This is a genomic window from Micromonospora sp. U21, from assembly GCF_018070045.1.
Classification (GTDB): domain Bacteria; phylum Actinomycetota; class Actinomycetes; order Mycobacteriales; family Micromonosporaceae; genus Micromonospora.
The window spans coordinates 1-54,034 of the sequence record NZ_JAGPYK010000039.1 but is presented as its reverse complement, the minus strand read 5'-3'; the positions used below and the strand labels follow the sequence as shown (position 1 = coordinate 54,034).

Annotated in this window: 46 protein-coding genes, 1 tRNA gene and 3 pseudogenes; 29 read left to right on the top strand and 21 right to left on the bottom strand. The window is 69.3% G+C overall.

Going from position 1 to position 54,034, the window contains the following annotated elements; all coding sequences use genetic code 11:
- Positions 1–461, top strand: a 461-nt coding sequence (locus KBX63_RS31100) for an IS3 family transposase (protein WP_210917430.1), incomplete at its 5' end; no start/stop codon positions are given.
- A 525-nt stretch (positions 462–986) separates the two neighbouring features.
- Here the strand turns inward: KBX63_RS31100 and KBX63_RS31095 are convergent.
- Entirely contained in the window at positions 987–1,646 is a 660-nt protein-coding gene (locus KBX63_RS31095; RefSeq protein ID WP_210917428.1) for an HAD family hydrolase, read from the bottom strand.
- A gap of 51 nt (positions 1,647–1,697) precedes the next feature.
- Positions 1,698–1,901 carry a hypothetical protein gene (locus KBX63_RS31090; RefSeq protein WP_210917427.1) on the bottom strand — a complete coding sequence of 68 codons (204 nt, stop codon included), beginning with the start codon at positions 1,899–1,901 and terminating at the stop codon, positions 1,698–1,700.
- A gap of 32 nt (positions 1,902–1,933) precedes the next feature.
- On the opposite strand from KBX63_RS31090, the pseudogene KBX63_RS31085 reads away from it, so the two are divergent.
- Positions 1,934–2,062 (top strand): annotated as a pseudogene (locus KBX63_RS31085) (DSD1 family PLP-dependent enzyme); the annotation flags it as partial.
- A 44-nt stretch (positions 2,063–2,106) separates the two neighbouring features.
- Here KBX63_RS31085 and KBX63_RS31080 read toward each other — a convergent pair.
- Positions 2,107–2,901, bottom strand: a complete 795-nt coding sequence (locus KBX63_RS31080; protein WP_210917425.1) for a class I SAM-dependent methyltransferase — start codon at positions 2,899–2,901, stop codon at positions 2,107–2,109.
- A gap of 796 nt (positions 2,902–3,697) precedes the next feature.
- Here KBX63_RS31080 and KBX63_RS36135 point away from each other — a divergent pair.
- Entirely contained in the window at positions 3,698–3,823 is a 126-nt protein-coding gene (locus KBX63_RS36135) for a hypothetical protein (RefSeq protein WP_256443209.1), read from the top strand.
- Positions 3,769–4,473: a tyrosine-type recombinase/integrase gene (locus KBX63_RS31075; protein WP_374102286.1), complete on the top strand. Its 705-nt coding sequence runs from the start codon at positions 3,769–3,771 to the stop codon at positions 4,471–4,473. Before KBX63_RS36135 ends, KBX63_RS31075 begins: the two co-directional genes overlap by 55 nt.
- A gap of 621 nt (positions 4,474–5,094) precedes the next feature.
- Here the strand turns inward: KBX63_RS31075 and KBX63_RS31070 are convergent.
- Both KBX63_RS31070 and KBX63_RS31065 read right to left on the bottom strand, forming a co-directional pair.
- A complete protein-coding gene (locus tag KBX63_RS31070; protein WP_210917423.1) occupies positions 5,095–5,484 on the bottom strand; it encodes a DUF488 domain-containing protein in 390 nt (129 codons plus the stop codon).
- Between the two features lie 529 nt (positions 5,485–6,013).
- Positions 6,014–7,182, bottom strand: a protein-coding gene (locus KBX63_RS31065; RefSeq protein ID WP_210917420.1) for an IS3 family transposase whose coding sequence is annotated in 2 segments (ribosomal slippage) — positions 6,014–6,895 and positions 6,898–7,182 — 1,167 coding nt in all. Because the reading frame shifts where the segments join, the coding sequence is not laid out codon by codon here.
- 55 nt (positions 7,183–7,237) lie between these two features.
- Here KBX63_RS31065 and KBX63_RS36925 point away from each other — a divergent pair.
- Positions 7,238–7,522: a DUF4145 domain-containing protein gene (locus KBX63_RS36925; RefSeq protein ID WP_210917419.1), complete on the top strand. Its 285-nt coding sequence runs from the start codon at positions 7,238–7,240 to the stop codon at positions 7,520–7,522.
- A gap of 91 nt (positions 7,523–7,613) precedes the next feature.
- On the opposite strand, the gene KBX63_RS31055 is transcribed toward KBX63_RS36925, so the two are convergent.
- The 4 genes and pseudogenes from KBX63_RS31055 to KBX63_RS31040 form a co-directional block, all read right to left on the bottom strand.
- Entirely contained in the window at positions 7,614–7,925 is a 312-nt protein-coding gene (locus KBX63_RS31055; protein ID WP_210917418.1) for an integrase core domain-containing protein, read from the bottom strand.
- Positions 7,906–9,104: pseudogene (locus KBX63_RS31050) on the bottom strand (IS30 family transposase). Before KBX63_RS31050 ends, KBX63_RS31055 begins: the two are co-directional and overlap by 20 nt.
- Before the next feature lie 74 nt (positions 9,105–9,178).
- Positions 9,179–10,003 carry an IS3 family transposase gene (locus KBX63_RS31045; RefSeq protein ID WP_210917417.1) on the bottom strand — a complete coding sequence of 275 codons (825 nt, stop codon included), beginning with the start codon at positions 10,001–10,003 and terminating at the stop codon, positions 9,179–9,181.
- Positions 10,000–10,317, bottom strand: coding sequence for a transposase (locus KBX63_RS31040; protein ID WP_210917416.1), 318 nt, complete (start codon positions 10,315–10,317; stop codon positions 10,000–10,002). The genes KBX63_RS31045 and KBX63_RS31040 overlap by 4 nt, the downstream gene beginning before the upstream one ends.
- Before the next feature lie 42 nt (positions 10,318–10,359).
- Here KBX63_RS31040 and KBX63_RS31035 point away from each other — a divergent pair, with 42 nt between their 5' ends.
- Both KBX63_RS31035 and KBX63_RS31030 read left to right on the top strand, forming a co-directional pair.
- Positions 10,360–10,557: a hypothetical protein gene (locus tag KBX63_RS31035; RefSeq protein WP_210917415.1), complete on the top strand. Its 198-nt coding sequence runs from the start codon at positions 10,360–10,362 to the stop codon at positions 10,555–10,557.
- A 249-nt stretch (positions 10,558–10,806) separates the two neighbouring features.
- On the top strand, positions 10,807–11,280 hold the full coding sequence (locus KBX63_RS31030) for a hypothetical protein (protein ID WP_210917413.1): 474 nt from the start codon (positions 10,807–10,809) through the stop codon (positions 11,278–11,280).
- 561 nt (positions 11,281–11,841) lie between these two features.
- Here KBX63_RS31030 and KBX63_RS31025 read toward each other — a convergent pair.
- Complete coding sequence (locus tag KBX63_RS31025) at positions 11,842–13,662, bottom strand: CocE/NonD family hydrolase (RefSeq protein ID WP_210917412.1); 1,821 nt, start codon at positions 13,660–13,662, stop codon at positions 11,842–11,844.
- Positions 13,663–13,827: 165 nt separating this feature from the next.
- Positions 13,828–16,428 carry a M36 family metallopeptidase gene (locus KBX63_RS31020; protein ID WP_307871898.1) on the bottom strand — a complete coding sequence of 867 codons (2,601 nt, stop codon included), beginning with the start codon at positions 16,426–16,428 and terminating at the stop codon, positions 13,828–13,830.
- A gap of 512 nt (positions 16,429–16,940) precedes the next feature.
- Here KBX63_RS31020 and KBX63_RS31015 point away from each other — a divergent pair.
- Positions 16,941–17,246, top strand: a complete 306-nt coding sequence (locus KBX63_RS31015; RefSeq protein WP_210917411.1) for a hypothetical protein — start codon at positions 16,941–16,943, stop codon at positions 17,244–17,246.
- A 19-nt stretch (positions 17,247–17,265) separates the two neighbouring features.
- A pseudogene (locus KBX63_RS31010) lies at positions 17,266–18,144 on the top strand (tyrosine-type recombinase/integrase); the annotation flags it as partial.
- Positions 18,145–18,428: 284 nt separating this feature from the next.
- Here the strand turns inward: KBX63_RS31010 and KBX63_RS31005 are convergent.
- Positions 18,429–18,893, bottom strand: coding sequence for a hypothetical protein (locus KBX63_RS31005; RefSeq protein ID WP_210917410.1), 465 nt, complete (start codon positions 18,891–18,893; stop codon positions 18,429–18,431).
- Positions 18,894–19,308: 415 nt separating this feature from the next.
- Between KBX63_RS31005 and KBX63_RS31000 the strand changes: the two genes are divergently transcribed.
- Positions 19,309–19,545: a hypothetical protein gene (locus KBX63_RS31000; protein WP_210917409.1), complete on the top strand. Its 237-nt coding sequence runs from the start codon at positions 19,309–19,311 to the stop codon at positions 19,543–19,545.
- Positions 19,546–19,782: 237 nt separating this feature from the next.
- Here KBX63_RS31000 and argS read toward each other — a convergent pair whose 3' ends face one another.
- The gene (argS, locus tag KBX63_RS30995; RefSeq protein WP_210917407.1) at positions 19,783–21,501 is read right to left on the bottom strand and encodes an arginine--tRNA ligase; all 1,719 of its coding nucleotides are present in this window, start codon (positions 21,499–21,501) and stop codon (positions 19,783–19,785) included.
- Positions 21,502–22,179: 678 nt separating this feature from the next.
- Here argS and KBX63_RS30990 point away from each other — a divergent pair.
- The 4 genes from KBX63_RS30990 to KBX63_RS30975 all read left to right on the top strand — a co-directional run bounded on the left by KBX63_RS30990 (position 22,180) and on the right by KBX63_RS30975 (position 26,772).
- The gene (locus tag KBX63_RS30990) at positions 22,180–22,689 is read left to right on the top strand and encodes a hypothetical protein (RefSeq protein WP_247663701.1); all 510 of its coding nucleotides are present in this window, start codon (positions 22,180–22,182) and stop codon (positions 22,687–22,689) included.
- Between the two features lie 148 nt (positions 22,690–22,837).
- The gene (locus tag KBX63_RS30985) at positions 22,838–24,025 is read left to right on the top strand and encodes a HEAT repeat domain-containing protein (RefSeq protein WP_210917405.1); all 1,188 of its coding nucleotides are present in this window, start codon (positions 22,838–22,840) and stop codon (positions 24,023–24,025) included.
- Between the two features lie 203 nt (positions 24,026–24,228).
- Positions 24,229–25,047, top strand: coding sequence for a CPCC family cysteine-rich protein (locus KBX63_RS30980; protein ID WP_210917404.1), 819 nt, complete (start codon positions 24,229–24,231; stop codon positions 25,045–25,047).
- Positions 25,048–25,980: 933 nt separating this feature from the next.
- Positions 25,981–26,772, top strand: a complete 792-nt coding sequence (locus KBX63_RS30975; RefSeq protein ID WP_210917403.1) for a hypothetical protein — start codon at positions 25,981–25,983, stop codon at positions 26,770–26,772.
- Between the two features lie 86 nt (positions 26,773–26,858).
- Here KBX63_RS30975 and KBX63_RS30970 read toward each other — a convergent pair whose 3' ends face one another.
- Both KBX63_RS30970 and KBX63_RS30965 read right to left on the bottom strand, forming a co-directional pair.
- Positions 26,859–27,869, bottom strand: a complete 1,011-nt coding sequence (locus KBX63_RS30970; RefSeq protein WP_210917400.1) for a hypothetical protein — start codon at positions 27,867–27,869, stop codon at positions 26,859–26,861.
- 898 nt (positions 27,870–28,767) lie between these two features.
- Positions 28,768–29,733: a YafY family protein gene (locus tag KBX63_RS30965; protein ID WP_210917398.1), complete on the bottom strand. Its 966-nt coding sequence runs from the start codon at positions 29,731–29,733 to the stop codon at positions 28,768–28,770.
- 93 nt (positions 29,734–29,826) lie between these two features.
- Here KBX63_RS30965 and KBX63_RS30960 point away from each other — a divergent pair, with 93 nt between their 5' ends.
- From KBX63_RS30960 to KBX63_RS30950, 3 genes are all read left to right on the top strand, one after another.
- Positions 29,827–30,198: a VOC family protein gene (locus KBX63_RS30960; RefSeq protein ID WP_210917395.1), complete on the top strand. Its 372-nt coding sequence runs from the start codon at positions 29,827–29,829 to the stop codon at positions 30,196–30,198.
- Between the two features lie 1,024 nt (positions 30,199–31,222).
- A complete protein-coding gene (locus tag KBX63_RS30955) occupies positions 31,223–31,612 on the top strand; it encodes a hypothetical protein (RefSeq protein ID WP_210917393.1) in 390 nt (129 codons plus the stop codon).
- 277 nt (positions 31,613–31,889) lie between these two features.
- Positions 31,890–33,128, top strand: a complete 1,239-nt coding sequence (locus KBX63_RS30950; protein ID WP_210917438.1) for an IS701 family transposase — start codon at positions 31,890–31,892, stop codon at positions 33,126–33,128.
- A 330-nt stretch (positions 33,129–33,458) separates the two neighbouring features.
- Here KBX63_RS30950 and KBX63_RS30945 read toward each other — a convergent pair.
- Positions 33,459–33,542 (bottom strand) — tRNA-Leu (locus KBX63_RS30945).
- A gap of 233 nt (positions 33,543–33,775) precedes the next feature.
- Between KBX63_RS30945 and KBX63_RS36560 the strand changes: the two genes are divergently transcribed.
- The 5 genes from KBX63_RS36560 to KBX63_RS30920 all read left to right on the top strand — a co-directional run bounded on the left by KBX63_RS36560 (position 33,776) and on the right by KBX63_RS30920 (position 44,041).
- A complete protein-coding gene (locus KBX63_RS36560; protein WP_307871897.1) occupies positions 33,776–36,523 on the top strand; it encodes a tetratricopeptide repeat protein in 2,748 nt (915 codons plus the stop codon).
- A gap of 151 nt (positions 36,524–36,674) precedes the next feature.
- Complete coding sequence (locus KBX63_RS30935; RefSeq protein ID WP_210917391.1) at positions 36,675–39,299, top strand: fibronectin type III domain-containing protein; 2,625 nt, start codon at positions 36,675–36,677, stop codon at positions 39,297–39,299.
- Positions 39,300–39,327: 28 nt separating this feature from the next.
- The gene (locus KBX63_RS30930) at positions 39,328–40,323 is read left to right on the top strand and encodes a MoxR family ATPase (protein WP_210917388.1); all 996 of its coding nucleotides are present in this window, start codon (positions 39,328–39,330) and stop codon (positions 40,321–40,323) included.
- A 14-nt stretch (positions 40,324–40,337) separates the two neighbouring features.
- A complete protein-coding gene (locus KBX63_RS30925) occupies positions 40,338–41,534 on the top strand; it encodes a DUF58 domain-containing protein (protein WP_210917385.1) in 1,197 nt (398 codons plus the stop codon).
- A 74-nt stretch (positions 41,535–41,608) separates the two neighbouring features.
- Positions 41,609–44,041, top strand: coding sequence for a DUF3488 and transglutaminase-like domain-containing protein (locus KBX63_RS30920; RefSeq protein WP_374102285.1), 2,433 nt, complete (start codon positions 41,609–41,611; stop codon positions 44,039–44,041).
- A gap of 63 nt (positions 44,042–44,104) precedes the next feature.
- Here the strand turns inward: KBX63_RS30920 and KBX63_RS30915 are convergent, their stop codons facing one another.
- Positions 44,105–45,073, bottom strand: coding sequence for a LysR family transcriptional regulator (locus KBX63_RS30915; RefSeq protein WP_307871896.1), 969 nt, complete (start codon positions 45,071–45,073; stop codon positions 44,105–44,107).
- A 55-nt stretch (positions 45,074–45,128) separates the two neighbouring features.
- Here KBX63_RS30915 and KBX63_RS35700 point away from each other — a divergent pair, with 55 nt between their 5' ends.
- The 5 genes from KBX63_RS35700 to KBX63_RS30895 are packed head-to-tail and all read left to right on the top strand — an operon-like array spanning position 45,129 to position 48,063.
- Positions 45,129–45,374: a hypothetical protein gene (locus tag KBX63_RS35700; RefSeq protein ID WP_247663700.1), complete on the top strand. Its 246-nt coding sequence runs from the start codon at positions 45,129–45,131 to the stop codon at positions 45,372–45,374.
- On the top strand, positions 45,371–45,565 hold the full coding sequence (locus tag KBX63_RS35695; RefSeq protein ID WP_247663699.1) for a hypothetical protein: 195 nt from the start codon (positions 45,371–45,373) through the stop codon (positions 45,563–45,565). Before KBX63_RS35700 ends, KBX63_RS35695 begins: the two co-directional genes overlap by 4 nt.
- 50 nt (positions 45,566–45,615) lie before the next feature.
- Positions 45,616–46,476, top strand: a complete 861-nt coding sequence (locus KBX63_RS30905) for an ABC transporter ATP-binding protein (protein ID WP_210917434.1) — start codon at positions 45,616–45,618, stop codon at positions 46,474–46,476.
- 6 nt (positions 46,477–46,482) lie between these two features.
- Entirely contained in the window at positions 46,483–47,244 is a 762-nt protein-coding gene (locus tag KBX63_RS30900) for an ABC transporter permease (protein WP_210917382.1), read from the top strand.
- A gap of 39 nt (positions 47,245–47,283) precedes the next feature.
- Positions 47,284–48,063: a MerR family transcriptional regulator gene (locus KBX63_RS30895; RefSeq protein ID WP_210917380.1), complete on the top strand. Its 780-nt coding sequence runs from the start codon at positions 47,284–47,286 to the stop codon at positions 48,061–48,063.
- 31 nt (positions 48,064–48,094) lie between these two features.
- On the opposite strand, the gene KBX63_RS30890 is transcribed toward KBX63_RS30895, so the two are convergent.
- Together KBX63_RS30890 and KBX63_RS30885 are read right to left on the bottom strand one after the other, a co-directional pair.
- Positions 48,095–48,886 (bottom strand): SDR family oxidoreductase, encoded by a 792-nt coding sequence (locus tag KBX63_RS30890; protein WP_210917378.1) that lies wholly within the window; start codon positions 48,884–48,886, stop codon positions 48,095–48,097.
- On the bottom strand, positions 48,883–49,866 hold the full coding sequence (locus KBX63_RS30885; RefSeq protein WP_210917433.1) for an LLM class F420-dependent oxidoreductase: 984 nt from the start codon (positions 49,864–49,866) through the stop codon (positions 48,883–48,885). Before KBX63_RS30885 ends, KBX63_RS30890 begins: the two co-directional genes overlap by 4 nt.
- A 376-nt stretch (positions 49,867–50,242) precedes the next feature.
- Between KBX63_RS30885 and KBX63_RS30880 the strand changes: the two genes are divergently transcribed.
- A complete protein-coding gene (locus tag KBX63_RS30880) occupies positions 50,243–51,106 on the top strand; it encodes a DUF1028 domain-containing protein (RefSeq protein WP_210917376.1) in 864 nt (287 codons plus the stop codon).
- 6 nt (positions 51,107–51,112) lie between these two features.
- Here KBX63_RS30880 and KBX63_RS30875 read toward each other — a convergent pair whose 3' ends face one another.
- Both KBX63_RS30875 and KBX63_RS30870 read right to left on the bottom strand, forming a co-directional pair.
- Positions 51,113–51,781: a maleylpyruvate isomerase N-terminal domain-containing protein gene (locus KBX63_RS30875; RefSeq protein ID WP_307871895.1), complete on the bottom strand. Its 669-nt coding sequence runs from the start codon at positions 51,779–51,781 to the stop codon at positions 51,113–51,115.
- A gap of 8 nt (positions 51,782–51,789) precedes the next feature.
- The gene (locus KBX63_RS30870) at positions 51,790–52,677 is read right to left on the bottom strand and encodes a phosphatase PAP2 family protein (protein WP_210917372.1); all 888 of its coding nucleotides are present in this window, start codon (positions 52,675–52,677) and stop codon (positions 51,790–51,792) included.
- A 185-nt stretch (positions 52,678–52,862) separates the two neighbouring features.
- Between KBX63_RS30870 and KBX63_RS30865 the strand changes: the two genes are divergently transcribed.
- Entirely contained in the window at positions 52,863–53,495 is a 633-nt protein-coding gene (locus KBX63_RS30865; RefSeq protein ID WP_210917432.1) for a DUF3159 domain-containing protein, read from the top strand.
- The last annotated feature ends 539 nt before the right edge of the window (positions 53,496–54,034 follow it).

The window sequence follows — 54,034 nt, the reverse complement described above, 5'->3', positions numbered from 1 at the left end:
ATCGTCGGGTGGAAGACCTCCGACCGCTGCGACACCGACATCATCCTCGCCGCCCTCGAATACGGCATCTGGTCCCGCGACGTCCGCGACGGCCAGTTGATCCACCACAGCGACAGGGGATCGAACTCGCCAACTACACGTCTTTCCGCTTCGCGGAACGCTTACAGGACAACGGGATCCTGCCGTCGATGGGCTCGGTCGGCGACTCGTTCGACAACGCGCTGATCGAGAACTTCTGGTCGACGTTGAAGATCGAACTCGTCTACCGCACGAGCTGGCGGACCCGCGACGAGGCCGAGAACGCGATCTTCGCCTACATCGACGGCTGGTACAACACCCGCCGTATCCAAAAGGACCTGGGCTACCTCAGCCCCGACGAATACGAGACCGCCTGGCATACCCGCCAGCACGAACCAGCCGCGCCCCCTATCGTCACCCCTGCGCCAGCCGGCAGCAGGTAACCACCGCTCCATCAAAGCGGGGGGGGGAACTCAGAGCCATACAAGCCCTCGCCTATGGGCCGTGATGATCAGACCCCTAGCAAGGTCTCGGCCTGCGGCGTGGAGCGCCTCGGCGTACTCCGGCTCGGGTAGCCCGAGCGTGACTTCATCACACGGAACGGAGAGTGCAACGGGCATCGGGTTGAGGTCGAGCTGGACGCCCGGCGGGTCGGTAGCACGCGCCATTAGCAAGCCATACGAGGACGGGTGCCCCAGACGACCCCGGTACTCAACGCCGACGACGCCAGCCTCGGCCGGCATCGGACCGTCGCAGCCAGTCCACGCGGTCAGGCAGGAAAACTCCCGCCGCCGAAACTCCCTGAGCATGGGCCGCACCGTAACGACCGTCGTAAGCCTGGCGGCCTTGGGATTAGAAGGAGGTCACGGATGGCTGGTCAGGTAGATGCGTGCCTGGTCGGCGCGTCTGCCGTTGTCGGGTGGCGTCGGCGTCAGCAGGTGGCCTTGGCTGTACGGATGGCTGTACAGCTACAGGCCGGAGTCCTCGCGTCGCAGTACCTCGACAGCGGCCACTACGTCCGTGACGGTGTGGTCCGGCGGAGTGAGTTCCGCCGGCCATTCCTTCCCTCGACTGACCCAAAGGGTGGCAAGCCCTGCCGCGCGGCCACCCTCGACATCAAGTACAGGGCTGTCACCGATCGCCCAGCCCCCGCGCAGCAGATCGAGGCCGCACCCACGGGCCGCCGCCTCAAAGATCTCGCGTGCTGGCTTCCGGATACCCAGCTCTCCGGACACTGCCCAAGCATCGACGCATCGGTCCAGTCCGGTACGCCTGATCTTGCGCAACTGGTTGTCGGCCTGGCCGTTGGTTACGATCGCCACCGTCCAGCCCTCGTCACGCAGTAGCGTCAGCGACCTCAGCACCTCTTCGCGGCAGCTCACCAACTCCGGCATCCGGCGTCGGTACTGCCTCCATGTGTCATCCGCCGATGCCAGTCCGAAACGCTCCATCACCTCGCCGAAGAACCAGCCACGGGGCACGGTCCCGTCCTGATCCGTAGCGATCAGCCAGGCCAACGCGTCGTCCGGCAGTTCGCGATCGGCGCAGAACTCGACCGCCCAGCGCCGGAATGCTTCCAAACGGTCCACGAGCGTGTTGTCGAGATCGAAAAGCGCTAACCGCTGCACGGTCAACAACCGTACCGGGCGGGTAAAGCGGATCTCCTCGTCGGGCAGTCGTCAGACCGTCCAGCCTCCCGGCGCGCCGCCGGCCTGCTCGCGGTGGTGGGAATCGACGAGCCGCTCACCTGGAGCCCACCAGCCGCATGCGTCGCCGGGATTGACCTGCCCGGCCGCGAACCCGACGACATCGACACCGACCGCCTTCACCTGCTGGTCGTCGTCGACGGGCTCAAACCCAAAGCAGAGAGCCAGCGAAGCCATTTTGAAGCACAACGCGGCCTACCCGACCTACGGTCGGCACGCAGGTGCGAGTGCTGCCGATCCACGCGTGCGCGACGGCCGCCCAGCACCACGTTTATCAGGTACGCGAGCCCGGCAGGCGGACGGTCCGCACGGTCTGGCCACGACTGCGCGGCTGGTAGCGCCGGCCACCGGGGCACCAAGCAGGGGTCGAGGACAGCACCGCTCAGGCCTCCCCCATCGTGCCGACCCTCGACTCGAAAGCGTCGCCCGGCGTACGCCCGACGGCGTACCGAAACGCGTTGACGAGGCGGTAGCCCCCGGGCGGGGTCCGGAACCGTCGGGCGGCGGCGATCACCGTGGGTGCCGCGGTAGCCATGGTGGCTGGATCTTCGCCCAACAGCACGCCACGGACGAGCGCGTCGTCATCGGGTGCGTGCCAAGGGACCTCGACGAGCCCCGCGGACACGACGTCGAGACCTCCGGCGCCGAGCAACTCGCCGAGACCACCGGGTTGCCATAGTCCGCCGATGGGTCGCGGCTGCTCGCCGGCGGCGTACGCGACGGCGTCCTCGATCGTGTTCAGGTCGTTGCGGGCGGCCTCGGCCCAGTTGGAGATCGCGACGAGGCCGCCGGGCGCCGCGACGCGGACGAACTCGGTGAGGGCGTCAAGGACGTCGTCGGCAAATTGCAGGGCGTTGAACGACGTCACCAGGTCGAACTCCCCGTCCGGCCAGGGAAGCTGCTCAGCACGGCCGAGCCGGATGTCGGCCCCGGTCGCCCGGGCGCGGGCGACCTCGATCATGCCGGGCGCCGGGTCAACGCCCGCCGTCGAGGCGCCGAGCCGGTCGAGGTACGCGAGGAGTTCGCCGCTGCCGCACCCCACGTCGAGCACGCGCGAGCCCGGGCCGATCCCGCTCGCCTGGGCCACGGCACTCCAGGCGGGCTCGGGGAACCCGCCCCAGAACTCGGCCCAGCCTGCGGCGACGGCGGACCAGCAGTCCAGATCCGCTCCGTCCATCTCGCTCCTCCATGAATTGACCGGGCCCGTCCGGGCGATGCAGCCAGAGTTCAAGCCCTGGCCCGTCTCCCGCGCCGCCTTCTCGACGCCGGCCAGGTGAGAACCGCGGCTCAGCCGGCCAGCAAGATCGTCCCGCTCGACCCACCGGTAGTAGTCGTCCCGATGGCCTCGGTACGACCAGCCAGGAGCGTGTTCCCGGTCGAGTTCGACCGGGAAGACGCCACATGGCTGGTCGTTCAACCACCAAACCTCAGGTAGGCGTTCATGTCCGAGCGATTGGCAACGGGCTAACCGCCCATGATCACAAAGCCCGATCCTGGTTCTCGCACGATATTACCGGCAGGCCGAGTTGGTGATGGTCACATTCGTCAGCGTTGCGCTACCGTGAGCGCCATTCATGGCTAATATGCCGGCGCCCCTATTGGGCTTGTCGAAGGCCGCGGGCATCCCGTCGGCCGACCGACTGTCACCGCACTCGGCACCAACGACGGGGGCGACATCAACACCACGCAGATCGGCATCGATCTGAGCCACCGGATCGCACCGGACGAATTGAGCCCGAACGACGTCGACTACGCGATTCGGGCCAAGTTGCTGGATCTGTATCTGACACCTGGCGCCGTCCAGGTGAAACTCCGGAAGTGATCAGGACCGCCCGCTGGGTTATCGTGGCGGTGACCGCGCTATTCGCTGTCACCGCCACCGCCTGGTTCCCCGCGCGACGACGAGCCGGCCGACGACCGGCCGGTGTTCGACCTCGGCCGGCTGGTCCTGACCGACCCGTTGGCCGGGGTCGTTGGCGGAGCAGATCGCGCGGCAGCTCGGCAGAGAAGCGGTGATCGCCGACTCCCGGCTGCCGCTGTCCGCATCCGCGTCCGCCGTCTCCTGCGCCGGCACCGACCGGGCCGGCTGCAAGATCTAGGTCGCCTCTACGCCGTCTGCCTGCTGTCGCCGATGGGTCTCCGGCCGACCGAGGTGCGTGGGCTGCGCTGGTCCGATGTCGACTTCGAGGCCGGCACGATCGCGGCCGGGGACAACACCCGGACGCTCGTCGACGGTGAAATCGAGGAGATGGAAGCCAAATCGGCGGCCGGCAAAGGCGGCCTGCCGATGCCCGCGACGGTAACGAAGGCGCTCAAGGCGTTCCACACCCTCCAGAAGAAGGAACGGCTGAAGGCCGGTAACGCCTACGTCGACAGCGGCTACGTCCTGGTCAACGAACTCGGCCAGCCACAGCGCACCGACTGGCTCCGCCGCCGGGTGTACGAGCTGATGACCAAGGTCGAAGTCCGCAAGGTCCGGCCGTACGACTCGCGGCACGCCTGCCTGGCCTACCTCGCCGGCGCCGGAGTGCCCGACGTCGTGCTGGCGGCCTGGGCCGGCCACGCCGACGGCGGCACACTCGCCAAACGGGGTGTACGTCCACCCCGACAGCAGCCACCTGAAAGTGGCGGCCGAGCACCTCGAATCAGGGCTGTTCGGGTGACTCCCACATCCGAGAATTCAGCAGTGCGGGCGTACGTGAGAAATTGTGAGACGGAACAGCAAGAAGGCCTCGACTCACGGAAGTGAATCAAGGCCCAGACCTGCCGAAACTCTGTCGGGACGGCCGGATTCGAACCGACGACCCCTTGTTACCGATCGTAGCCATACTGACCTTGTCATTGACTGTCAAAAGTAGACGCTGAGCTGCACAGACCCGATCGGGCAGTGATCGTTCTTGTCACTGGTTGTCATCCGTGGGTGGGGGTTTTCGGGGGGTAAACGGGGGCAGGCCGACAGGCCGCGCCAGATTCCCGCGCTTCCCCACAGCCGTCATGGGACCTACCGTCGCCCAAGAAAAGGACGGGCGCCTACCGATCGCGACCCACCTACCGTAGGGATGGGGTTCGTGTCGGTCAGGGCCACGACTATTGCCCACCGCGGATGACGCTTCGCGCTCGCAACTCTGAAGCTTGCGCAAGTCCGGCTGCACTGGTGACCTCGGGAGCCGGGCGTTTCCAGGTTCGTCGTGACCGGCCAGGGCTCTGCTGCTTGCTACAGGACATCCCCGAGCTGTCCAATCGGCTCATTCCCCCCTGACCCGACGGCCTGAATTACAGCATGCGGGCCAGCTCACCGTCTCTTTTGCGATGGTCGGGCTTTCGAAGAGGTCGCATGCTCCGGACGCGCGGCTTGCACGCGACAGGCGCGTCAGGCAGAGCCGGCGCCACCTAACGTCGGGGTGTGGGTCCCACGCAGAAGGTCGACGAGGACTGCTGCCTGACTGTGTTCGATGTCCTTGCTGGCAGTCAGCAGCGTGATCGGAGTGGTGCTGGCTAGCTTCCGGAGCCGCTCGATCGTCGCTTGCGACTGAACGTCTTGCAGTTCGATCAGGTAGCGGCGCCGGAACTCGACGAACCGCTCGGGTTGGTGGCCGTACCAGCGGCGCAGCGGGGTGGACGGCGCGATGTGCTTGATCCACTCGTCAAGGTGGACCGCTTCCTTGGTCAAGCCACGCGGCCACACACGATCGACCAGCACCCGAACGCCGTCATCGGGCGAGAGATCGTCGTAGACCCGCCGAAGGGTCACCGTTTTCATGGGTCCTCCTTGATGTGGATGCGCTGATCGCTCGCGACTACCACGGCGGCCACCGTGTCAGGGTCCCGCCAATCTTCGCGTGGTGCGCTCGTCGCGGGACAGATGTCTGGCAAGCCGGTGTCGTGATCGCCGCACTGCCGATGGTCGGCAGGTTGGGGGGGTCGACGTGACCGGTGACGACACCTGTGCAGGTCCGAGGCACAGGCAATCATTGATCGTGGTCGAGGCAACGTACGCGGTCAGGCCTGGTCGGCAAGGAGCCGCCACAGTCAGCGTCGGTTGTCAGGTCACGCCCTCCCCCAGCGCACCGCCGGCACCAGCGGCCCTCGAGCAGTGTGGTCACGACGATCCGAGCGCCACCGTGACAACCGGTGGTAGCGGCGGGAGCCGTCACCGACGTGATCGCCCGTGAAACGAGAAGGAGTTAGTGATGGAGAAGTTGTCCTTGACCGCGAATCGCCGATGGGCTGCTGAGCCATGAACTCGGCGCGTCGAGTGGGTCTGCTGCACCGATAGGTGACAGTTTCAGTCACGCGGCCTGACTGGCCGGTGGGGTCATGATGGTCTCGTACTCGATAGGGGTCAACCGGGACAAGGATCGTTGGCGTCGGCGGCGGTGGTAGGTCCGTTCGACCCAGGTCACGATCGCGGTCCTGAGCTGTTGGCGAGTGGTCCAGGTTCGGCGATCAAGGACGTTGTTCTGTAGCAGGCCGAAGAACGATTCCATGGCGGCGTTGTCGCCGGCGGCGCCGACTCTGCCCATCGACCCGGTCACGTGGTGCTGGTTGAGGGCACGGACGAATTTCCGGCTTCGAAACTGCGACCCGCGGTCGGTGTGCAGCACGCAGCCGGCCACGTCGCCACGGCGGGCTACGGCGTTGTGCAGGGCGTTGACGGTCAGCCTCGATTTCATGCGTGAGTCGATGGAGTAGCCGACGATCCGGTTGGACCACACGTCCTTGATCGCGCACAGATACAGCTTGCCCTCACCGGTGCGGTGTTCAGTGATGTCGGCCAGCCACAACCGATTCGGGCCGTGGGCGGTGAAGTCGCGGCGCACCAGATCGTCGTGCACGGGCGGACCGACCTTGCCGCCCTTGCCCCGACGCTTCTTCTTGCTGAACGCGCTCCACCAGCCCATGCCGGAGCAGATTTTCCAGGCGGTGCGCTCGACCATCGGCTGGCCAGCAGCGCGGGCCTCATCAGCCAGGAACCGATATCCGAACTCCGGGTCATCACGATGGGCGTCGAACAACGCGTCCGCCCGATACGCCTCAGCCAGCTCGGCGTCGGTGACACGGCGGGCAAGCCACCGGTAGTAAGGCTGACGAGCAATGTTCAATACCCGGCACGTCACCGCCACGGGGACCCCGTCGGCGGCCAGCTCGCTCACGAGCGGGTAGAGCCTTTTCCCGGCAGATTCGCCTGCGACAAGTACGCCGCGGCCCGGCGCAGGACCTCGTTCTCCTGCTCAAGCAGCTTGATCCGCTTACGGGCCTCACGCAGCTCGGCCGAGTCGCTGCCACTGACGCCAGGCTTGGTCCCGGCGCCGATGTCGCCCTGGCGCAGCCACTTGAACAACGTCATCGGGTGGACCCCGAAGTCCTTCGCGATCTGCTCGACCGACACGCCCGGGTCACGGTCACGGGCCACCCGCACAACATCATCACGGAACTCACGAGGGTAGGGCTTGGGCACAGCAACATCCTTCCAGCCCGCCACCAGGGCAAGCCATCTCAGATGTCACCTATCGGTGCAGCAGACCCGGAGCCTAGAGAAGAAGATTGATGAGCTGGCGAATCAAGGGTTGATTCGAGAGGACGCGAAGGACGCAGCCCATGCGATTCGCCTCGTCGGTAACGATGCCGCCCACGGTGATCTTGCTTCGATGGTGGTGGAAGAAGCAGACGCGCGAGAGGTCTTGGACCTCATGGATGACATCCTTGACGAAGTCTTTCAGTCGCCTGCCAAGGTCGCGCGTGTAAGGGCCAGCCGGGCAGCTCGACTAGCAGCTGCTAGAGGTGAGCGACAAACGTAGGCAGCGTCGAACCGACGACCCCTTGACCCCCAGGCAACCAACGCGGCTCGCTGACCTGTGAAGTTCCACCCTGGGACCGGACACCGGGGTTTCATGCCGCGAGGGCGAGGGCTTGACGGTAGCAGGCACGCGTCTCGTGGGGCGTGCGGTGGTTGAGCGTCGAGTGCAGACGGTTGTGGTTGTAGTAGGTGAGGTAGGCGAAGACGTCTCGTCGGGCCTGCTCACGGGTGGCCCACACGCGGGTGCCGATCTCGGTCTTGAGGGTCGCGAAGAACGATTCGGCGACGGCGTTGTCGTAGCAGGAGCCGACCCGACCCATCGACGGGCGCATGTTCAGGCTGGTCAGGGTGGTGCGGAACTCGGTGGAGGTGTACTGGGCGAGTTCAATCGGTCGTTGCAACACCGGACTGCTGTAGCGAGCGTAGCTGTTCGGCGAAGACCTCGGCCGGGGTCTTCCAGCCAAGGCTCTTGCGGGGCCGGCTGTTGACCGCGAGGGCGGCGGCTTCGAGGTCCTCATCGGACCATCTCGACAGGTCGGTGCCCTTCGGAAAGTACTGACGCAGCAGCCCGTTAGTGTTCTCGTTCGTCGGCCGCTGCCAGGGCGAGTGCGGATCGGCGAAGTACACCTTCGTGCCGGTATCGAGGGCGAACTGCGCATGACCGGAGAGTTCCTTCCCACGGTCCCAGGTGAGGGTCTTGCGCAGTTGCTGGGGCAACTTCGTCATCGACGTTCTCAGCGCGGTGTTCATCGCGATGGCGCCGTAGCCGCCGAGCGAGGGACCGTTCTTCACGGGTGGTTTCTCGCCCCAGCCCTGCAACCGAGGCAGATGCACCAGAAGCGTGCAGCGGCTGGAGCGCTCGACGAGCGTGCCGATCGCGGAACGGCCCGTCCCGATGATCAGATCCCCTTCCCAGTGCCCGGGGACCGCGCGGTCCGCGGCTTCGGCGGGGCGCTCGGACAGGACGACATCGGCAGTGACATGCCCTTGCGGCTTGTTCTGGGACCGCGCTCTGGGAACCCGCAGCGCCCGGCCGGTGCGCAGACACGCGACCAGGTCGCGCTTGAGCGCCCCACGCCCCTGAATGAACAGCGACTGGTAGATCGCCTCGTGGCTGATGCGCATGGACTCATCATCAGGGAAGTCGACACGGAGCCGGTGCGAGATCTGCTCCGGGCTCCACGCCGTCGCCCAGCGGCGGTCCTGCCGATGCGGCTTGTTCAGCCCCTTCCACGTGGGCGCCTCAGGCCCGGGGACGACCGTGCCGTCGGGTCGACGGACCCTGCCGGCGAGCCGGTCCTGCACGTACTCACGCAACCTGCCATTGCTCACGAGCTTCGCGGTCTTCGGGCGCTTCGCGGCCTGCTGCGCCTTCCACTGCGCCACCAGAGCCGGTAGACCGGCTTACCGCCCCTGGTCGCTGAGTTACGGCGCAGCTCGCGTGAGATTGTTCCCGGGTCGCGTCCGATCCTGCGGGCGATCTCACGCACGCCGACCCCCTGGGCGCGCAGCAACGCGATCTCCTCGCGCTCGGCGAATGACAGGTAACGGCCGGTGGGCTCGTCCAGGCTGATCGGCGGCATGCCGCCAGCGTGACGGAACCACCGAGACCCGACCGGCCACGACACACCCACAGCCTCCGCGGCCTCCAGCGTGGTTACTCCCGACGCGATCCGCCGCCAGAAGTCCCGCTGCACCGCACGAGACGGCTCCGGCCGTCCCGGTGAACGCATCGGCGGCCGCAACGCCCGATCCGACGCCCACTGGCGCCGCGCACCAGCCGGCACCTCAGGTATCTGCTTCTTCCCGCGCCCCATCGCAAACCTCCGTGGTCAAGGTGTTGCGACGACCAGCTGAATTCGCCCTGGACTCCTCTGTCCGAGTGATGGACCAGTCCGCCCAGGTCAGCGCCTTGATTTTCGCGACGCCAGATCGCCATCTTCAGCGCGTCGAGGGCCAGGTCGGTGTAGAGACTCGTGGACACCTGCCAGCCGACGATCAGCCGGGAGTACACGTCGAGGATGAACGCGGCGTACACCCAGCCCACGCTGGTACGCACGTAGGTCAGGTCCGCGACCCACAGCTGATTCGGCCCGGCCGCGGTGAAGTCGCGTTTGACCAGGTCAGCGGGACGTCCGGTCTCGGCGGCGGGCCGGGTCGTGCGCGGTGACTTGTCGCGCAGCAGCCCACGTAGCCCGGACTCACGCATCAGCCGCTCGACCGTGCACCGGGCGACCCGCACCCCACGCCGGTGCAACTCGTGCCAGATCTTGCGGGCGCCGTAGACGCCGTAGTTCTCCGCGTGGGTCCGCTCGATCATCGCGGTCAGCTCCTCGTCGCGCCGCGACCGGGCTGATGCCGGGCGGGTCTTGGCGGCGTAGTAGGTCGACGGTGCGATCTGTGCCGGCGTGTCTTCGAGCGCCTGCAGGACCGGCTGGACACCGTGTTCGGCCTTCTGGGAGTCGACGAAGGCGACCTTCATCGCGACGGACGGTCCAGCTCCGCCGCGAAGAAAGACGCCGCGGACTTCAGGATCTGGTTCGCCCGGCGCAGCTCGCGCACCTCCCGTTCGAGTACGGCGAGGCGTTCGGCATCAGTGCTGGTGATGCCGGGCCGGTCACCGGCGTCGGTCTCGGCCTTCTTCACCCAGGTCCGCAACGCCTCGGGATGAACCCCGAGCTGGCCGGCGATCCGCCGGATCGCTCCCACCGCGGACGCCGGGTCCCGCCGGGCCTCGACCGCCAACCGGGTCGCACGCTCACGCAGCTCATCGTTGTACTTCTTCGGTGCGGGCATTACTGGTGTTCCTCCCAGGTTTCGATGTCTCCATCAAACCCGGTGCGGAACAAACCGTTCAGAGCCGATCCGGCATGGGCGCAGGCGGTCGCCGACATCATCGCCCAGGTCTCGTACGAGCACCTACTCATGGGCAACAGGTTCCTCGCGCTGTTGTACACCCGAGACCGCACCGTCAAGCTCGGCCGACTCGGCGGCCACGAACACTGGTGGCGCGAACCCCTCGGCAGGAATTCGTAGAAGCCCGGCACGAGACGGTGACGCGGACTTGAACCCCTAAGCCGCCTGTGGGCTCTGGGTCGACCTGGAACGGACCTATCGACGCTCTGAGCTCGGCCGGAGGCGTCAGCGTCTCTCGACGTTTCACTTCTCTCGTGGCGCTCATCTGTACTGGCGTTGTACTAGATTAGATGATCAAATCCAAGCTCATCGGTGCTGGATGAGGCAACCGTCAGTGGCCTCCGGTCGACCGAGTGGGAGCATGGCCGCGTGGACTTCGAGTTGGAGCCCCCCGACGGGGTTGGCCCATTGCGCCTGGGGATGGCGCTCGATCACGCCCGGTCTGCCCTTGCTCAGCTCGGTGAGCTTGCTGGCCCGCTCTACGCGCATCGGCCTGGCGGCCTCGGGATTGGGGTCGATACCGGCGTCGGCGGGCGGGTGAACGCAGTCCAGCTCGATCGCCCGGACGAGCTGGACGTCGTCCGCTATCGCGGCGTTGATGTCTTCGGGCTTCCAGCTCTAGAGGTAGTCGAGCGGCTCCGACGGCATACTCGTGTAGTACCGGACGAAGACGAGGAGGGCTGCTTCGTCGCGCCGGATCTCCTCCTGTCCTTGTGGCGCGCGTTCGTCTCTGACGACCCGGAGGAGCCCCAGGGCTACTACTTCAACTCTGTCCTGGTAGCCAGGCCGGGTTACTACGACACTCCGGCCGAAGCCGCTCATCCAGTCCGCGCGTGTCGGTGATTCGGGACAGTCATCATCTTGGCTGGATGACCTGCTACTTCTGCGCGCAACTCTGAACACGTCTACGCGGGACTCGGTTCGCGAACTGGAATGCGCGCTGGGCTGGAGTGCCGGCGGGGTACGAGGAGTTCGTGACAACGCTCGGGCAGGGAACCTACTGCGAACCTGGTGCGGGTCTCGCCCCCCTCAACCATCAATGATGGCGACGACTGGCGATCTGTGGCGTCGAGCCGGGCGATGTGGGCAGAGTATTGGGCTTGGGGCGAGGAGACGCTCGCGCTGGGTGATATCCCGCTGCTCGTCCCGACTGGTGACACGGATACTGGAGACGAGATCGTCGCGCACCAGCACAGAGGCGTGTTCGTGCTGCCCCGGCATGACAACCAAGTCGTCCCTTGTGGTCCGATGCTCATGGACGTGCTCGACCACTATGAGCCAGACACCAGGTGGCAAGGGATCCAACCACCGCAACGCGGCAGCCTCTCCTGACACTGACGAGAGGATATCCGGAGGTGTCAGGACCAGCGCACGCCCTGGCGTGCGCTGGTCCTGAACCGCTGCTCAGAGTCGGAATGTCGGCGTGCCCGGCTCCGGGAAGGTGCGCGTGTACGCCTGGATGTAGCTGTCGAGGAACGGCGAGCGCTCCCCCGCGGTCGGCACGTCGTCCGCGGTGCTCTCCGTCGCCAGCCGCAGGACGGCGCCGGTCACGCTGATCGTGGCGCCCGACGGCGTGTCCCGCCAGCTCCCGGTCGTGATCGAGCCGATCTCGACCGCGAGCCGGTGCCCGGCCTGCAGCGTCCAGTCGGTCGACTTGAGGTCGAACCCGACCCGGCCCTTCTCGACCAGCGACACGTTCTCGTCGAACATCACCGCCGTGCCGTCGGGCGCGACGTCCCACACCTTGACCATGACGTTGCCCGCCGCACCAGCCGTGAGCTCGACGCGCGGCGTGGCGGTCAGCCGCGTCTCCTGCCGCACGACGTCGGACCACACGAGGTAGCTCGACGCCGGCTCCGCGGAGGCCGCGTCGGACGACGCCGACGGCGAGGCCGCCTTGCGCGTCGCCCCGAGCCCCTCGAGCCTCGGGGCGCTCTCCATGTCCCACTGCCCGTAGCTCTTCGGGAGGGCGAGCGTGGACGGCGACGACGCGTACGGCACGCCCGCGGCGCCGCCGTCGTCGACGTAGGTGCCGTTGCCGAGCGCCACGGTGATGCGGCGGTCGGGGGTCGGCCAGGTCGGCTCGGCCCGCCACTCGCCGAGGTTGTCCTCGATCGAGTAAGTGGGGTACGTCGTCGTCGGCTCCTCGTCCTTGAGGTACTGGTCGTAGAAGCTCATCACCTCGTCGAACCAACCCTCGCGGCCCATCGCCAGGCGTCCGTCGGACACGCGGTCGTTGCCGCGCACGTGGTCCCACTGGCCCAGCCAGCCGCGCTCGGGGCCGACGTGGTTCTCGAGGAACTCCTCCATCTCCTCGGGCTTGGTGTTGTTCTCGATGAAGCCCGCCGTGACGAACAGCGGAGTCGTCGTGCCCTCGGCCTTGGCTGCCATGTCGCGCGCCTGCCAGAAGGGGGCGTTCGGGTCCGGCTCGTAGTTGTCCGCGATGTTCTCGCTGAGGCACTCGGGGTGCGACTCCTCGTACCGGGCGTTGGCCTGGTAGCGCGAGGTGTCGTCGGCCAGCGGGTCCATCGTGGCGATGTTGTTGTAGGAGTTCGGCGTGCCGGTGGCGTTCGGGCGCGGCACCCCGTTGGAGAACAGGTAGTTGTACCCGGTCCAGATCGACTCCTGCGCCACGACCGCCTTGAGCTGCGGCATCTTGAGGTTGTTGCCCATCAGACCGGTGGCGCCATCGTACGACTTGCCGTACATGCCGACGTTGCCGTTCGACCACGGCTGCGAGGCCGACCACTCGATGGCCGCGCGGACGTCGTTCTGCTCGCCCGGGCCCTTGTTGTCGAGGCAGCCGGTGGACCCGCCGAACCCGCGCAGGTCGACCATGACGTACGTGAAGCCCTCGTCGAAGAGGTCGGCGCCCTCGAGGAAGTCGTTGAAGCGTGCCGACGGCCCGGTGTGGGTGAAGCCCTCGGGCCCGGTCTGCCCGGCGTGGCCGAAGTAGGGTCCGACGGCGAGGATGACGGGCGTCTTCGCGCCCGCCGGCAGTCCCTCGGGCCGCAGCACGTCGGCGTGCAGCTCGACCCCGTCCGTCGACGGGAAGTAGTGCTCCGTCCAGACCGAGCCCTCCGGGACCCGGTTGTTGTCCTCGTGGGTGATCCCCTCCGGCGGGGCCTCCGCCGCCGTCGCGGGGGCCGCCGCCGCGACCCCTCCCGTGAAGACGCTCGCGGTCAGCAGCACGCCGAGCGCCGCCGCCATCGTCCGTCTCTGCATCGATGTCTCCTCGTCGTCCGTGATGGGTGACTCTGGGTGACGCGGCGGGTCGCCGCGTCCAACGCGGCCGTACATCGGTCGCGGTTGGTCGGGTCTGGACGGACCGGAGGGAGCGTTCCGTTGGCCGGGACGCTCCCTCCGTTCGCCACCGATCGGTGCTGTGGCTCAGCTGGTGAACTTGAAGTAGGCGCGGTGCTGGAAGCCGTCGTCGAGGGTCAGGACGAACTCGCGGCAGGTGCCGTCCCAGGCGGGGTCGGTCTTCCACGGGTACAGGTACTGGCCGTTCGCGGCGACGGTCATCGCGGACCCGCCCGGGGTCTGCGCCGCGACCGGCGTGGGCCGGGGCGTGATCGGCCCGTCCGGGTTGACGGTCTTGAGGGTGTCGCAGTCCACCAGCCGGGAGTACGGGGAGTTGCTGGCTAGGATGTCCAGACCCCGGTTGGCGGCCAGCTTGAACCGCAGCGGCACCGCGTCACCCGCGTCGACCTCGTTCAGCGCCGGCTGCGCGGCCAGCTCGGTGAAGTCACCCCGGCAGGACGGGTGCGTGTCGAACGCCTCGGTGTTGTCGTCCCGGTTCGTGGTGCCCTGCACCGCGCTGTAACCCAGACCGCGGCGGGCGAACGACGCCCACAGCGTGCAGGCGTTCTCGCCACCGGTCAACGCCGCGTCCGCGGCGATGATGGCGTTGCGACCGGTCACGAAGCCCGGGCCACAGCCCTGCATCTTCAGCCCGTCGATCACGAGCTGCATGGAGAGGTTGTTACCGCTGGTCTCCCAGGAGTCGTAGACGTTCGGGTTCAGCCCGTGCTTGTCGATGAGGTCCCAGGTCATGTCCCAGAGGATCGACGCCCAACCGTGACCGATGCCGTGCGGCGCGGCCAGGGAGGTGCCGTTCAGCCAACCGCCGGTCTTGATGCTGTCGTACGTGAAGGGCTGTACCTCCATGTTGCGCGAGTACGGCCGCGGCCGGAGACCGTTACCGCTCCGGTTCTCCTGGAACAGGACGTACGGCACCAGGCCGCGCTGACCGTCGGCCGTGTCGAGCCTCGGGTCGAGCAGGGTGGTGACGGCGAAGTAGTCGCTCCAGCCCTCGCCCATCTGCTCGTTGCCGGTGAGGCAGTTGATCGTCGGGCCGCCGGTGAGCCGGTTGGAGATGCCGTGCGTGTACTCGTGGATGATGATGCCGGCGTCGAGGTCGCCGTCGCGGATGCCCGGGTGGTTCGGGTGCTTGCGCACCGACCCGGTGACGTCGCCGGCGGCGATGGCGGCCTTGATCGCGTTGCCGTCGGCCTGGGTCAGGGCGATCGCCGGGATGGTGACCGGCGCGGTCGTCATGGCGCCGGTCAGCACCGGCGCGGCCCCGGTGGCGTTGTGGGCGACCACGACCGCCTTGGCGCCGAGGGACTCGGCGACCTGGGTGCGCTGCAGGTAGCTGCAGGCGGCGGTGCCGCCGTCGACCACCGCGATCCAGTCGCCGCTCGGCAGCGTGCCGGGGTACGCGTCCGCCGTACAGCCGGTGCCGCCGTACACGAACTGGCCGGACCGGCCGGCCGCCGAAAGCGCCGGGCTGAACCGCGACCACGACGCGTCGAAGGAACCGACGCCATTGACGACGACCTGGTTCTGAGCGCCGAACTGGTTGCCCGGCCACAGGTACATCTGCATCCGTGGGGTACCCGTGCCGTCCATCGCCGGCGTCGAGAAGTTCGCGTTGTTCGTGCCGTTGCCGTCCGCGGCCTCGGCGCGCACGTAGTCGCCGGCCGCGCCGCCGCGACCGTAGTTGTTGACCTGGAAGTTGCCCGACGCCTCGTCGAAGCCGTAGAGGTAGGAGACGTCGTGGATGATGTTGTTCCAGTAGAAGAGGTTGGCCGTCGCCGCGTCCCGGTAGTTCTGCGGGTTTTCCGCGAGGTCGAGCGGGAAGTCGAAGCTCAGACCGGCCCCGCCGTTGGGGCGGCTGCCGAAGTCCGCGGCGTTGTTGACGTCCTGGTCCTGGTAAGCGTGGACGTTGTTGCCCTGGGTGGTGGTGTGCTCGGCGCCCGGGACGCCGTCGGTGTCGTGCCAGCCGTACGGCGACGCGGTGCCGTCCGCCGGGTTGGTCACCAGGGTGCGCGGCCCGTCGTTCGGGCTCTCCGTCGGGTAGCCGTAGACCCGGTAGCTCGATCCGTCCTGCGCGGGGTTGCGGGTGCCCAGGCCGCTGGCGCCGGCCGGCAACGTCCGACCCTCCACCTGGCTCAGGGTGCCGGACAGCTCGTCGACGTGCTCGTGGGTGGTCCAGTCGTCGGCGTTGAGGAGTTCACCGGTCCGGGCGTCCACCGCCGCGTTCCACAGGTGCGCAGCCGACGAGTCGTCAATGACCAACTGCCACGCCAGGCGCAGCCCCTCATCGGTCGGCTGCCACCCCAGCTTCGCCGGGATCGGCTGCTCCGAGATACCACTGCCGGACACCACGGTCCGCTTCGCCGCACCACCGGCCCGGCTCACCACCCGCGGATTCTTCGGCTTGGCCAGCTTCAGGCCCTTCGCGGCCGCCTCCACCGCCTGCACGGCGTCCAGCGACGCGGTCCCGGACACCTTCTCCGACAGACCCGACACCAGCGAGTCACCCCCGAAGATCACACTGCCGTCACGAGCGACGTTCACCGTCGCCGTGGCACCGAAGACCTCCAGGTCCTTGTACCGCTGCGCCAGGTTCACATGCGTCACACCGTTGTGCCGACTCGTGTAGCGGGACGCCACCGCCAGATCACGCAGGTCGGCGTCGGTCACGCCGTACTGCACCGGGTTCGCCCGCAGATAGTCGATCGCGATGCTGTCCGGCGTCCCCTCGTTCGGACCAGTCAGAAAGATCGGATTCGACCTCGCCGCACCCTCCTCCGGAGCCGCCGAAGCGGACGACGTCGGAAGCGAGGTCAGAGCAACAACAAGAGTCGTGGACAACAACAAGGCCGCGGGACGGCGGCCACGGGACGGATGTTTGTTCGGCGGCACAGCTACTCCTCGGGGGTTGGCAACGTGGAGCGCCTACTCACGACCACCGGGGGGCGGCCCGCCGCGGTGATTCGCGCCGCTCGCCCGGCGATTACTTTCCGTAATCAGTCCGTGCGAGTTGAGTTGCCCCGACGCTACGGTTTGACCTGCGGCCGATCATCGAACAACTGTTAAATATTTCGATCAATAGCTCCTACACCTGTCGTGCGGCGCCTTCCACCTGGCGGGGAAACGATGATCTTGCTAGCGGTGTCAGCATGGAGGTGGCGTCTCGGGTACGAGGAGGGGCCATGGCCTACGGGATCCTCAGCGCGATCGCGCACACCGCCGGCGCGGCCCTCGGCGGCTGGCTCGGCGGGCCGCTCGGGCTGCTGGTCGGCGCGGCCCTCGGGCTGCTGCCCGGCATGATCTTCGGCCGGGCGATCGCCTCGACCCGGGTGTACCGCCCGGATGTGAAGGGCTTCCTGCTCTTCGTCGTCGACCACACCTGGAGCCTGCCGAACACCGTCGTCGGTGCCATCTACCTCGGCCCGCACCTGGCCGCCGGGCACTCGCTGGACGAGGCCACCTCCCGGCACAGCTGCCGACTCAATTGATCGAGGGCGTCTCCCCCGGCGCCGGGACGTGCAGACCTGGATCAACCAGGTGGCCCGGACCTGCCAGTGCTGCGCTCAGGGAAAGGACGCCGCCCGCCCGAAGGACAAGCGGCGCTGCTGTGCCGTTGGCCGCTGCTGCCAGGCCGTCCCGTCAACGCGGACGGTCAGCGACATCCGGGCCGCGCTGCGAGCCGCCCTCACCCACGCCCAAGCCGAAGACCTCATCACCAAGAACCCGGCCGCGCCGGTCACCCTCGCCACCGTCGGTCGGCGACGGGGCAAGTCGCGGTCGAGCGACGAGGCCCGCAAGTTCCTCGAATCGGCCCGCGTCGACCAGGACCCGCTCTACGCCGCCTACGCCCTGGTCCTCGTCACCGGCCTACGCAAGGGCGAGGCCCTGGGACTCACGTGGGAGGACGTAGACCTCGACGTGGGCGAGCTGACCATCGGCCGCCAGCTGCAACGGGTCCGCGGCCGGCTCCTCCACCGCGACACCAAGACCCAGGCATCCGACGCCACCCTCCCCCTGCCCGACATCTGCGCCACGGCACTAGGAATCAGGAAGGCGCAACGGGACGAGGCACGAGCAGCCGCCGGCAACACCTGGCACGACACCGATCTCGTATTCACCACCCGCTATGGCACACCGATCGAGCCACGCAACTTCCAGCGCTCCTGGCAAACGAGATGCGAAAAGGCGAGAGTCATGCTGATCACCGTGCACGATGCGCGACGCACCTGCGCCACGTTGCTCGCCGACCTCGACGTCCATCCCAGAGTCGTCATGCAGATCCAACGGCACGCCCGCTTCTCCGTGACCATGGAGATCTACACGCAGGTCTCGTCGAAGGCGACCCTCGACGCCCTCAAGCGCCTCGGCGACTCACTCGGCCACTGACCTACTGCTGTACAAAACTGCTGTACCGAAGCAGAAAGACCACCTCCCGAACTCGGGAAGTGGCCTTGATCTGCGTGGGCGATAGTGGGATCGAACCAGTGACCTCTTCGGTGTGAAACAGGACGCCGCACCCGCTCTGACCTGGGTAAACGTGGAGCCGCAGGCAGGGGTGGGTGCAGTTGGGTGCCGTTCGATGCCGTCGGGCGCAGTTCAGGGCCGTTCAGGGCACCCTGCTGCTCCCAGCTTGCTCCCCCTATCCGTGCCCGGCACCGCCCCGTTGTAGGTCACAGGCAGCACCAGCAATACAGATCCTCGCCCGCGTCTCGCGCGCGCTGAGCAAGCGCGGCGACCTTCTCAATGACAGGCAGCATCTCGTCGTCAGACAGTGGCCCACTCCACGCCAGTTCCTCGATCCGCCCCCATTGCGCCGACAACTCCCGCACCTGGGCATTGCTGATAGAGGCGAGGGTGTCCCGCGCGGCCCGGTCCAGCGACATCAGCCATGGCCCGTCCTGCTCGTCCCCGCTCCACAACAATTCAAGGTCGACCAGGCTCACATCCCAGTCGACCTGTCGAACGAGGCTCACCAGCTTGCCGAGGGTCACCGTCGGCTCGATGCCCTTCAGGTCAACCGCATCCACAGCTATGCCGCCGCGGCTGACAGCGAACGGTCCGCCCTCGAAATCCTTCATCAACCTGACAGCCGCAGCGTCGTCCTTGGCCCGGAAGTAGTCGTACAGCACACCCATGGCACGCACTTCACCACAGGGATACGACAGCGGGTCCCCCCACTTCCGGGGGTACGTCAGGATGCAGGTGCAGCGCTGCATTGGCGGCGCTGCCGTGGTGCGTGGCACGTGAAGCGGAGTGGGAGATGCAGCGCTACCCCACGTTGCGAGCACTGTGGGCGAGCACCCCTGCGCACAGCGCCGTCACGCTGAACCGCGCCGACTAATCACCCGAACACGCCAGCCGCACCCGTGCCGGCCCAGTACCTTGATTGGCACCAACGCTGGCTCCCGCAGCCGCATCGGTCGATCGGGGAGCACGTCCACAATCGCTGAACTTGGTCAGCGGCATGACCAATCTCCCTGGACAGCACACCTAGCCAGCGCGCCCGCTCGGCGGCATGAGCGTGCACGTCTGCCGAGGTAGCTTTTGCGAATGGATCGTGATCCGCTTGAAGACATACCCGCCGAGTCCCGCACGGAACTGACGGCGGCTGTATGCGCCGCCATCGACGTCGATACGGCCGCTGCGGAAGACATCATTCGATCAACTGAACCGTTCTGGGACGCGATGGGACGAGCCGGTGGCCTCGTGGACTCATGGGGTGGCGGCGAGTTCTGTTACCTCCTGCCGCGGATCTTGTCGTTCGTCCAAACGACTGCCAACCCATAGCGCACCCGGCGACCGTCCGCACCCTGTGATGGGCAGATCTGCAGCCTTGCGAACCGGCGGGCATAGCGCCCGCCTTGCGGTCTGCGGCCTTTGAAGGGGCGCGGGCCGCAAGGGGGGAGCGTGGTCAGGAGCTGCAGGTGTTGAGGATGTTCTGCGGGACGGACTTCTCCGACGACTGCAACTTCAGGCCCCAGGTCGTGAAGGGCAGTCTTCAACCAGAGCGGCCGTCCAATTTGGTCACATACGTTCAGGGGTCTGGATGCCGAGCATGTACAGCCCTTGCCGGAGCACTCTGGCGGTCAGGTCGCAGAGCACCAGTCGGCTATCCCGGATCGGCCTCTCGGCCCGCAGCACCGGGCACCGCTCATAGAACGCGCTGAACGCGGCGGCCAACCGGTACAGGTACCCGGTCAGGTGGTGGAACTCCAGACTGTCTGCCACCTCGCCGACCACCCTGCCGAAGCCGACCAATTCGAAGGCGAGTGCCCGTTCGGCCGGCTCGGCCAGCGAGATTCCCGCCTCGGGCCGGGCTACCAGCCCGGCCCGCCGGAAGATCGACTGGATCCGTGAGTACGCGTACTGCAGGTAGGGTGCGGTGTTGCCGTCCAGCGACAGCATCCCCGCCCAGTCGAGTACGTAGTCCTTGTGCCGGTCGCTGGACAGATCGGCGTACTTGACCGCACCGATGCCGACCGCCCGGCCCACCTCGGCCGCTTCCGCCTCGCCCAACTCCGGGTTCCGTTCCCGGGCCATTGCGGTGGCCCGAGCGATCGCCTCCTCCAGCAGCCCGACCAGCTTCACCGATCCGCCGGCCCGGCTGCGCAACATCCGCCCGTCCGACCCGAGGATCGACCCGAATCCGACGTGCTCGGCCCGTGCCGGCGAGGCCAGCCAGCCGGCCTGCGCTGCGGCGGCGTGCACCATCTCGAAGTGCCGCCGCTGCGGGAGGCCGACCACGTAGAGCAGCCGGGTCGCGCCCAACGTGCCGGTCCGGTGCCGGATCGCCGCCAGGTCCGTGGCCGGGTAGCCGTAACCGCCGTCAGTTCTGCGGACGATCAGCGGCAGCGGCTCGCCGTCGCGACCCTTGTAGCCGGGCGGAAACACGCAGGCCGCGCCGTCGCTCTCCCGCAGCAGACCGAGCCGGTCCAAGTCCTCGACCACCGAACCCAACAAATCGTTGTAGCTGCTCTCGCCGTGGAAGTCCCGCTCGGTGAGGGTCACGTCGAGCAGGTCGTACACGGTCAGGAAGTACCGCTCGGACTGCTCCACCAGCAGCCGCCACAGCCGCAGCGTCGCCTCGTCGCCACCCTGCAACGCCACCACCCGCCGCCGGGACCGCTCCTGGAACGTCTCGTCGGCGTCGAACTTCACCCGAGCGGCCTTGTAAAACGAGTCCAGGTCACCTATGGACAGCTCCTGCGCCGCCTCGGCCTCACCCAGGTCAGCCAGGTGCTCGATCAGCATGCCGAACGGCGTGCCCCAGTCGCCCAGGTGATTGGCCCGCAGCACCCGATGCCCCAACCACTCCAGTAACCGGGCCGCCGCGTCGCCGATCACCGTCGAACGCAGGTGCCCGACGTGCATCTCCTTCGCCACGTTCGGCGCCGAATAGTCGACCACCACCGTCTCCGGCTCGGTGACCACCGGCACCCCGAGCCTCAGATCGATGGCCAGCGCGGAGACCATCCCGGCCAAGACCTCGTCGGCGACGGTCAGGTTGAGAAAGCCCGGCCCGGAAACCTCCGCCGCGCTGCACAGGTCGGTCAGGTCAGCGCGAGCCAGCACCTCGGCGGCGATCGCCTGCGGCGACTGGCCGAGCTGTCGGGCCAGTGCCAGCGCCGCGTCGGACTGGAAGTCCGCGCGCTGGGAACGCCGCACCACCGGGTCGACCGGCGTGCCGGCCACCGTCGCGAACGCCGGTGTCAGCCGGTCGGTCAGCAGTTTCTCCAGATCCATGGGTACACCGATCTCGATCGGATCCGCTGCGCGGATCACCGAATGGGGATGCGAGCGGACCGAGGACGATCAGCGATGACCGGCGGCTCGATCCGCCGGTCGCAGAGGAGAATGCTCAGCGCAGGCGGTCGTTGGACCGCCGGCGTCGCAGCGCGCCGACCAGGACGTCGGGTGACGCCGTCGGGAACGCGTGCGAGCTGTTCATGCCAGCAGCCTAACCGGCCGGCCCGGGCAATGCGCAAGGCCATTGCCCAGCCCCGAGCAGGACCGTGCCCCGACATAATCGAGTGCAGGGATCTCGCCATGAGCGGACACCGCCCGGCTGACGACCGGGACAGCATGGCTGACATCTTCGGGGTCCGCCGAAGATGTCACAGGTCAAAGCTCTCGGTTCACCGCATCGCGTCTTTCATCCCACCGGCCTCCACGACGTCGGAGTTGCAGATCCCGGACACGTTGTACTACCGGTCCAGCGACGACTCCTCCTGGGGTAGATCGTCCGGCGTCGGCTGAGAGGGCACCGGCCGTTTACGCGCCCGGTCATCGGCAGATCCGTGCGCCGGTGGGAGCCGTTGCGCTGATGCTGCGGCGCCGTTGAATAATCCGCGGGTGGATGTTGCCGATCTGCTCGCTCGGGCTGCAGGCATGGTCCCGGCTGATGTCGTCAACGAGGCCGGCATGACGGTGATGGACGTACGCGAGTACCTCGACCACAACGAGTGGGAGGTCGCGCTCGATCTCCTTGCGGACCTCGACACGGGTTGGCGACCGCCGACCGCTTGGTGGGATCTGCTGATCGACAGCGCCGAGCTGATGTGGCTCTCCGACGCGGCAGCGTGGTGCCGGTGGGGTCGGTGGGAGAGCATCCACGGGATCGTCCGCGCCGAGTTGCGACTCCTGTCGGCCACCGAGGGTGGCCGGGGAACGCCAATCCCGGGCAAGGGCATCCTCCGACCGCTGTGGGACCTCGGCCGGCGTACGGCCGCAGGCGACCCCGATCTGCTCGTGGCACGCATCTGGGTGGAGTACAGGCCAGCGTTGCCACCAGGCGCCACCGGGTCGGTCCGCCTGGGCCCGCTGTCCCCAGCCCTCTGGCGGCACCTGCAGCCGGGCATGACGATCACCATGCACGAGGGCCGGCCCGCGGTAGGAACGGCCACCATCATCGAGGCATCGAATGGGCGCTGACATCAGCACGACCGAGGGCCGACTCAATCGGGTTGCGGTGACACTGGGTAGCGCGCGTTGTCTGCGGCAGATCCGTGCATGATCCACAGACCCTGCGTGCCTGGATGCGGTGTTCCACCGCCGGGTGGTCGCGTGGCATGGTGACCGGATGATCGACAGCCGTGGGGCGTTGGAGGCTGTGGTCCGGCATGCCGTGGAGCTTGAGGACGATTACGACGACATCGCGCCAACCGTCACGGCCCTGACGGAGTGCGGGGACACTGCCTTGGTACCCCGGCTGCAGGAGGTACTACACCGGTTCCTCGACGAGGGGAACTTCTACGGCCGGGACCTGATTGCCGGTGTCTTGGCCGGCATCGAGGGTGCGGCGGCGCTGCCGGTGCTGCTACGCGCCTCGGCGCGCGATCTCGGGGACGACCAGGACAGTTTGCAGGCCGAGATCATCGAGCTGCTGCACGCAGATCGGGCGACCGGCCGCCGTGTGGTGCGTGATTTCGCCGCGGGTGATACGCCGGAGCTGCGCCGTGTGGGGCTGTGGGCGCTCGGGTTCGTGGTCGAGGCACAGGATGTCGAGCTGCTGGCCGCGGCCGTGACCGATGCCGACGCGGAGATCAGGTCCATGGCGGTGGGCTCGATCCCTGACCCAGCCGGCGACGACTGGGCGTTCGGCGCGCTCGTTCTGGCGTTGCGTGACCTGGACGAGCAGGTACGAGTGTCGGCCGCGAGCAGGCTTGGCTACACCAACCGGGTTGACGCGGTTGCACCGCTCGTTGCCCTCGCCGCCGACCCGATACCGCGGGTACGGTCCATGGTCGCCTACGCACTCGGGCGACTCGGCAGTCACGAGGCGACCGGGGCTCTGCAACGGCTCCTCCACGACTCCGACCGGCAGGTCCGCGAGGACGCTGCGGAGGCACTCGGCTCGGTCGGAGGGCCGGCGGCGGTCGATACGCTACTGGCGTTGGCTGCCGACCAGGACCCGAAGCTGCGCGTCCAAGCCGCACAGGCGCTCGCGAAGGTGGCCGACTCGGATCCCCGCGTGGTGCCGCAACTCACGATGCTGGCAGGAGACGGCGAGGCCGCAGTACGGGCGGCGACCCTCAGCGGACTCGCCAGCGCCGGTGGCGGGGCTGCGTGGCACCGGGGGCATCTCTTGGTCGAATTGGTGGACGATCCGGATCCAATGGTCCGTCAGCGGGTCGCAGTCGTTGCACGACATGTCGCGCCTGACGCCGCCCCGGACATCCTCCGCCGGTATACCCTCGACCCTGATCAGACCCTGCGCCGACTTGCCGCCACCGAACTGGACCGACTGACCAACCCCACCGCTCGCTGACCCGGCAGCCCACAGTCAGCGATCCGCTGGTGAGAGCGTCGTGGACGTTCCCGCGAGGCTGTCCGCCCGGGCCCGGGTGTTCGCCACCGGTCAGGGCCCCATGACCGACCCGGTCGACGCCCACAGCGTCGCTGTGGTCGCCCTGCGCACCGAAGGTCTGCGGCTGCCATTGGTGCGGCACGGGTGTCGGGCACACTGATCGCATGGACCTCCCGTACCCGTGTGTCTGTTGCGGCTACCGCACGTTGGGGGATCCGCCGGGCTCACACGAAATCTGCCAGGTGTGCCGCTGGGAGGACGATGTTTACCAGCTACGTTGGCCGTATCGGGCAGGCGGTGCGAACAAATCCTCGTTGATTGACGCGCAACGCAACTTCGGCAGGTACGGCGCCTGTGACGAGGACAGCCTCGTCGAGAACCGAGCCGACCCGGCCGACTACGACCGAGAACCGCACTGGCGGACGATCGACCTTCAAGGGGACCGCTTCGAGCCAGGCGGTGGCGCCCTGGCGGCTTGGCCGGATGATCGGACCGTCCTGTATTGGTGGCGCCGACGCACGGGCCGGACTTGGTGGGACGACACGCCGGCCATCGGTCTCCCCGAGCCGCCGGTAGACGACGCCGATCCAACCGGCTTCGCCGAGGCAGTCCGCGCAGTCGCATCTGTGGCAACCCCGGCCGATCCAGACAATCTCTCGGGCATGTCGATCGATTTCGACCACTACCTGTTCCGGTGCCCATCGATCCGGGAAGTGACCGTGACGACAAGCCCCGACCCTGCCCAGCAGATCACTGCTGTCTGTATCGCCGAACCGGCGGCAGCACCGATGCGTGTCGCGGGAGAGGTCGAGCAAGCCTGGCTACGCGACCTGCGGTACCGCCACTGGGAAGTCCACCGGTTACGCACCAAGGCGACGACCGTCGAACTCGACGTTGCCACCCGCGTCGATGAAGACGGTTACTACATCACGGGGCTGATCGTCGTGCGGTGGCCGTCCACTCGAGGCGGGGACCGCTCGTGACAGCGGCCTCGCGCAATGCTTCGTCCACTCGCGAAATTGATTGAGACGCGGTGGGCAGCCGCTCTTTGACATGTGCGGACGCCGCCCTACCGCTTCCGCGGGAGCACCAGCGCTGACGCCTTCGGTGCCGCCGAAGAGGTCACCGTTCAGGAAGCGCTGCCCAGAGGTTCGCCAGTGGGATCTGGGTCTCAGCTCGCGGGATCCCTACCGACGCCAACGCGACGACAGCCAGAGCCGTGCATCGATTCGGGCTGGCCTCGTGATTGGCGTCGGCAGCCCTCAGTTCAACAGCCAGCACCAGCCAGTCGGAGGGCTGGAGGGTTGACCTCTTCGGTATCCACTGGGAGGTCACGCCGCACCGCTTGACCGCATCACCGCAGGTCAAAGCCCTCGTCTCTGTCCGGCGTCGGTGAGCACTTCGGGCGCGCTGACCTCTTCGCCAACCTGCACCCAATCTGCTCCCAGTTGCAAGGCCAGGCCCGACCAACGGCTCCTTACCGCCTCGACCTGCGCACACTGCCCCATCAGGCGACATAGAGCACCGTCGACTGCTGCCCAAAACCGGGGAGCACTCTGCGGGAAACAGGACGCTGCACCCCCTCTGAGCTGCGGCAACGTAGAGCCACAGGCAGGGGTGGGTGCAGTTGAGCGCCGTTCGACGCCGTTGGACGCAGTTCAAGGCCGTTCAGGGCACCCTGCTGCTCCCAACCTGCTCCCCCTAAACCGGGCTCGCACCCGCCGCCGATCGATCGTAAGCTGGCGGCCCAGCGCGTTGGTTGGCACCAGCGCTGGCTCCCGCAGACGCATCGGTCGATCGGGGAGCACGCCCACAATCGCCGCGCCTTGTCAGCTTCATTCGAGTGCGGCAGTCAGCGCGTTCTACGGGTAACTTGCAGGGCCGAACGACTTGCCTGATGTTGCTACGATCCGGCGGTGGGTGAATTAGTTCGCAAGCATGGTGGTCCAGTGAAGGCTGGCGCTGCTGTCATAGGCACACTCGCCTCGGCAGCTCTCGCTCAGGTCACGGGAGAGGCTTTGGCGAGCTCGGCGGCAGGCGCCGCATTAGGCGCGCTAGTTGACGACCTTGGCACCCGCCAGCTTAGCCGATCAGAGGAACGCCGCATAAAAACGGCTGCGACGGCGGCAGCGAAGAAGATCCGCGAGAGATACGAAGCCGGCGACGACTACCGCGACGATGGCTTCTTCAAAGGCGACCCGTATCAGCGATCGACTTTTGAGGAGGTAGCCGAAGGCGTCATGCTCTCGGCTCAGCGCGAACATGAGGAACGAAAGACACCTTACCTCGGTAACCTGATTGCCAATCTTGCCTTCGACTCTATCGTAGATCGGACGACCGCGAATTGGGCTATCCGGACTGCGACGGAGCTCAGTTGGACACAGTTTGCCCTCCTCTCGGCGGTCGGCCGGAAGGATCGATCCTTTCCCAACACCACTATCGGCCAGAATGCTGGATCCTGGGAGAGCTGGGCAGTACATGAAGCCCTCGTCGACCTCACCCAAAGCCGGCGAGGGCTGATTAAACCTCGGAAGCCTGAAGGTCAGCATTCCTTCCCTCGTTTCTCTTACTCTCCGAATGAGATGGAATTGGACTCTGGAGGTTTGAGCCTCTTCGAGGGAATGTCGCTCGATGAGATCCCCGACGTCGATATTGACGAGGCGATGGAAAACATGATGCAGCTGCGGCCGACGGTCATAGCCGATTAACAATACAATGAAGGTCGCCAAGAAAAGCGCGCTGCAGGTCGCACTGTCGTCGGCAAACTCGCTCGTTCGACCCCCGTGTGCCTAATTCATTGATTAATGACGAGCTGCTGATCAGGATCCGCCTGACCGCCCGCCGAAATGCTGATCGAGATTGTGTGCCTCGGCAAAACCCTGAGTGGCGCAAAGTTGACGTTTCGTCCAGCCAGAGCTCCGATCGCTTGAGTTACCGCTTCGTCGCCGGCCAAGATCCCATCGACAATCCGTGACCGCTTCGAATCAAGATGAGCGTGGTTGACACCGAACGGCATGCCGGATGGCAAGTCCACAAATCTCTTTGCGTCCGCAAATTCCAGAGTCAGCAGCCAAGACAGCGGGATCGTAGACTTAAAGATTCCCCCATGTATCTGCGCAAGCGTCTTGGGCATTGCGTCGACCTTTGCAACAAAAACTCCGGCGGCCAACGTCTGGCCTCCCGCTTCAAGCTCACGGTGGAGTGCAAGCCCGCGCGCGAAGTCGAAGATCTCACCGTTTACCGAGAGGTTGCGCAGATGTGCCAGCTTCGCGGCGGTCAGCTTGTCTAGAGACGACGGACGCGGGCAGTAGAGGAGGTAACTGACGAGATCGCATTCAAGTAGCTCGTTGAGATTCCTGATGCGGCTATGCTGCTTCGAGTCGAACGAGTCGAATCTCGAGGCCTCAGAGTAATGAACTCCTCTAGCTTGTGGAAACAGACGCTTCGCCTGGAGGAGCAGGGAGCTGGTCCAAGATTCGGTCGGCACGAAACGGTCCTGATATTTAAGCACCATGCCGATGTCCGATTGCGTAACCCAGTTTTCCACCTGTGCCGAGTACTGGTGTGTCTCGATAGTGAAGTCAACGCTCACAAGCGGCATGGCCAGACCGAGGTCGCGACGAAGCTGCTCCAGCGAATAAGACAGACTATACTCTTCCGAGTAGTCCTCGTCGAGAAGGTCACAAAGCTCGCGCGTAATAGCCGACTCGTCCCATGGAACCTTGCGCATGAGCTTACGAGCGACGGAAGAATCGATGCCATCGAGGAATCTCAGAAGGGGTGGAAGCGCGGCGACTGGAAGCATCCGACTAGCTTAGGATATTGGAGGCAGAGCGCGAAGCCACGCATCGGCGGGCACAATACTGACAGCCGGGAGCGCCATGGTTGAGGTCTCCGGAGTCGCCGAAGAGGTCTCCCAGCAAGAAGCCCTGGTCAGAAGGTTTGCTGGTGGGATTCGAGTCTTAGCTCCCGGGATACATACCGCCAGCAGCACGGACAGCCCAGAGCTGCACGTCGATGGGACCGACTCTCTTTACTGGGCGTCTGAGGGCTCCACGCCGACGGCCGGCACCGGCCAGGTGGGGAGCAGCAAAGCTTGACCTCTTCGATCTTCTCTGGGAGCTCACGCTAGACCGCTCGCCCGCATCACCGCAGGTCAACACCCGCCACCCTGTCCAGCATCGGTGAGCACTTCGGGCGCGCTGACCACTTCGCCAACCTGCACCCAATCTGCTCCCAGTTGCAAGGCCCGGCCAACCAACGGCTCCTTACCGCCTTGACCTGCGCAACCTCCCCCGCCAGGCGACATAGAGCGTTGCCATCCGCCGCGCAGAACCGAGGAGCACTCCGCGGGAAACAGGACGCCGCACCGACTCTGACCTGCGGCAACGTAAAGCCGCAGGCAGGGGTGGGTGCAGTTGAGTGCCGTTCGGCGCCATTGGGCGCAGTTCAAGGCCGTTCGGGGCACCCCGCTGCTCCCACCCTGCTCCCCCAGACTGGGCTCGCATCGGGCCGCCGCCCGCCGACCAATTGTGAGCTGGCGGCCCGGTGCTTTGGTTGGCACCAGCGCTAGCTCTCTCGCAGCCGCATCGGTCGATCGGGGAAGCACGCCCACGATCACCGCGCCTTGTCAGCGGCATGAGAGTGAGTTGGTCTTGACGTCAGGGTGGTGTGCATCCTCGCGGAAAACCAGGTATTGCTGGTCAGGACGTTGGTGACGGCGCATAGTGGCGGGCAAGGTCGGCGGCGAGGGCGCGGAGGTAAGCCCTGGCTTCGGTGGGGCCGTGTACCGTGATGGCGCCTCCGAACGGCAGCAATGCTCGTACGTCCTCAAGATGCATGAAGCGAATTCTCACCTTGTGGCCGGTGGCGAATTCTTCATGGTTGTCCCGGACGAGTCGTAAGCCGAAAATCCGTTGCGCTCGCTCGATCTGGGACTGGTCGATGGTGGCGCTGACCTCTATCGCGTGGTTGTGTGCCCACTGATCAATGAGCGCTGCAGCGACGGTGGCCAGGGTTTGGTTCTCGCGGAGCCGTCGTGGCTGGTCGACTTCTTTCCACGTGGTGATCCGTTCGAGTCGGTACATCCGTGGCACTCGGGCACAGTCGGCAACGAGGTACCAGATGCCGGCCTTGGCGAGCAGCCCGTAGGGATCCACGACCAGGTCGCGTGGGCATGACTCGCGTGGGCTGTCGTACACGATCCGTAGCTGGCGACCTCGCCGCACTGAGCCGATTAGCGAAGCCGGAGTCGTGCCGGAAGCTCGTGTCTGGTGCCAGGGACGGCTGTCCACGTGCACGACGTCGGTGAGCGGCAGGAGCTCATGAACTCGACGTGACTGTGTAGCGGCGATCTTGGCGAGCGCGCGTCGGCTTTCGGCCGATGCGTTGAGCTCCGCGCGTTGCTTCTCATCCAGCCCGATGAGTGAGAGATGATCACGCTCGCCAGGCGTGAGTCGCGTGAGGTCGAGCCCGGACCCTGGCAGCATGGTCACGCCGCCGAGGCGGCCCCGGTGTGCGGTCACCGGCAGACCTGCGTCGCGGAGCCAGTTCAGGTCCCGGGTGATGGTTCGGAGGGAAACCCCGAGCGCCGAGGCAAGTTCCTGGGTGGTCGCGCCATCCCTCGAATCGAGGAGCAGCATCAGGGCGAAGAAGCGGTCCGGGGTCACACACCAAGTTTTCCAGGAAATTGCGACACCATACGGCGCATAGTCCGGCCAGGCTGGTGGATGCGTACCTACGACCTGTGAGAAGGAACAACCATGACCACCACGTCCGTCGTATCCATCGTCTATGTGAACGACGCTCCCGCCGCAGCTCGTTTCTACGGCGACCTCCTCGGCATGAGCCCCTCGTTCGAGACTCCGGGATACATCACCTTCGACCTCGGGCCGGGCGCTGACCTCGCTCTATGGTCCGGCCAGTTCGAGGATCTGTCGCCGAACGTCCCGCGTACCAGTGAGGTTTGCCTGGCCATCGGCGGCGGACGACCCGACGAGATCAACGCGATCTTCAAGCAGTGGCAGTCCAAGGGCGTCACGATCCTGCACGAGCCTCACGACGCGGGGTTCGGGCTGACCTTCCTCGCAGCCGATCCTGACGGGAACCGCATCCGAATCGCACCGAAGGACTGAAAGGCCACAATGCGGCAGGCGCGCACGTCAGGTGTCGCGCCTGCCGTTGTCTGACTTCGAGAGGACGACGAGTGCCCCACGTCGACGGTGCACTTCTCGAAGGTGCACACCTGCGGGCTACCGCGATCTTCTCGGAGGTCATCTTGCTGGGCCAGCCACCTCGGCGCGTAACTGACATCCGGTGAGTGACATCCGCGCTGCCAGTCGGGTGAGAAGTCTCAGCTCAACCTGCTCCAGTAACACTCATAGGGAAACAGCAGCGAACGCGCTCACATCGACATGAGCGGACGCCGCCCTACCACCTCCGCGGGGCGCCAGCGCTGCGCCTTCGGATCCGCCGAAGAGGTCACCGCTCAGGAAGCCCTGCTCAGAGGTTCGCCAGTGGGATCTGGGTCTCAGCTCGCGAGATCCGTACCGACGCCACCGCGACGACAGCCAGAGCAGTGCACCGATGCAAGCCGGCCTCGTGATTGGCGGGCGGCAGGCCTCAGTTCAACAGCCGGCACCAGCCAGTCGGGAGGCTGGACGCTTGACCTCTTCGGTATCCACTGGGAGGTCACGCGCACCGCTCGCCAATACCACCGCAGGTCAGAGCCCTCGTCTATGCCCGGCGTCGGTGAGCACTTCGGACGCGGTGACCACTTCGCCAACCTGCACCCAATCTGCTCCCAGGTGCAAGGTCGGACCAACCAACGGCTCCTTACCGCCTTGACCTGCGCACACCCCCCACCAGGTGACATAGGAAGTTGTTGATCGCAGTCCAGAACCGCAGAGCACTCCGCGGGAAACAGGACGCCGCACCGCCTCTGAACTGCGGCTTCGTGGAGCCGCAGGTTAGTACTCCAGCAGGTCCGAACGGATCTGCTGGAGTACTACCCGGAGGGCACTGTCGGCAACCGTGTGCAAGACAACCGACAGGGATCGGGGTAGCTAAATCTCACCGACGTGGCTAAATTGTCACAATGTAAGCCGACCTTCGTCTTATCGGCAACGGGGGCGGTCAGCGGAACGACGGGGAGGACGAATGATCGTCAAGCGTAAGCTCATGGCAGGGCTGGCCACCTTATTGCTGTCGATTGGAGCCGGCGCCTTCGTGGCGACAACTCCGGCTCAGGCGGCTCTTGCAAACTGTCCGTACTATGATGTCCCGGGGTTTTGCCTGTATGGCATTGAGGGCTTCCCCTCCGAGCAGGGGCCGTACCCCGGGAACACGCCCCGCAACACGTGCATCCAGCTGGCGGACTTCGACGACGACGACGTCTATAACCTGACCAACACGAGGTGGTACGTGTTCCGCACCACCACCTGCAACGGCTCCCACGGGGAGATTCCCCCAGGCTACGTGGGCGAGCTCCCGCTCGGCTATGACCTCGGACAGACCCACGCGATCATGCGAACCAGCAGAACCAGCTAATCCCCAGATCAATTTCATCGTGCCGTCCGCGGGTGAGTGGTACTGACTGTCGACATCGGATAATTGTCGATGTCACTCAGACATGAATGCCACCCCATTGCACCTCGACTAGTACTCCAGCAAGAGATCCGTTCGGACCTGCTGGAGCAGTGTGGTTTTGTCCGTGGGCATGGAGCAGCCACCGCTGAGTCTCGTGGTTGTGTGGACCCAAGCTCCGGCGGTGGCTGCCGCCTACAAGGTAGACGCCCAGCGATGGTCTGGGCTGTTCGACGAGCTGATGGACGTGATCGGGTCGTGCTTCGGTCGGCCTGAGCCCCGACGGCGGGTGCGGGACTTCATGGCTGGGCTGCTGGCACCGCTGCCGACCAAGAACTGCTGGACGATCGCGGAACACGCCGGCGACGACGGGCCAGGTGGCATGCAGGACCTGATCGGTCGGGCCAGGTGGGACGACGCGCGGGTCCGTGCTGACGTGCAGGACTTCGTCGCGGCCAAGCTCGGGCACCCGGACGGGGTGCTGGTCATCGACGAGACCGGTGACCTGAAGAAGGGCATGCACACCGTCGGGGTGCAACGGCAGTACTCCGGCACCGCCGGGAAGATCGAGAACTGTCAGCTCGCGGTGCACCTGTCCTATGCCTCACCGCTGGGTCACACCCTGGTCGACGTTGCTCTCTACCTACCGAAAGCCTGGGCCGACGATCCCGCGCGACGGGTGGAGGCAGGGGTGCCCGACACGATCGGGTTTGCCACGAAACCCCAGCTGGCACGACAGTTGATCGACGCCGCCCTCGCCGGTGGGCTGCCATGCCGATGGGTCGCCGGTGACGAAGCCTACGGCGGTGACCCGCACCTGGCCGCGGCCCTGCGCAGCCACGAACTGGGTTACGTCCTCGCGGTCGCCTGCTCGCACCGGGTCCCGACCGGACTCGGCATCCAGCGGGCGGACCAAATCGCCGCTGGTCTGCCGAAGCGGGCGTGGCAGCGGATCTCCGCCGGTCAGGGGGCGAAAGGGCACCGCTACTACGACTGGGCGTTCGTCACCCTGTCCCTGGCCGCCGAGCAGCATGACGGTCACCACTGGCTGCTGATCCGCCGCAACCGCGCTACCGGTGAGCTGGCGTTCTACCGCTGCTGGTCACCCAAACCAGTTCCGCTGCACCACCTGGTGGCCGTCGCCGGCCGCCGCTGGAGCATCGAGGAATCGTTCCAGGCCACCAAGACCGGCCTTGGCCTGGACCAGCACCAACACCGCCGCTGGCGGGCCTGGCACCGCTGGACCACCCTCGTTATCGCCGCACACGCGTTCCTCGCCGCCGCCGCAGCGGCCAGCACCACCCGCCCGGACGGCTTGATCCCGATCACCGTCAACGAAGTCCGACGGCTGTTCCACGCCCTGATCATCGAACCCGATCGACGCGTCGGCGATGTCATCGCCTGGTCCATCTTCCGTCGCCAGCACCAAGCCGAAGCCAAGATCAGCCACTATGCCCGACAAGCCCTCACCGAGCCCTGAAACGGATCTCCTGCTGGAGTATTAGGGGTGGTGCTGTTGAGCGTCGTTCGACGCCGTTTGACGCAGTTCAAGGCCGTTCAGGGCACCCTGCTGCTCCCAACCTGCTCCCCTAAACCGGGCTCGCACCGGCCGCCGATCCCGGATGAGCCGACGAGAGATCACAGCCCTCGTGAGCGCGCTCGGCGACATCACCACCGTGCTCCGCAACGCCGACCCAGCCGACAAGGCCGAGGTCTACCGGCAACTCGGACTCCGGCTTACCTACCGGCCTGAAACGCAAACGGTGCGCGCTGCAGTCGATCTCAGCGCGCACCGTGGGGCAATGGTTTGTGTCCGAGGGGGGACTTGAACCCCCACGCCCTATACGGGCACTAGCACCTCAAGCTAGCGCGTCTGCCATTCCGCCACCCGGACTTGCTCGTTCAGCCTACCTCGCCGACCTGGATGATCTTGACACCCGATGGCCGGCCGGCGGGCCGCACGGGGAGTTACTGTACACGCCACTCGTGGATCATGCACATCGCCGTCCGACCCCCCTGTCGAAGTGTTCCGACCGCTGCTCAGACCGCCTCACGAGGGGTCACCGACGCACCGGCGAAGGCGTGTCCGGGTAGCGTCGGGCGGCCCTCTGACGGCAGCATTGCCACGTGCCCCATCCCTCTCCTCTGGCAGCCGCCCAGCACCGGGCCCTCGCCCTGCGCGCCGCGGGCGACCTCAGCGCCGCCCGGCAGCTGCTCGCGGAGGCCGTCGAATCCGCCCGCGCGCCGTACGGCGAGGATCACCCCGAGGTGCTGCACACCGCGCACCTGCTGGCACGGCTGCACCGGGAGGCGGACGACCCGCTCGCCGCCCGCCGGCTGCTGGAGGAGGCGTTCGCGGCGGGCGAGCGGCGTTGGGAGCACTCCGATCCGGCGATGCTCGCGCTCGCCTTCGAGCTCGCGGAGGTCGCCGAGGAACTGGGCAACCGGCACGAGGCCCGCCGCAACTACACCCGCGTCGCCACCGCCGGGCCCGGCGTGCTCGGGGAGCACCACCCGGCGGTACGCGCCGCCCGCCACTACCTCGGCGAAGCCGCTCCCGCACCGGCCGCGCCGGCCGAGCGGCACCCGTCGCCGCCAGCACCCCGGCAGGCCCCGGACAACCGGTCCGCCGATCCCGTTGCGGCGGACGATGCCGGGACCCGCTCCGCGCTGTCCGGTCCGACGCTGTCCCTGGCGACCATCGCCGCGATGCGACCATCGGCGGGCAGCCCTCCGGCCGCCGCGTCTCCCTGGGCGCCGCCGCCACCGCCGGCCACGCCCCGGCCGACCCCTCCGGCGGTACGCGCACCCGCCGCACCACCGCCACCCACCGACGCCGGTGCACCGCCGGTACCGGCTCCCGCCCCCCGTGTGACGCCGGCCCAGCCGGCAGCCCGACCGGCGCCGACCTCCGTCACGCCGGGCCCACCGCAGCCCGGACCGCCGCCGCCCCCGGCACGTCCCGCGCCGCCGCCGTCAGCAACTCCCGCGCCCCCGCCGCCGGCACCTCCCGCGCCACCGTCCCCGGCACCTCCCGTGCCGCCGCGCCAGCGCACCGAGCAGCAGCCGGGACCAGCCCGACCGCCGGTCGACCCCTCGCCTCGTCCACGGCCGGCGAGCCAGCCGACGCAGCCGCAGCTGCTGGTCGGACCGCAGCAGCCACCCCCGCCCCTGTCCGGATCACCGGTGCCGCCACGCCAGCGGGTGGGCGACCAACCGCAGCACCCAGCGATCGACGCGCCTCCCCCGCCGACGCCGGCGTCCGCCGCCGCGCCGTCAGCCGCGACGGTCCCACCGTCTCCGGCTCCCCGGTGGGACAACCCGACGATCCAGGTTCAGCAGATCGAGCCGCTGCTGGCCGAGGAGACGGCCCGGGTCGCAGCCACACCGGCCGAGGCGAGCGGATCAACCAACGCGGTGGGCGGGCCACCTGCGGGAAGCACCCCTTCCGACCCGACGCACCCGGTGAGCGCGCAACCCAGCCACCCGGTGAGCGCACCACCTGGCCACAGCCAACCCGTCTCCGCACCACCCGGCCAAAACCACCCCGTGTCCGGCCCGCCCGGGCACCCCTTCCCCGTGTCGGGACCGCCCGGGCACCCTCACCCCGTCTCCGGACCGCCCGACTACCGTCAGCCGGTGTCCGGACCACCGGGCCATCCGTATCCCGTGTCCGGACCACCGGGCCAGCCCTTTCCGGTGTCCGGGCCGCCGGGTTACGGCCAGCCCGTCTCCGCACCACCCGGCCACGACTACCCGGTGTCCGGCCCACCCGTCTCCGCACCGCCGGTCAGCGGGCCGCCCGTTCCGCCATGGGGGTTGACCGCGCCACCGTGGGGCCGCACCGCGCCACCGCAGCCGTCGCCCACGGCCGGCAACGGCCCTGCGGGCGGGTCCCAGGTGGACGGGCACCGGACCGACGCGCAGGCTGAGGTTGAGCCAGGTGGTCTCGGTGCCACGGCGATGCCGCCGGCCTCGTCGGACCGTGCGACGGGCGTGACGCCGCCGGTCCCGACCGAGGTGTTCCCGCCCGTCGGGCCGGGCAGCGGCGGTCCGGCAAGGCCCGGTGCGGTCCTCGCCCAGCCGGACCTGACCGCCCGACAGTCGAGCCCCGTCGCGGCTCCGATTGAGATGGCAGCGTCCGCCTGGTCACCGAGCGCCGATCCGGCCCCGACGACGCCGGTCTCCGGCGGGTACCCGGAGCCGGTACCGACCCTGCCGGACGCGGCAGCACCGGGTCCCATCGCGTCACCGGCCACCGCAGCCCCGACCTACCCGCCGCCGTTCACCTCCGCGCCGACTCCCGAGCAGTACCCGATCCAGGAGCAGTACGCGGCCCGGCAGTACCACCCGGGTCAGGAGGTGTACCCGGGCCAGCAGTACCACCCGGGTCAGGACGGGTACCGGCCGGCGTACACCGATGAGGGGTCGAAGGGCCGGGGCCGGGCGACGGTGATCGGCGCGGTGGTGGCCGCCGGTGTGGCCGTGGTGGCGGTGGCCGGCCTGGGCGCGGTGGTGCTGAACCGCGACGACGCGCCGCCGACGACGACCGGGACCGCACCGAGCACGGCGGCGCCGACGGCGGCCGGGCCTCCGCCGGGCGATCTGAAGCTGCGGGACGAGTCGGTCACGATCACGCTGACGTGGACGGACCCGTCCGAGGGTGCGGTGCCGTTCATGGTCGCCGGTGGCCGGGCCGGGCAGGCGCTGGGAGTGATGGCCACGGTGGACCCGGGCCGGACCAGCTACACGGTCAACGGCCTGAACTCCCGGGTGGACTACTGCTTCACCGTGCTGGCGGTCTACTCCACCGACAGCTTCGCCACCTCGGGGCAGGTCTGCACCGAGCGGGAGCGCAGCACTCCGCCGAGCTGAGCTGGGCGTCCACAACGCACACGCTCGGTATCCACAGGGGTGACCGTGCGGGTTCCCCCGCCACCGGCCGGGCCATATGATGGCACCCGGCTCAGGGGAGGGGTCGCCGCGAGGCGCGCCACCTGCCACGACTCAGGGGAGGCAGCCGGCTGTGGCCAGCATCGAGGACGCCGCGCGCACCGACGCCCCCCGTTCGCGGTCCCGGCTGCGCGGCGGGCTGGTGACCGTCGGCACGGTGACCGCGTTGCTGGCCGCGATGGGGCTGACCGTCCTCGGGTTGGGCGCGGCGGACAACGCGGTGGCCAACTACGACGCGAGTTCGTGGCTGTGGAGCGCAGCGCGCAGCGAGTTGGCCCGGGTCAACGGGGTGACCGCCCGCGTCGACACCCGCACCGAGGTCCCGAACGCCCGCCGCCACCCGATGCAGGTCACCCAGACCGACCGGCTGCTGATCCTGCGTGACCTGCAGACCGGGCAGGTCAGCTCACTGGACCTGGCCACCCTGCAGCTCACCGCGACCACCCGCACCACCCCCGGGCTGGGCGTGAGCGTCGCCCTGCACGAGGACGCGGCGTTCGTCGTCGACGCCGTGCAGGGCATCGTGCGCCAGCTCGACCCGCGGTCGCTGGCTCCGGTCGGCGAGCCGGTCCGCTATCCGCCGGGCATCACCGGCGGCGCCTTCGACGGCGAGGGCCGGCTCTGGATCGCGGTGCCCAGCGAGGGCACGGTGTCGGCGGTCACGGCCGCGAAGCTGCCGTCCGCGCCGGCGTCGGCCGCGCCGGCCGGTGGCGGGCTCAGCCCGGAGCGGATCGAGACGTACGACGTCGCCGAGGCCAGCCACGAGCTGGTGGTCTCCACGCTGGACGACGGGGTGGCGGTGCTCGACCGCACCGCCGGGAAGCTGGTGCGGGTGCAGCGCGGCGAGGTGCACCTGACGTCTCTGAAGCTGACCGGTCCGGCGGCGCTGCCGGCCCGCACCAGCGGCCCGCGTGTCCCGGTCACCGTGTCCGCCGAGCGACGGGTGCTGGTGGTGGGTGACGCGGGCGAGGAGCGGGCGTTCACCGTGCCGGGCAACGGCGACCAGCTCAGCGCGGCGGTGGCCTGGGCGGACCGGTTCTACTGCGCCGACGAGGCCACCGGCACCATCTACTCCTTCGATGCCGGCGGCCAGCTGGTCGACACCATCCGCGGCCGGGCGAACGGGCCGCTGGAGCTGGAGGTGCGGGAGAACCACCTGTTCATCAACTCGCCCGACTCGGCGACCGCGCGGGTGGTGGACGACAAGCACCAGGTGCGCGAGGTCAACAAGTACGCCAACGACGTGCTCGGCGGCGACCCGCCGCCCGCTCCCCCGCCGCCGCCCCCGCCGAAGAAGCCGCGGGTGGGCAAGCCGAGCGCTCCTCGCAGCGTCACCGCCGCCGCCGGCAACGCCCAGGCCCGGGTGAGCTGGCGGCCGGCCGCCGCGAACGGCGCCGAGATCATGAAGTACGTGGTGCAGGGCGCCGGCCAGCGCCTGGAGGTCGGCGCCAACCAGCGTGCGGTGGAGGTCAAGGGCCTGACCAACGGCGAGACGTACCGGTTCGCGGTGCACGCCGTGAACGTCAAGGGCGACGGCCCGTCGCGTAGCAGCAACCCGGTGACACCGACGGCTGCCGTGCCCGATCCGCCGGCCAGCGTGACCGCGCAGGAGCGGCCGGACGGCACGGTGCTGGTGAAGTGGCCGGCGGCGAATGGCCAGGGCAACAAGATCGCGAAGTACGCGGTGACGGCCAGCTCGGCGGGGACGAACGCGCCGGCCGGCGACTCGACGAAGACGGAGCTGGTGGTGCCCGCCGGGGAGCTGGAATACGGCACCCAGTACGCGTTCACCGTGGTCGCGGTCAACGACAAGGGCGCCGGCTCGGCGGCCTCGCCGGTCAGCAACACGGTGGTGCCGTTCGCGGCGCCCGGCCGGCCCCTCGAACTGCGGGCCGGCACGGTCGCCGCCCAGCCCGGCGCGATCACCGTGCAGTGGGCGCCGGCCGAGGCGAACGGCCGGCCGGTGACGAAGTACCTGGTGGATGTGGGCGGGCGCAGCAGCGAGGTGACCGACACCCGGACCACCGTCACCGGGTTGGGCAACGGCCAGAACGTCACCGTGAAGGTGAAGGCGGTCAACGAGGCCGGGCCGGGCCCGGAGGCCACCACCACCGCCCGCACGGTCGCCGAGCCGCGGGTCACGGTCACCGGCTCGTCGGCCACCGCCACCTCGGCGACCGTCACGTTCACCGTGGACGCCGGTGGCGGCAAGGCCACCTGCTCGGTGAGCACGCCGGGCGAGCCGGCGAAGGCCGGGGCGTGCTCCAGCATCACGGTGCCGGGCCTGACGCCGGGCACGAAGTACACGTTCACGGTGACGGCGAGTAACGCCGCCGGCAAGGGCGCCGCGACGCGGGCCCAGACTACCGAGGTGCTCTACGGCATCGCGACGTGCAACAACGGACCGGACGGCGACCAGCGGACCTACTGCGACAAGGAAGTGAGCGGCCGCAACGGCAACGAGATCTTCCGGGTTACCCGGCAGGACAACGACCAGCAGGAGGGTTGGGCGAAGCCCGGCACCCGGCTGAAGGCGTACTGCAAGAAGTCCGGCGAGAACGTCGACTCGTGGATCTACAACAACCAGAAGCAGAGCACCTGGTGGGTGCAGGTCGAGTACAGCGGAAAGAACTACATCCCCTGGGCCTGGCTCAATCTGGAGGGCGGCGACAACATCAACGTCCTGCCCACCTGCTGAACCAGCCAGGCAAGGAGCACCACCGACCGTGAACACCCACGAGCCGCTCACCCAGCCGGAGGTGCAGGGCTTCGCCGCGCTGGCCGCCCGGCTGGCCGAGAACGTCAACGCGGTGGTGCTCGGCAAGCCGCAGGTGGTCCGGCTGGCGCTGACCGCGCTCTTCGCGCAGGGTCACGTGCTCCTGGAGGACGTGCCCGGCGTCGGCAAGACGACCCTGGCCCGGGCCATCGCCGCCACGGTGAAGGGTCAGTGGCGGCGCATCCAGTTCACTCCCGACCTGCTCCCCTCCGACGTGTCCGGTGTGACGATCTTCAACCAGGCGACCCGGGACTTCGAGTTCCATCCCGGGCCGGTCTTCGCCAACATCGTCATCGCCGACGAGATCAACCGGGCGTCGCCAAAGACCCAGTCGGCGCTGCTGGAGGTGATGGAGGAGCGCACCGTTACCGTGGACGGGGTCCGGCACCCGGTGCCCGCGCCGTTCCTGGTGGTCGCCACCCAGAACCCGGTGGAGATGGACGGCACCTACCGGCTGCCCGAGGCGCAACTGGACCGCTTTCTGGTCAAGCTCTCCGTCGGCTACCCCGACGAGGCCGTCGAGATCGAGGTGCTGCGCGGCGCGACCGTCCGCTCCCCCGAGGCGCTCACTCCGGTCACCGACACCGCCACCGTCGGGGAGATGGTCCGGATGGCCCGCCGGGTGCACATCGCCGAGCCGCTCTACGCGTACGCGGTCCGGCTGGCCGCCGCCACCCGCACCCACCAGCACGTGCGCGTCGGGGTCAGCCCCCGGGGCGTCATCGCGCTGACCCGCGCCGCGTGCGCGTACGCGCTGATCGACGGGCGCGGCTGGATCATGCCGGAGGACCTGAAGGCGCTCGCCGAACCGGTGTTCGCCCACCGGCTGCTGCTCACCCCGGACGCGCAGGTGCGCGGGATGACCGCCGCGGAGGTGCTGCGCCAGGCCATCGCCTCGGTGCCGGTGCCGCTGCCGTCCGGGCAGCCCGCGCCGGTGCAGGGCTGACCGGCAGCAGCGGCATGGGGATCACCGCCCGCGGGGTCGGGCTGCTCGTCGCCGCCGTCGTCCTGCTCGGGGTGGGCTTCCGGTTCGCGTACCCCGAGTTGACGCTGCTGGGGGCGGCGGCCGGCGCGGCCGTCGGCTACGCCGCGCTGACCGCGGCCTGGCGGCCCCGGCTGGTGGTGGCCCGCCGCGCCGACCCGGACCGGGTGGCCCGCGGCGAGCCGGCGAGCATGACGTTGACCGTGCGCAACGCCGGCCGGCTGCGCTCGGCGAACCTGCTGGCCGAGGACCGGTGTGGAGACCGCACGGTGCCGGTGCCGCTGCTGCGCCTGCGGCCCGGCCGGGACACCGAGGTCCGCTACGACGTGCCGACGCACCGCCGTGGGGTGGTGCTGGTCGGGCCGCTGCGGGTGACCCGGCGCGACCCGCTGGGCCTGGTGGCGCTGGCCCGCCCGTACGGTGCGAGCACGCCGGTCTGGGTGCACCCCCGGGTCCACCCGCTGACGGCGGTGCCCACCGGCGCGGGGCGCAGCCTCGACGGTCGGGTGGACGGGGTGCCGCACGGGTCGATCACCTTCGACTCGCTGCGGGAGTACGTGGTGGGCGACGAGCTGCGCCGGGTGCACTGGCGCACCAGCGCCCGGGTCGGCGAGCTGATGGTGCGGGAGAACGTCGACACGAGCCTGCCCCGCCTGGTGGTGCTGCTGGACAACCGCGCCGCCGCGCACCCCCAGCGGGTGGGCGGGGTGGCGGAGTCGTTCGAGTCGGCCTGCGAGGCGGCGGCGTCGATCGTCACCGCCGCGCACCGCGCGGACCTGCCGGTGCTGTTGGTGCTGGTCGCCCCGGGGCCGGCCACCCGGGTCGAGCGGGGGCACGGCGACCGTGACGACGGTGAGGTGGACGACGGGCAACCGCTCGGGCCGCTGGACCGGCTCGCCGCCGCCGAGTTATCCGGCGATGACGACGCGCTGCGCGCGGCCACCACCCGACTGCGGCAGGATCGGCTCGGCGACACGCTGATCTTCCTGACCGGGCCGGGTGGCCGCGGCGAGCTGGGGCACGTGGGTGCGCTGCGCGGCGCGTACCCGTCGGTGGTGGTCGGGGTGTTCGGCGCGGCCGAGCCGACGCCGCCCGGCGCGGCCGGCCTGGTGGTGGTCGACGCGGCCGACGGCGCGCAGTTCGCCGCCGAGTGGGACGGGGTGCGCCGGTGGTGACGGGCGCCGGCCAGCAGCGTGGTGGCACGACCATCGCCGACCAGGCGGTGCCCGGCGCGGGCCCCGTCGCGGGCCTGCCGTCCCTCGACGGCTCAGCGCAGCGGGGCGCCGCCGGCCGGGTGGCGCGGGTGCTGCGGGCCGCCGTCGTCCCGCTGGCGTTGATCGGGCTGACCGCGCTCGCGGGGGTGGTGCTGGGCCGGGTGTACGCCGGAGACCTGCTGACCCGGCTGGTCATCGGTGCCGCGGCCGGTTCGGTGCTGGTCAGCGTGGCCGCCCGGCGGCTGCCCTCCTGGCTCGTGGCGCCGGTGTCGGTGGCCGCGATGGCCTGCTGGACACTCTGGTCACTGCGGCTGGCCGCCGCCCGCGCCGAGCTGCCGGGCGGCCTGTTGGAGGTGACCGCGGACGCTGCGCGCAACGGCATCCCCCGGCTGCTCACCGCGATGATTCCGGTCGAGCCCACGCCGGACACGGTGTTGATGCCGGTGGTCGCCGCGTGGCTGGCCGGGCTGGCCGGCGCCGAGGTGGCGCTGCGCACCGGCCGGGTGCTGCTGGGCTACCTGCCGGCGGCGGGGCTTTTCGCCGCCGCTCTCTACGTGGTCGGCCCGAACGCCGAACCGGCGATCGGGGCGACGCTGGCGTTCGTCGCGGTCGCCGCGGTGGGCCTGGCGGTGCCCGCCGGTGCACCGCCGGCCGGCGGTGATCCGGCCGCCGACCTCGCTCCCCGGGTCCGCGCGGCGGTGCGGGTCCGGCTCGCCGCCACCGCGGCGCTCGGGGTGGCCCTGGTGGTCGGGCTGGTGGCGCTGCTCGGCCCGGTGATCGCCGGTCAGGTCGACGGCCGGCCGGTGGACCCTCGGCGGTACGTGGAGCCGCCGCAGGTGCAGACGCTGGACGAGAACCCGCTGATCCGGATCTCCGGGTGGGCCCTGCACCCGGAGCAGAAGCTGCTCGACGTGAGCACGTTCCGTCCCGGCGCCACGACACCACCGGCCGGCGTCAGCCCGAGCGGCGGGCCGGATGGCGGCACCCACGGCGAGCCGGGTACAGGCGACGACGCCAATGACAGTGTGCGGATCCGCCTGGCGGTGCTCAGCGACTACGACGGGGTGACCTGGCGGGTCGGCGCGACGTACCGCAACGCCGGTCGGATCCTGCCGGCCGCGACGCCGGCCCGGGACAGCACGGTGGAGACGGTCCGGCAGCAGATCACCGTGGCCGATCTCAGCGGCCGGCTGCTGCCCGCCGTGGCGACCCCCAGCGAGGTCAGCGGCGCGCGGGTGGCGTACGACCCGGCGACGGGGACGCTGATCCGGCCGGAGGGGCTCACGCCGGGGCTGCGGTACACGGTGACCTCGGCCCGCGAGCAGCCGGACAACAACCTCCTGCCCACCGCGAACGTGCCCGCCGGCGAGGAGGTGGCCCGGGTGCTGCGAGTCGCCGACGGGGTGCCCGACCCGCTGCGCCGGCTGGCCGCGCAGCTCGCCGAGGAGAACGGCGCCCCGTACGCGCGGGCCACGGCGATCGAGCAGTTCCTGGCCGAGCACTACCGGGTGGTGGCGGACGCGCCGAGCGGGCACGCGTACCCGAACCTGGGCTTCTTCCTCTTCGGCCCGCGCAACGCCGGCGGGCAGCGGGGCACCTCGGAGCAGTTCGCCGCCGCCTTCGCGGTGCTCGGCCGGCTCTCCGGGCTGCCCACCAGGGTGGTGGTGGGCTTCGAGTCCACCGGGCAGGGGCCGGTGCGGGCCGGTGACGCGTACGCCTGGCCGGAGGTGCTCTTCGACGGGTTGGGTTGGGTGGCGTTCGACCCGCTGCCCCGCCCGGACAACGAGCCGAGGCCGGTGGAGGAGGACTTCCGCCCGACGCCGGAGGATCCGCCGCCGTCGGCGGCGCCGGCGCCCACCGTGGAGCCGACCGCCTCGCCGGAGCCGGTGGCCGCTCCCGAAGGGCCGTCCGGCCAGGGTGGAGTGTCGACCCCGGTGTTGGTCGCGGGCGGCAGCGGTGGCCTGCTGCTGCTGGTGGGGGCGCTGCTGCTCACCCTGCTGGCGATGCGCCGCTCGCTCACCCGCGCCCGGCTCGGCCGGGGCGATCCCGGCCAGCGCATCGCCGGCGCCTGGCGGGAGGTCACCGACGCGCTACGCCTGGCCGGGCGGCCGGTCGGCGACGACCTGGCGGCCACCGAGGTGGCCGGCCAGGCCCGACAGGCCCTGCTCGATGCTCGCGGCAGATGGTCCGGCGACAGGCCCCTCGACCCGAACATCGCCGCTGGCGGCGCCGGCCAGATGCCGGGCGGCGGCACGGCCGGATCCGGGGCCGGCGGGAACCTCCCCGGGGTCGACGAGCTGGCCGCTCTGCTCAACCAGGTGGCCTTCGCGCCCGGCACGGCCACCGCGGCCCAGGCCGACCGCGCCGGTGCGGTGGCCACCGGATACGTGGACCGGCTGCGCGCCGCCCGCCCGTGGTGGCGACGGCTGCTCTGGACCATCCATCCCGGCCCGCTGCGCCGCCGCTGACCGGCCCTGCCCGGCGGCGCGGTCGGGAACGTCTCCGCTGCCCGGTTGCACGGGGCGGCGTGGTCACCGTCCGGCGCGGGCGATATCGCCGTCGTCGCCGCGTGGCGTCGGCGCCCAGGACGGGCGCCAGGTCGTCTCCGGGACGGGTGCCAGGTTTCCGCAGTGGTTGATGATCGCCCGGAGTCTCGGGTGTGGGTTCGTGGCGGGGAGGAGGAGGGAGATCGGGTATGCGAGCGTCGGGTTGACGATCGGGATGCGGCGTAGGTCGTGGTTCGTCGGCCAGATGTACCGGTCGCGTGCCCCGACGAGGGTGGCCACGTTCGCGGAGTCCGCGAGGGTGTCCAGGAGCACCTCGTCGCCGAAGTGCGGCCCTGCCGCGTCGATGCGGAGGTCGAAGTCGGTGGCGAGCTGGTCGTAAAACTCTGCCCATTCGCTGCGCGGCGCGATGCCCGGCACCCAGATCCGGTGCCCGCGCAGCTGGAGCGGCGTCACTGTCCGTGCTGAGGCGAGCGGATGTCTCGGGCCGACGAGGAGTTCCAGCGGGGAGTCGAACGCATGGATCATCCGCACGTCGCGCGGAAGCGTGGCCGGGTCGGTGACGGTACGGAACGAGGCGTCCACATCGCCCGCATCCACGGCGGCGACCGCCACGCGCGGGTCGTTGACCCTGAGGGTCACCACGTCGAGGTCGGTTTCGGGATGCGACCGCCAATAGTCGTGCAGAACGACGGCCTGCGCGCTTCGCAGGCCGAGAACGTCGATCCGAAGGGCGCGGGAGCCCGGCCGGACCGCGCTTACGGCGCGCTCGACACCCGCGACGATGCTCCGTGCGTGCGGGAGAAGCGCCTGACCGTCGAGCGTCAGCTCAACCCCTCGGGCGGTACGGGTGAACAGACGGACCCCCAGCTCGCGCTCCAGGGCGGCGATCCGCTTCGAGACCGCCTGCTGTGTCACGCCCAGCTCGTCGGCCGCGTGTTGCAGTTGCCCGAGCTCGGCGGCCCGGACGAACGATCGCACTGCCTCGGTGTCCACTGGCCCAGCTTATGGCCGCCCAACTGATCGTTGTGGCTCGCCGAGAGGCGGTTGTTTGACCTTGCTCTTCCGTGGCCGATGTGATTCAGCGATCCAAACATCGGTTGTCACCGAGGGCTGGCTGCGCTCGATCTTCCCGCTCGGTCTTGCGTTCACCCAACCCGGCATCCCCGGGCTCCTCACGGTGATCATCGTCCAGGGCCCGCTCATCACCTGCATGGGCGTCTTCAACCCCATCAACGCGACGGCACGCCTGCAACGCACGCACGCCGGCAAGGCCGCACGCGTCCTCACCGTATGAGTGTCAGCAGCACACTCGCCCAGGCCGTGCTCATGGCGATCTGGGGAATCCTCGCCACGCTCACCGGCCCGCTCGCCGCGATCACCCTCTCCGGCGTCCTCCTGCTCGCCACCCCGCTCCTGCTGCCCACACGGATCCATATGACGGACGTCGAGCGGGCCGCGCCGAACGAAGCCGTCCCGGTCGCGTGACTCATCGAATCGGCCCTGTTTGCTTGACCTTGACGCTGCGTCAACCCTCCATGCTGACTGCCATGAACATCCCGCCCACAAACAGTCAGAGCCAGGGACCTGCGATCCACGTGCGGGGGCTGGAGAAGTCGTACAAGGAGCTGCGTGTGCTGCGCGGCGTGGACCTCGACGTGGCACGGGGCAGCATCTTCGCCCTGCTCGGCTCGAACGGCGCGGGCAAGACCACGCTGGTGAGGATCCTGTCCACGCTGCTCAAGGCCGACGCGGGGACCGCCCGCGTCAACGGCTTCGATGTCGCGACGCAGGCCGCCGACGTCCGCGAGTCCATCAGCCTGACCGGGCAGTTCGCGGCGGTCGACGGGATCCTCAGCGGACGGGAGAATCTCGTCCTGGTCGCCAGGCTGAGGCACCTCAAGGACCCTGGCGCGATCGCGGACGACCTGCTGAGGCGCTTCTCGCTCACCGAGGCGGGCACCCGGAGGGCAGCGACGTACTCCGGTGGCATGCGCCGCCGCCTGGACATCGCGATGAGTCTCATCGGGAATCCGCCGGTCATCTTCCTCGACGAGCCGACGACCGGGCTCGACCCGGAGGCGCGCATCGAGGTGTGGCAGGCCGTCAAGGAGCTCGCCGAGGGCGGCACGACCGTTCTGCTCACCACCCAGTACCTGAACGAGGCCGAGCAGCTCGCCGACCGGATCGCGATCCTCCATCAGGGCCGGATCATCGTCAACGGCACCCTGGCCGAGCTCAAACAACTGCTGCCGCCCGCCAAGGTGGAGTACGTCGAGAAGCAGCCCTCCCTCGAAGACGTCTTCTTCGCGGTCGTCGGTGACACCGGCGACCGCGACAAGGACGGCGACGTCGACAAGGGCAACCAGGACCGCACGACCGCCTCGAACAGGAAGTAACGAACAATGGCCACGCATTTCCTCGGCGACACCGCGGTCCTCACCGGACGGACCATGCGTCACGTCACCCGCAGCATGGACACCATCATCACGACCGCGATCACCCCGATCGCCATCATGCTGCTGTTCGTCTACGTGTTCGGCGGCGCGATCGACACCGGGACGGTCTCCTACGTGAACTACATGCTTCCCGGAATCCTGCTCATCACGATCGCGTCAGGCATCTCCTACACCGCGTTCCGACTCTTCAACGACATGCAGGGCGGGATCTTCGAGCGCTTCCAGTCCATGCCGATCGCCCGGTCGGGCGTGCTGTGGGCCCACGTCCTGACCTCGCTGGTCGCCAACGTGATCTCGCTCGTGGTCGTCGTCCTCGTCGCCCTCCTCATGGGCTTCCGCTCAGGCGCCGGAGTGCTGGCCTGGCTCGCGGTCGCCGGCATCCTCGTCCTGTTGACCATGGCTCTGACCTGGATCGCCGTGATCCCCGGCCTCACCGCGAAGTCCGTAGAGGGCGCGAGCGCCTTCTCGTACCCGCTCATCTTCCTGCCGTTCATCAGCTCGGCCTTCGTGCCCACCGGGTCCATGCCCGGCCCGGTGCGCGCCTTCGCCGAACATCAGCCGGTGACCTCCATCGTCAACACGATCCGCGACCTGCTCACGCAGCAACAGGTCGGCACCGGCATCTGGACCGCCCTCGCCTGGTGCGTTGGCATCCTCGTCGTCGCCTACGTGTTCGCCACGATCACCTACCGTCGCAAGGTCTCCTGAGGGGTCTCGATCGGTTCGGGGCGAGGTGAGGATCAGAGCATGCTGACGATCGGTCAACTGGCGGCGTACGCGGGCGTCACGACGCGGGCGGTGCGGCACTACCACCAGATCGGGCTCCTACCCGAGCCGGAGCGGGACGCGTCGGGGTACCGGCGGTACGGCGCCAAGGCGGCCGTGTCCCTCATCAAGATCCGCACCCTCGCCAACGCCGGCGTGCCGCTGTCCGAGATCGGTCAGATGCTCGAAGCCGACGCGTCGACCTTCGCCGAAGGGATCGAGAGGATCGACCGGCACCTGCGCGACGAGATCGAACGGCTGGAGACCAGCCGCAAGCAGGTCACGCAGCTCATTGCCGGGGACAGTCTGGCGCTCCCACCGGAGGTGACCTCCTATCTCGATCGGCTGCGGGAGATCGGGACCTCGGAGCGGATGGTGGAGGCCGAGCGGGACGGATGGATTCTCGTTGTGGCCCGCTGGCCCGAAGGCATTCGCGAGATGATGCCCGCAAAATTCGCGCATCTCGACGACCCGCAACTCGTTCGGCTCTACCAGCTCGGGTCGGAGCTCATCGAAAGCGACGCAGGCGACGACGACCCGCGTCTGGAGGAAGCCGCCGACATCCTGGCCGCTCTGGCCGAGCAGGCATACACCTCCGGCGAGATCGACCCCGACAAGGAGGCCCGCGACGAAGTGCCGTTCGGACTTCTGGACGCCCTTGCCGTCGAGTCCGACCCGCGAGCACAGCGGCTGCTGGACCTGATGCGCAAGCGTGGCTGGTCCAGTTGGACCCGGACCCGGCCGGAACGGCTGGCGGACTGACCTTCGGGCACCGTTCCCGACGTCATGACCGTCAGGCGGTCAGACGGCGGACGAGCTTGCGCAGGCCCGCCTGCCAGCCGTCCGGGTCCTCGGCGCGGCGGCGCGCGTAGTCGGCGACCTCCGGGTGCGGCAGGATCAGGAAGCGCTCCTCTGCCAGCCCGGCGATGGTCGCGTCGGCGACCTGGTCCGGGGTGAGCACCGCACCGGAGGCGGCGATCACCCTGGCGCCCAGGTGGCCCTCGACGATCCCGTCGGCGAGCATCGGGGTGTCGACCCCCTGCGGGCAGAGCGCGCTGACCCGGATGCCCCGGTCCCGGTAGGTGATGGCCAGCCACTCGGCGAAGCCCACCGAGGCGTGCTTCGTCGCGGTGTACGCGGCATCGCCCACCGCGGTCAGCACGCCCGCCGCCGAGCAGGTGTGCAGCAGGTGGCCGCCGCCCCGGGCGAGCATTCCGGGCAGCACCGCGCGGGCGGAGTAGACGTGGGCGAGGACGTTGACCCGCCACGCCCGGTCCCAGCCGGCGTCGTCGACCTCCACTCCCCCGCCGGTGGTCACGCCCGCGTTGGCGCAGAACAGGTCGATCCGGCCGTACCGTCGCTCAGTGTCGTCGACCAGCGCACGGACCTGATCCTCGTCGGTGACGTCGAGGGCGGTGGCGTGCGCGACCGGGCCGATGCCCTCGGCCACCGCGCGGGCCGCGTCGGCGTCCAGGTCGGCGATCACCACGGCGGCGGCGCCCTCGGCGGCGAACCTGCGGGACAGCGCCGCGCCGATGCCGCCGGCGCCGCCGGTGACCACCACGATCCGGTCGGTGAGGTTCACGTCGACGCTCCTACAGGGTCGGTGCCCAGTTGGGCGATGAGGGTGGTCAGTGCGGCCGCGCCGCCGGCGGTCACCTCCGGGGTGGGCAGCAGCGCGAAGACGGGCACGTCCACGCCGGCTTCGGCGTACCGGCGTACCTCGGCGCGGCAGTGCTCCGGCGAGCCGTGCAGCACGAGCGCGTCGACCACCTCGTCCGGCACCGCGGCGCTGGCACCGCGCCGGTCACCGGCCGCCCATGCCTCCCACATCGGCGCGAGCACCTCGTCGCGGCCGAGCCAGCGGTGGAACTCGGCGTACGCCGGGACGGTGAGGTAGCTGGTGATCAGCCGGCGACCCAGCTTGCGGGCGTACCCGGCGTCCTCGGTGGGGCAGACGAAGATCCGTGCGGCGACCTCGAAGCCGGCGCGGCGCTCGCCCAGCTCGGCGAGGGCGCGCGGCACGTCGTCGGCGCTGAGCCAGTTGAGGATCACCCCGTCCGCCTCCGCGCCGGCCAGCCGGAGCATGCCCGGGCGCAGCGCGGCGAGCAGGATCGACGGCGGCACCGCCGGCGGCCGTTCCAGGGTGAACCGGCGCACGGTGAAGGTGTCGTAGACCTCGTCCACGGTTTCGCCGCGTAGCGCGGCACGCAGGAAGCGCAGGACGTCCCGGGTCCGCCGGAACGGCTCTTCGAACCGCACGGCGTTCCAGTCGCGGACCAGCACCGGCGAGGACGCGCCGATGCCGAGCGCGAACCGGCCCGGCGCGGCCTCGGCCAACGCCGCCGCGCTCATCGCCAGCAGCCCGGGCCCCCGGGTGAAGACCGGGGTGATCGCCGTGCCCAGCCGTAGCCGGGGCTGCCAGGCCGCGGCGAGCGCCAGCGGGGTGAACGCGTCGGTCCCGGCGACCTCGGACGACCAGACGTCGGTGAACCCGGCCCGGTCGAGCGTCGCGTAGACCGCGGCGTGGTCGGCCAGCGGGATCCCGCCCAACGGCACCGTCATGCCCCATCGATTCGTCACCGATCGATCGTGCCCGTTGACGGGGTCCGTGAGCAAGATCCCCGAACCGGGCGGATTTGCCGGTATCGGGCCGCCCGGCCCGTCGTGCGGTGTTACGACTGCCAGGTGGACGCGACCGACGGCGCAGGCCGCTGACCGTGGGTTCGCGGGCAGCGGGACGCCTGGAGCCGGTATCCGCGGCGGGCGAACCGGGCCGCCCGGTGTGGCGGCGCCGGCCGTCGGGGTGCTGGTGCTGGCCGCCGTCGCGGTCGCCGATGCCCGGCGGGCGCGTGGCGCCCCACGGGAGGCGCCAGCGACACCGTTCTGAGCCATCGAGGTGCGCCGATTCAATGTCGGCGCGGCAGGTTAATCTCGGCGGGTGACCTTCTCCCTCGTGGCCCGCTCTGCCGACGGCCGGTTGCACGGCGTCATCGTGGCCAGCAAGTTCCTCGCCGCCGGGGCGCTCGTGCCGGCCGCGGAGGCTCAGGTCGGCGCGCTCGCCACGCAGGCGCACGTCAACCTCGCCTACGGCCCGCAGGGGCTGACCCTGCTGCGCACCGGGGTGCCGGCCGCCGATGTGGTGGCCGGCCTGATCGCCGCCGACGCCGAGCGGGAGCACCGCCAGCTCGGCGTGGTGGGAGCCAGCGGTCCGGGCGCCAGCTGGACCGGGCCGGCCTGCCACCCGTGGGCCGGTGGGCGCACCGGCGACGGCTGGGCCGCGCAGGGCAACGTGCTCACCGGCCCGGAGGTCGTCGACGCGCTGGGCGACGCCTGGCTGGCCGGTTCGGCGCTGCCGTTCGCCGAGCGGCTGGTCGCCGCGCTGCGCGCCGGTGACGAGGCCGGCGGCGACCGGCGGGGCCGGCAGAGCGCCGGAATGCTGGTGGTCGAGCGCGGCGGCGGGTACGGCGGCAGGAGCGACGTGCTGATCGACCTGCGGGTCGACGACCACCCCGATCCGGTCGCCGAGCTGGGCCGGCTGCTCGCCGTGCACACCCTGCTGTTCAGCCGGCCCGACCCGGCCACGCTGCTGGACCTGAGCGGCGCGGTGGCCGACGAGGTGGCGGCGTTGCTCAGCGCCCTGGGCCACCCGGTGGCCGACGAGGGGCCGGAGGCGGCACTGGTCTCCTGGGCGGGGCTGGAAAACCTGGAAGAGCGGCTGGTGCCGGGGCGGATCGACCCGGTGGTGCTGACGCACCTGCGCGGCGTCGCCCCGCACGTACCCGCGCCCCGCTCCGCGAGCTGACCGGGGTCAGCTGCCGAAGGCGAGCCAGCGGAACCCGGCGGCGTCGACCGCGGCCCGTTCCGGGGCGGACAACGCCGTCCGCCCGGTGGTCTTGCGGATCAGCGTCAGGTGGTCCCAGCGCAACTCGGCCGGCGCCGGTCGCCCGCCGGTGAGCAGGTCGGCGATCACCGCCGCCGCCTGCGGGGTGAGCCACGGCGGGCGGTCCAGCGCGGCGGCCAGGTCGAGGCCGTGCACGCCCACCTCGACGACCCGGGTCCGCAGGAACTCGGTGAGGCGCATCGCGTCCCCGTGGCGGGTCCGGACCACCCGCTCGGGCGGGGCCGCGGCGACGGCGGCGTCAGCGGCCCGCCAGGTCCGGTCGAGGTCGGTCGGCAACGCCGCCGGGTCGACCTGCCGCGCGTCCCGCCGGCCGCCGGCGATCCGCTCGGCGTCCACCTCCGGGGTGAACTTCGCCGCGCCGAAGTAGCTGGCGGCGTCCACCTCGGCGCGCGGTGGGGCTGGCGCGGCGAGCATGTCGGTCAGCCGGCCGGTGCCGGTACGCACGTGCGCGATCAGCTCGCGTACGGTCCACGGCGCGCAGTCGGTCGGCCGGTCGAGGTCGGCGTCGTCCAGCCCGGTCAGGACCTCGGTGAGTCGTGCGCACTCGGCGCGGAACGCCGCACGGATCGGATCCACGCGGGGGCTCAACCCTTGACCCGGGGCACCAGCCGGTGCACGACGATGAGCACCAACGCCATCACCACCGCCATCGTGCCGGCGATGCCGGCGGCGCTGCCCGCGTACCCGGCGAAGAGCGGTCGCCGGCTCAGCTCGTCGGGGCCGGTGCCGCGTAGCTCGACCAGCCAGGACAGGGCCAGCACACAGGCGAGCAGGGCGAGCACGCCGGCGCCCCCGAGCAGCAGGGCGGCGAGCCGGTGCGCGTCGCCGGGGGCGACCTGCGCCCGGTCCCGCTGGGTGATCAGCAGGACCAGCCCGGCCAGCGCCGCCCAGACGCCCACCACCAGGTAGGCGGCGACCGCGTCGCTGGGCCGGTGCCAGCCGGCGGAGAGGGTGGCCACCCCGGCGACGGCGGCGTAGGCGGCGGCGACGAAGGCGCCGACCGCCCGCACCTTCGCCGGCAGCACGAGCACCAGCGCGATCGCCACCGACGCGGCCACCGTGGTGTGCCCGCTGGGCAGGCTGTTGCCCACCGCGGCACGCTCCGGGTCGAGGCCGTAGTCCGGCCGGTTCAGCCCGTACTTCAGCAGCTGGGTCGAGACGTTCGCCCCGGCGATCAGCAGGGTCGCGGTGATGGCCAGCGCGATCCGCCCCCGGATGAGGGCGATGAACCCGATCATCGCGGTGGCGGCGAGCAGGGAGACCACCGACATCGCGTTGAGGAGCTTGTCCACCGGGCCGTCGATGCGGTCCTGGCCGATCCGGTTGCCGGTCAACGCGACCGTGTCGATCCACTGGCCGACCTCGGTGTGCACGGCCACCCGCCAGACGGCGAGGAACGCGGCCGCCAGGACCAGGGCCATGACGACCAACCAGACCGCGGTCCAACCCCTTGCCGTCGCGCGCATCCGCACACCGTAGCGGCCGATGTCGCTCGGGCGGCCGGTGGCCCACCGGGCGGCGGTGGTTAGGTTGGGGCGGAGGCGAGGAGGTGGCGGTGAGCGGCACACCGGAGGGGGACGCCGGCCAGGTCACGCCCGATTCGGAGCAGCGGGCCGGGGTCGGCACGGGCGCCGATCGGCCGGCCCGGGCCGAGTCGCTGGCGGATCTCCTGGGCGGGCGGCGCGGCGCCATCGACGCCACCCTGCCACCGCTGGCGTTCGCGGCGGGCTGGCTGCTCGGCGGGGAGTCGATCTGGGCCGGGGTCGGCGTGGCCCTGGCCGTCGGCGCGGTGGTGGCCGGCGTCCGGCTGCGTCGGGGTGACCGGCCGCGCTCGGTTCTCATCGGGCTGCTCGCCGTCTGCGTCGCCGCGTTGATCGCGGTGCGCACCGGCCGGGCCGAGAACTTCTTCCTGATCCAGTTGCTCTCCAACGCCGCCAGCGCGCTGGCCTGGGCGGTGAGCATCGTGGTGCGGTGGCCGCTGCTCGGGGTGCTGGTCGGCGCGGTGCTGGGCCAGCGCTCCCGGTGGCGGCGCGACCCGGCGCTGCTGCGCGGGTACGGCCGGGCGAGTTGGGTGTGGACGGCGACCTACGTGCTGCGGGTGGCGGTGTTCGTGCCGCTGTACCTGAGCGGGCAGGTGCTCGCGCTGGTGGTGGCCCGGGTCGCGCTGACCTGGCCGCTGGTCGCGGCGGCGCTGGCGGTGAGCTGGGTGGTGCTGCGTCGGTCGCTGCCGCCCGGGCACCCGGGGTTGCGTCACCCGGTCGTCGAGAGCCCGGCCGCCCCGCCCCGGTGACCCGGTCCGGCCAGGGAAACCAGGGCATAAAAGTGGAGAGGCCGCCACGGGGGGAGCGGCCTCTCCGGTGACGTACGTTACTCCGTCACGGTCGTCCACGTGATCCCGTGACGGCCCGAATTTCTGGGCTTTTTCGCGGCTTCCTCCAGTCCGGGCGGTGGGGTGGGCCGGCCGACCCGCTGCGTCGGCCGGATGGCCGGCCCACCCCGGCCTGACCGTGGGTGTCAGGCCGTCCGCCGGCGGGGTCCCGGCGTCTCCCCCGGACCCGGGCCGGACCCCGAGGTGGGCGGGCACGCACCCACCCCGGGATGGCTGTCAGCCGTTGGGGAACAGGTTGCCGTAGTCGGCGTACGCCATGGCGACGTCGCTGCGCACAGAACCGGTGGTAGGTCAGCTTCTGGGCCCTAGAGGACCGAGCTTGCGGATCGTGACGGCTCGTGGTGATGAGCACGAGGTCACGCCGCGTTCGGCAGGCTGACGGCTGCCCAGCCCGTAACACCGCGTGCGGCGATGTTGCGGGCTGCGTTCCGGTCGGCGTG

What these genes read in the sequence shown, in the direction of transcription:
- KBX63_RS30925 (WP_210917385.1), top strand. Translation starts at nt 40,338, where the DNA reads ATGGGGATCACCGCCCGCGGGGTCGGGCTGCTCGTCGCCGCCGTCGTC.
- KBX63_RS31070 (WP_210917423.1), bottom strand. Translation starts at nt 5,484, where the DNA reads ATGAAAACGGTGACCCTTCGGCGGGTCTACGACGATCTCTCGCCCGAT.
- KBX63_RS30895 (WP_210917380.1), top strand. Translation starts at nt 47,284, where the DNA reads ATGCTGACGATCGGTCAACTGGCGGCGTACGCGGGCGTCACGACGCGG.
- KBX63_RS31000 (WP_210917409.1), top strand. Translation starts at nt 19,309, where the DNA reads ATGGATCGTGATCCGCTTGAAGACATACCCGCCGAGTCCCGCACGGAA.
- KBX63_RS30950 (WP_210917438.1), top strand. Translation starts at nt 31,890, where the DNA reads ATGGACGTGATCGGGTCGTGCTTCGGTCGGCCTGAGCCCCGACGGCGG.
- KBX63_RS30960 (WP_210917395.1), top strand. Translation starts at nt 29,827, where the DNA reads ATGACCACCACGTCCGTCGTATCCATCGTCTATGTGAACGACGCTCCC.
- KBX63_RS30970 (WP_210917400.1), bottom strand. Translation starts at nt 27,869, where the DNA reads ATGCTTCCAGTCGCCGCGCTTCCACCCCTTCTGAGATTCCTCGATGGC.
- KBX63_RS31015 (WP_210917411.1), top strand. Translation starts at nt 16,941, where the DNA reads ATGGCCTACGGGATCCTCAGCGCGATCGCGCACACCGCCGGCGCGGCC.
- KBX63_RS30980 (WP_210917404.1), top strand. Translation starts at nt 24,229, where the DNA reads ATGGACCTCCCGTACCCGTGTGTCTGTTGCGGCTACCGCACGTTGGGG.
- KBX63_RS35695 (WP_247663699.1), top strand. Translation starts at nt 45,371, where the DNA reads ATGAGTGTCAGCAGCACACTCGCCCAGGCCGTGCTCATGGCGATCTGG.
- KBX63_RS31040 (WP_210917416.1), bottom strand. Translation starts at nt 10,317, where the DNA reads ATGCCCGCACCGAAGAAGTACAACGATGAGCTGCGTGAGCGTGCGACC.
- KBX63_RS31025 (WP_210917412.1), bottom strand. Translation starts at nt 13,662, where the DNA reads ATGCAGAGACGGACGATGGCGGCGGCGCTCGGCGTGCTGCTGACCGCG.
- KBX63_RS30885 (WP_210917433.1), bottom strand. Translation starts at nt 49,866, where the DNA reads ATGACGGTGCCGTTGGGCGGGATCCCGCTGGCCGACCACGCCGCGGTC.
- KBX63_RS30990 (WP_247663701.1), top strand. Translation starts at nt 22,180, where the DNA reads ATGACGGTGATGGACGTACGCGAGTACCTCGACCACAACGAGTGGGAG.
- KBX63_RS31090 (WP_210917427.1), bottom strand. Translation starts at nt 1,901, where the DNA reads ATGGCTTCGCTGGCTCTCTGCTTTGGGTTTGAGCCCGTCGACGACGAC.
- argS (WP_210917407.1), bottom strand. Translation starts at nt 21,501, where the DNA reads ATGGATCTGGAGAAACTGCTGACCGACCGGCTGACACCGGCGTTCGCG.
- KBX63_RS31080 (WP_210917425.1), bottom strand. Translation starts at nt 2,901, where the DNA reads ATGGACGGAGCGGATCTGGACTGCTGGTCCGCCGTCGCCGCAGGCTGG.
- KBX63_RS31005 (WP_210917410.1), bottom strand. Translation starts at nt 18,893, where the DNA reads ATGGGTGTGCTGTACGACTACTTCCGGGCCAAGGACGACGCTGCGGCT.
- KBX63_RS30900 (WP_210917382.1), top strand. Translation starts at nt 46,483, where the DNA reads ATGGCCACGCATTTCCTCGGCGACACCGCGGTCCTCACCGGACGGACC.
- KBX63_RS30905 (WP_210917434.1), top strand. Translation starts at nt 45,616, where the DNA reads ATGCTGACTGCCATGAACATCCCGCCCACAAACAGTCAGAGCCAGGGA.
- KBX63_RS31045 (WP_210917417.1), bottom strand. Translation starts at nt 10,003, where the DNA reads ATGAAGGTCGCCTTCGTCGACTCCCAGAAGGCCGAACACGGTGTCCAG.
- KBX63_RS30985 (WP_210917405.1), top strand. Translation starts at nt 22,838, where the DNA reads ATGATCGACAGCCGTGGGGCGTTGGAGGCTGTGGTCCGGCATGCCGTG.
- KBX63_RS30955 (WP_210917393.1), top strand. Translation starts at nt 31,223, where the DNA reads ATGATCGTCAAGCGTAAGCTCATGGCAGGGCTGGCCACCTTATTGCTG.